The 57,671-nt window shown below is 63.3% G+C and carries 47 protein-coding genes (2 of these 47 cut by a window edge); 23 read left to right on the forward strand and 24 right to left on the reverse strand.

What is annotated here, in order from left to right; all coding sequences use genetic code 11:
- Both CFR78_RS05470 and CFR78_RS05475 read left to right on the forward strand, forming a co-directional pair.
- A protein-coding gene (locus CFR78_RS05470; protein ID WP_240471479.1) for an autoinducer binding domain-containing protein crosses the window boundary here: on the forward strand, nt 1–240 show its 3' end. 477 nt of this gene lie to the left of the window's left edge; 240 of the gene's 717 nt are visible here — the last part of the coding sequence; the start codon falls outside the window, past its left edge; it ends in the stop codon at nt 238–240.
- Between the two features lie 159 nt (nt 241–399).
- Nucleotides 400–2,295 carry an ABC transporter ATP-binding protein gene (locus CFR78_RS05475; protein ID WP_051672162.1) on the forward strand — a complete coding sequence of 632 codons (1,896 nt, stop codon included), beginning with the start codon at nt 400–402 and terminating at the stop codon, nt 2,293–2,295.
- Between the two features lie 11 nt (nt 2,296–2,306).
- On the opposite strand, the gene CFR78_RS05480 is transcribed toward CFR78_RS05475, so the two are convergent.
- Nucleotides 2,307–3,080 carry an SDR family oxidoreductase gene (locus CFR78_RS05480; protein ID WP_034932678.1) on the reverse strand — a complete coding sequence of 258 codons (774 nt, stop codon included), beginning with the start codon at nt 3,078–3,080 and terminating at the stop codon, nt 2,307–2,309.
- Nucleotides 3,081–3,225: 145 nt separating this feature from the next.
- Here CFR78_RS05480 and CFR78_RS05485 point away from each other — a divergent pair, with 145 nt between their 5' ends.
- Nucleotides 3,226–4,125: a LysR family transcriptional regulator gene (locus CFR78_RS05485; RefSeq protein WP_034932680.1), complete on the forward strand. Its 900-nt coding sequence runs from the start codon at nt 3,226–3,228 to the stop codon at nt 4,123–4,125.
- 2 nt (nt 4,126–4,127) lie between these two features.
- Here the strand turns inward: CFR78_RS05485 and CFR78_RS05490 are convergent, their stop codons facing one another.
- On the reverse strand, nt 4,128–5,717 hold the full coding sequence (locus tag CFR78_RS05490; RefSeq protein ID WP_034932682.1) for a cation:proton antiporter: 1,590 nt from the start codon (nt 5,715–5,717) through the stop codon (nt 4,128–4,130).
- A 372-nt stretch (nt 5,718–6,089) separates the two neighbouring features.
- Between CFR78_RS05490 and CFR78_RS16000 the strand changes: the two genes are divergently transcribed.
- The 5 genes from CFR78_RS16000 (at nt 6,090) to CFR78_RS16225 (ending at nt 16,273) form a co-directional block, all read left to right on the forward strand.
- A complete protein-coding gene (locus CFR78_RS16000; RefSeq protein WP_007398080.1) occupies nt 6,090–6,302 on the forward strand; it encodes a hypothetical protein in 213 nt (70 codons plus the stop codon).
- 54 nt (nt 6,303–6,356) lie between these two features.
- Nucleotides 6,357–14,837 (forward strand): GH36-type glycosyl hydrolase domain-containing protein, encoded by an 8,481-nt coding sequence (locus CFR78_RS05495; protein WP_408884602.1) that lies wholly within the window; start codon nt 6,357–6,359, stop codon nt 14,835–14,837.
- A gap of 237 nt (nt 14,838–15,074) precedes the next feature.
- Nucleotides 15,075–15,350, forward strand: a complete 276-nt coding sequence (locus CFR78_RS05500) for a hypothetical protein (protein WP_007398078.1) — start codon at nt 15,075–15,077, stop codon at nt 15,348–15,350.
- 162 nt (nt 15,351–15,512) lie between these two features.
- A complete protein-coding gene (locus CFR78_RS05505; protein WP_034930591.1) occupies nt 15,513–15,857 on the forward strand; it encodes a hypothetical protein in 345 nt (114 codons plus the stop codon).
- 257 nt (nt 15,858–16,114) lie between these two features.
- The gene (locus CFR78_RS16225) at nt 16,115–16,273 is read left to right on the forward strand and encodes a hypothetical protein (protein WP_166498136.1); all 159 of its coding nucleotides are present in this window, start codon (nt 16,115–16,117) and stop codon (nt 16,271–16,273) included.
- A gap of 145 nt (nt 16,274–16,418) precedes the next feature.
- Here CFR78_RS16225 and CFR78_RS05510 read toward each other — a convergent pair whose 3' ends face one another.
- Nucleotides 16,419–16,628, reverse strand: a complete 210-nt coding sequence (locus CFR78_RS05510; protein WP_034930592.1) for a hypothetical protein — start codon at nt 16,626–16,628, stop codon at nt 16,419–16,421.
- A 709-nt stretch (nt 16,629–17,337) separates the two neighbouring features.
- On the opposite strand from CFR78_RS05510, the gene CFR78_RS05515 reads away from it, so the two are divergent.
- Both CFR78_RS05515 and CFR78_RS05520 read left to right on the forward strand, forming a co-directional pair.
- Nucleotides 17,338–17,862, forward strand: coding sequence for a thioredoxin domain-containing protein (locus CFR78_RS05515; RefSeq protein WP_034930593.1), 525 nt, complete (start codon nt 17,338–17,340; stop codon nt 17,860–17,862).
- Nucleotides 17,863–17,903: 41 nt separating this feature from the next.
- Nucleotides 17,904–18,626, forward strand: coding sequence for an RBBP9/YdeN family alpha/beta hydrolase (locus tag CFR78_RS05520; protein ID WP_181417492.1), 723 nt, complete (start codon nt 17,904–17,906; stop codon nt 18,624–18,626).
- Nucleotides 18,627–18,814: 188 nt separating this feature from the next.
- Here CFR78_RS05520 and CFR78_RS05525 read toward each other — a convergent pair whose 3' ends face one another.
- From CFR78_RS05525 to CFR78_RS05560, 8 genes are all read right to left on the reverse strand, one after another.
- Nucleotides 18,815–20,200 carry an LLM class flavin-dependent oxidoreductase gene (locus tag CFR78_RS05525; protein WP_034930598.1) on the reverse strand — a complete coding sequence of 462 codons (1,386 nt, stop codon included), beginning with the start codon at nt 20,198–20,200 and terminating at the stop codon, nt 18,815–18,817.
- A 29-nt stretch (nt 20,201–20,229) separates the two neighbouring features.
- The gene (locus tag CFR78_RS05530; protein WP_034930601.1) at nt 20,230–22,395 is read right to left on the reverse strand and encodes a TonB-dependent receptor family protein; all 2,166 of its coding nucleotides are present in this window, start codon (nt 22,393–22,395) and stop codon (nt 20,230–20,232) included.
- Between the two features lie 217 nt (nt 22,396–22,612).
- Nucleotides 22,613–23,152, reverse strand: a complete 540-nt coding sequence (locus CFR78_RS05535; RefSeq protein WP_034930604.1) for a flavin reductase — start codon at nt 23,150–23,152, stop codon at nt 22,613–22,615.
- 6 nt (nt 23,153–23,158) lie between these two features.
- On the reverse strand, nt 23,159–24,652 hold the full coding sequence (locus tag CFR78_RS05540) for an MFS transporter (protein WP_034930605.1): 1,494 nt from the start codon (nt 24,650–24,652) through the stop codon (nt 23,159–23,161).
- The gene (locus CFR78_RS05545; protein WP_034930618.1) at nt 24,649–26,088 is read right to left on the reverse strand and encodes an FAD/NAD(P)-binding protein; all 1,440 of its coding nucleotides are present in this window, start codon (nt 26,086–26,088) and stop codon (nt 24,649–24,651) included. Before CFR78_RS05545 ends, CFR78_RS05540 begins: the two co-directional genes overlap by 4 nt.
- Before the next feature lie 14 nt (nt 26,089–26,102).
- The gene (ssuD, locus tag CFR78_RS05550) at nt 26,103–27,266 is read right to left on the reverse strand and encodes an FMNH2-dependent alkanesulfonate monooxygenase (protein ID WP_007398069.1); all 1,164 of its coding nucleotides are present in this window, start codon (nt 27,264–27,266) and stop codon (nt 26,103–26,105) included.
- 2 nt (nt 27,267–27,268) lie between these two features.
- Nucleotides 27,269–28,699, reverse strand: a complete 1,431-nt coding sequence (locus tag CFR78_RS05555) for an LLM class flavin-dependent oxidoreductase (protein ID WP_007398068.1) — start codon at nt 28,697–28,699, stop codon at nt 27,269–27,271.
- The gene (locus CFR78_RS05560) at nt 28,696–29,973 is read right to left on the reverse strand and encodes an acyl-CoA dehydrogenase family protein (protein ID WP_034930607.1); all 1,278 of its coding nucleotides are present in this window, start codon (nt 29,971–29,973) and stop codon (nt 28,696–28,698) included. Before CFR78_RS05560 ends, CFR78_RS05555 begins: the two co-directional genes overlap by 4 nt.
- A gap of 801 nt (nt 29,974–30,774) precedes the next feature.
- Here CFR78_RS05560 and CFR78_RS05565 point away from each other — a divergent pair.
- The 3 genes from CFR78_RS05565 to CFR78_RS05575 are packed head-to-tail and all read left to right on the forward strand — an operon-like array spanning nt 30,775 to nt 32,797.
- Nucleotides 30,775–31,059 (forward strand): hypothetical protein, encoded by a 285-nt coding sequence (locus tag CFR78_RS05565; protein ID WP_051672060.1) that lies wholly within the window; start codon nt 30,775–30,777, stop codon nt 31,057–31,059.
- Nucleotides 31,059–32,543 (forward strand): PepSY-associated TM helix domain-containing protein, encoded by a 1,485-nt coding sequence (locus tag CFR78_RS05570; RefSeq protein ID WP_007398062.1) that lies wholly within the window; start codon nt 31,059–31,061, stop codon nt 32,541–32,543. The genes CFR78_RS05565 and CFR78_RS05570 overlap by 1 nt, the downstream gene beginning before the upstream one ends.
- Entirely contained in the window at nt 32,540–32,797 is a 258-nt protein-coding gene (locus CFR78_RS05575; RefSeq protein WP_110581013.1) for a hypothetical protein, read from the forward strand. The genes CFR78_RS05570 and CFR78_RS05575 overlap by 4 nt, the downstream gene beginning before the upstream one ends.
- 36 nt (nt 32,798–32,833) lie before the next feature.
- Here the strand turns inward: CFR78_RS05575 and CFR78_RS05580 are convergent, their stop codons facing one another.
- The 4 genes from CFR78_RS05580 to CFR78_RS05595 form a co-directional block, all read right to left on the reverse strand.
- Nucleotides 32,834–33,217: a hypothetical protein gene (locus tag CFR78_RS05580; protein ID WP_051672061.1), complete on the reverse strand. Its 384-nt coding sequence runs from the start codon at nt 33,215–33,217 to the stop codon at nt 32,834–32,836.
- Between the two features lie 167 nt (nt 33,218–33,384).
- Entirely contained in the window at nt 33,385–34,392 is a 1,008-nt protein-coding gene (locus CFR78_RS05585) for an FAD binding domain-containing protein (RefSeq protein WP_110581014.1), read from the reverse strand.
- The gene (locus CFR78_RS05590) at nt 34,389–34,886 is read right to left on the reverse strand and encodes a (2Fe-2S)-binding protein (protein ID WP_110581015.1); all 498 of its coding nucleotides are present in this window, start codon (nt 34,884–34,886) and stop codon (nt 34,389–34,391) included. The genes CFR78_RS05585 and CFR78_RS05590 overlap by 4 nt, the downstream gene beginning before the upstream one ends.
- Before the next feature lie 184 nt (nt 34,887–35,070).
- Nucleotides 35,071–36,423, reverse strand: coding sequence for an LTA synthase family protein (locus CFR78_RS05595; protein ID WP_240471477.1), 1,353 nt, complete (start codon nt 36,421–36,423; stop codon nt 35,071–35,073).
- Between the two features lie 336 nt (nt 36,424–36,759).
- Here CFR78_RS05595 and tmpT point away from each other — a divergent pair, with 336 nt between their 5' ends.
- Nucleotides 36,760–37,401, forward strand: coding sequence for a thiopurine S-methyltransferase (tmpT, locus tag CFR78_RS05600; protein ID WP_034932579.1), 642 nt, complete (start codon nt 36,760–36,762; stop codon nt 37,399–37,401).
- 21 nt (nt 37,402–37,422) lie between these two features.
- On the opposite strand, the gene CFR78_RS05605 is transcribed toward tmpT, so the two are convergent.
- Complete coding sequence (locus CFR78_RS05605; RefSeq protein ID WP_110581016.1) at nt 37,423–38,223, reverse strand: alpha/beta fold hydrolase; 801 nt, start codon at nt 38,221–38,223, stop codon at nt 37,423–37,425.
- A gap of 89 nt (nt 38,224–38,312) precedes the next feature.
- Complete coding sequence (locus tag CFR78_RS05610; RefSeq protein ID WP_034932587.1) at nt 38,313–39,677, reverse strand: amino acid permease; 1,365 nt, start codon at nt 39,675–39,677, stop codon at nt 38,313–38,315.
- 422 nt (nt 39,678–40,099) lie between these two features.
- Between CFR78_RS05610 and purU the strand changes: the two genes are divergently transcribed.
- Together purU and CFR78_RS05620 are read left to right on the forward strand one after the other, a co-directional pair.
- Nucleotides 40,100–40,978 carry a formyltetrahydrofolate deformylase gene (gene purU, locus CFR78_RS05615; RefSeq protein ID WP_007398050.1) on the forward strand — a complete coding sequence of 293 codons (879 nt, stop codon included), beginning with the start codon at nt 40,100–40,102 and terminating at the stop codon, nt 40,976–40,978.
- A 119-nt stretch (nt 40,979–41,097) separates the two neighbouring features.
- Nucleotides 41,098–41,688, forward strand: coding sequence for a hypothetical protein (locus tag CFR78_RS05620; protein WP_034932581.1), 591 nt, complete (start codon nt 41,098–41,100; stop codon nt 41,686–41,688).
- Nucleotides 41,689–41,821: 133 nt separating this feature from the next.
- On the opposite strand, the gene CFR78_RS05625 is transcribed toward CFR78_RS05620, so the two are convergent.
- Complete coding sequence (locus tag CFR78_RS05625; protein WP_034932582.1) at nt 41,822–42,718, reverse strand: fructose bisphosphate aldolase; 897 nt, start codon at nt 42,716–42,718, stop codon at nt 41,822–41,824.
- Between the two features lie 477 nt (nt 42,719–43,195).
- Nucleotides 43,196–45,658: a TonB-dependent receptor plug domain-containing protein gene (locus tag CFR78_RS05630; RefSeq protein ID WP_172459710.1), complete on the reverse strand. Its 2,463-nt coding sequence runs from the start codon at nt 45,656–45,658 to the stop codon at nt 43,196–43,198.
- A gap of 350 nt (nt 45,659–46,008) precedes the next feature.
- Between CFR78_RS05630 and CFR78_RS05635 the strand changes: the two genes are divergently transcribed.
- Nucleotides 46,009–46,947, forward strand: coding sequence for a LysR substrate-binding domain-containing protein (locus tag CFR78_RS05635; protein ID WP_034932589.1), 939 nt, complete (start codon nt 46,009–46,011; stop codon nt 46,945–46,947).
- A 4-nt stretch (nt 46,948–46,951) separates the two neighbouring features.
- On the opposite strand, the gene CFR78_RS05640 is transcribed toward CFR78_RS05635, so the two are convergent.
- On the reverse strand, nt 46,952–48,439 hold the full coding sequence (locus CFR78_RS05640) for an aspartate ammonia-lyase (protein ID WP_258365958.1): 1,488 nt from the start codon (nt 48,437–48,439) through the stop codon (nt 46,952–46,954).
- Nucleotides 48,440–48,676: 237 nt separating this feature from the next.
- Here CFR78_RS05640 and CFR78_RS05645 point away from each other — a divergent pair, with 237 nt between their 5' ends.
- Nucleotides 48,677–49,879, forward strand: coding sequence for a pyridoxal phosphate-dependent aminotransferase (locus tag CFR78_RS05645; protein ID WP_110581017.1), 1,203 nt, complete (start codon nt 48,677–48,679; stop codon nt 49,877–49,879).
- Nucleotides 49,880–50,127: 248 nt separating this feature from the next.
- On the opposite strand, the gene CFR78_RS05650 is transcribed toward CFR78_RS05645, so the two are convergent.
- The 4 genes from CFR78_RS05650 to CFR78_RS05665 are packed head-to-tail and all read right to left on the reverse strand — an operon-like array spanning nt 50,128 to nt 53,163.
- Nucleotides 50,128–50,595, reverse strand: coding sequence for a hypothetical protein (locus CFR78_RS05650; protein WP_110581018.1), 468 nt, complete (start codon nt 50,593–50,595; stop codon nt 50,128–50,130).
- Nucleotides 50,592–51,959, reverse strand: coding sequence for an acetyl-CoA carboxylase biotin carboxylase subunit (accC, locus tag CFR78_RS05655; protein WP_110581019.1), 1,368 nt, complete (start codon nt 51,957–51,959; stop codon nt 50,592–50,594). The genes CFR78_RS05650 and accC overlap by 4 nt, the downstream gene beginning before the upstream one ends.
- Nucleotides 51,956–52,402 (reverse strand): acetyl-CoA carboxylase biotin carboxyl carrier protein, encoded by a 447-nt coding sequence (locus CFR78_RS05660; RefSeq protein WP_110581020.1) that lies wholly within the window; start codon nt 52,400–52,402, stop codon nt 51,956–51,958. The genes accC and CFR78_RS05660 overlap by 4 nt, the downstream gene beginning before the upstream one ends.
- Nucleotides 52,403–52,407: 5 nt before the next feature.
- On the reverse strand, nt 52,408–53,163 hold the full coding sequence (locus CFR78_RS05665; RefSeq protein ID WP_110581021.1) for an SDR family oxidoreductase: 756 nt from the start codon (nt 53,161–53,163) through the stop codon (nt 52,408–52,410).
- A 405-nt stretch (nt 53,164–53,568) separates the two neighbouring features.
- Between CFR78_RS05665 and pxpB the strand changes: the two genes are divergently transcribed.
- From pxpB to CFR78_RS05690, 5 genes are all read left to right on the forward strand, one after another.
- Nucleotides 53,569–54,201: a 5-oxoprolinase subunit PxpB gene (pxpB, locus tag CFR78_RS05670; protein ID WP_110581034.1), complete on the forward strand. Its 633-nt coding sequence runs from the start codon at nt 53,569–53,571 to the stop codon at nt 54,199–54,201.
- Complete coding sequence (locus tag CFR78_RS05675; protein WP_110581022.1) at nt 54,198–55,208, forward strand: 5-oxoprolinase subunit C family protein; 1,011 nt, start codon at nt 54,198–54,200, stop codon at nt 55,206–55,208. The genes pxpB and CFR78_RS05675 overlap by 4 nt, the downstream gene beginning before the upstream one ends.
- A complete protein-coding gene (locus CFR78_RS05680) occupies nt 55,205–55,972 on the forward strand; it encodes a LamB/YcsF family protein (RefSeq protein ID WP_110581023.1) in 768 nt (255 codons plus the stop codon). Before CFR78_RS05675 ends, CFR78_RS05680 begins: the two co-directional genes overlap by 4 nt.
- A gap of 160 nt (nt 55,973–56,132) precedes the next feature.
- Nucleotides 56,133–57,059: a DMT family transporter gene (locus tag CFR78_RS05685; RefSeq protein WP_110581024.1), complete on the forward strand. Its 927-nt coding sequence runs from the start codon at nt 56,133–56,135 to the stop codon at nt 57,057–57,059.
- A 73-nt stretch (nt 57,060–57,132) separates the two neighbouring features.
- Nucleotides 57,133–57,671, forward strand: partial view of an MFS transporter gene (locus CFR78_RS05690; RefSeq protein WP_007398030.1) — the 5' portion only. Its footprint extends 715 nt past the window's final position; only the first 539 of its 1,254 coding nucleotides appear in the window; the start codon lies at nt 57,133–57,135; the stop codon falls past the right edge of the window.

A 57,671-nucleotide genomic window follows, 5' to 3' on the forward strand; every position in this document is an offset into this window, starting at 1 on the left:
CGCTACCACCAGCTTGGCCGGAAGCATGCGGGCATCACGGGGACAGGGCTGACCCGCCGGGAACGCGAATGCCTGACATGGGTGGCGCAGGGAAAGGACACGGCGGATATCGGGCATATCCTTGCCCTGAGTGACAACACCATCAAATTCCATCTCAAGAACGCATTGCGCAAGCTGGGCTGCCACAACCGCGTGCAGGCGGCGGTAAAGGCGACCTGCCTGGGGCTGATCCACCCCTGACACCGGGCATGGCCCGCATCCCGGACCACACGGGCAAACCCGTACCACCGGCCGCAGGTTGATATAACCGGCGGCAGGGGGAATGATGCACGGCCCCCGCCCCGCAGCCCGGTGCCACCCGACGTGCCGTTTCCGGCCATGGCAGGCGCGCATGCAGCCATGGCAGAACAGAGTGGAGAATTCGTGACACAGGCCACCCCCTCCCCCGTGCGGCCACCATGGCGGGCACGTCTTGCGAACCGCTTCGGGGTGTATGCCAATGTGCCGCGCATGTTCCGCCAGATATGGCGGTGCAGCCCGGCCCTGACCCTGGGCGGCATCACCCTGCGGCTGGTGCAGGCGGTCCAGCCCTCGCTGGCATTGTATGTGGGCAAGCTGATTGTTGATGAGGTCATCCATCTGGGCAGCCAGTCCACGCCGCCCGCCTCACTGCTGGCATGGAGCCTGCATGGCCCGGCCTCCCGGCTGGAAGGCTGGATTGCGCTTGAGTTCATGCTCATCATCCTGTCCGACCTGACGGCACGCGCCACCACACTGGTCGATGGGCTGCTGAACGAGCGTTACATAAACGATGTCAGCCTCTCGCTTATGGGTCATGCCGCGACACTGGACCTGCAACAGTTTGAATCCAGCGAACTGCAGGACCTGCTGGAACGCGCGCGCCGCCAGGCCTCGGGCCGCAACAACCTGCTGGTGCAACTGTTCAATATTGCCGAGATCGGCCTGACCGCCGTGACCCTGGCCGCAGGCGTCATGGCGTTTGCCCCGTGGATGGTGCTGCTGCTGGTGCTGGCGCTTCTGCCCGCCACCGCGGGCGAAGCCCATTTCAATGCCGAAGGCTACCGCCTGCTGCGCGCCCGCACGGCCGAACGGCGTGAAATGGACTATCTGCGCCACATCGGCTCCACCGCCGAACATGCCAAGGAACTCAGGCTGTTCGGGCTGGGGAGCTTCCTGGTCGGGCGGTTCCGCGCCGCCGCCGCCACGGTCATGGCGCAGAACCGCAGGCTGGCGCTGCGCCGCTTTGTCTGGAGCGGGGTGTTCGGGGCCATTGGCTCGGTCGCCTATTACGCGGTGTATATCGTGATTGTGTGGGATACGGTGCGGGGACGGTTTTCGGTCGGGGACCTGACGTTCCTGTCCGGCTCGTTCCTGCGGCTGCATACCATCCTGTCCAGGCTGCTCATGGCCATTACCCAGACCGCCAGCCAGGCGCAGTATCTGGATGATTTCTTTGCGTTCCTTGACCTGCGTCCGGCCATTGCCCCGGCCGCCACAACCATCCCCTTTCCCTCCCCCATCCGTCAGGGCATCCGATTTGAGAAAGTGGGCTTCCGCTATCCCGGCACCGGGCGCTGGGCGCTGCGCAACCTTGACCTGACCATCGGGGCGGGTGAGACCGTAGCACTTGTAGGGGAGAACGGGGCGGGCAAGACAACCATCGTCAAGCTGCTGACCCGGCTTTATGAACCCGATGAGGGGCGGATCACGGTCGATGGCATATCCCTGAGCGATATGGACCCCGCGGACCTGCACGCCCATATCGGCGTGATTTTTCAGGATTTTGTCCGCTACAGCCTGACGGCGGCGGAAAACATTGCCGTGGGCCGGATCGAAGCCCTGTCCGACACCGCGCGGATCAGGGCGGCCGCCCGTGAAGGACTGGCCGATGGCGTGGTGGGCCGCCTGCCCCTGGGCTATGACCAGCCGCTGGGCAAGCAGCTTGCACGCGGGCGGGAACTGTCGGGGGGTGAGTGGCAGAAGATCGCCATATCGCGTGCCTACATGCGCGATGCCGACCTGCTGATCCTTGATGAACCGACATCCGCGCTGGATGCGCGGGCGGAAGCCGATGTGTTCGAACGCCTGCGCGCCCTGCGCCATGGCAGGGCGGCACTGGTCATCTCGCACCGTTTCTCCACCGTGCGGACTGCCGACCGGATCGTGGTGCTGGAACACGGCCGGGTGCTGGAAACCGGCAGCCACGCGCAGCTTGTGGCCAATGGCGGGCGCTATGCGGAACTGTTCGCGCTGCAGGCGGCGGGCTACCGCTAGCGCCAGACCGCCTATTTTGTGGTATAGCCGCCATTGACCAGAATGGTCTGGCCCGTCATCCACCACCCTTCCGACACGATGAAACGGACATAAGGCGCAATATCGGCGATATCGGTCAGCCCCGTCGTGCTGAAGGGGGAAAGGGCGGCGGCCGATTTGTGATAGGCCACGGCGCATGGGTCTTCCTGCCCGTAGAAGAAGGGCGTATCCATCGGGCCGGGGCCAATGGCGTTGACCGAAATGCCACGCGCGCCATATTCCTTCGACGCGGCACGGGTAAAGTGCTCCACCGCCGCCTTTGACCCGGCATAGGTGGAATAGAACGGTGTATAGGCCCCCAGCAGCGAGGTCACGATCGTAACCAGCTTGCCGTTGTCATTCAGGTGCCTGCCTGCTTCCTTGATGAAGAAATACGCGACACGGGTATTGATGGCGAACATGGCGTCATATTCGGCCTCGGTCGTCTCCATGATCGGTTTCTTGAGCACCTTACCCACCGTATTGATCGCAATGTCGGGCCGGCCGATCCGGGCCACCACATCGGCAAACAGCCGCGCCATCGCGCCATCAGCCGTAAGGTTGGCCTGAACGGCCATCGCGTTGACGCCGGCCGCCTTCAGGTCGGCCAGTGTCTTTTCGGCCTCTGGCGCCGTTGCGTCGCTATTATAGTGGATGGCGATGGCCTTCGCCCCCTGCGCCGCCAGATCACGCGCGATCAGTCCGCCCAGGTTCTTTGCCCCGCCTGCGATCAGAACCGTCTTGCCCTTTATGCCATGGTCCGCCATGGGCTGCCTCCATCCCTTGTGTGCAAGCGCATACAACGCTTTTCATGGGGCAAGGTTATCAGGCAGGATATGGATATAAAGCAGCCAGTCCTGACAACACCTGTCAGAAATAACGAACAGACCCATAGTGCCGTACGGAGTGACCGTGGACCGTATCGACCTGTTCCGCATCTTTGCCCGCGTGGTGGAAAGCGCAAGCTTTACCCGTGCGGCGGATACGCTCAAGATGCCACGCTCCTCCGTTTCCGCCGCCATACAGGAACTGGAGAACCGGCTGGGCACGCGCCTGCTGGCACGCACCACCCGCTCCGTCGCGCCCACGCCCGATGGCACGGCCTTCTACGGGCACTGCCTGCGCCTGATTGCCGACATGGAAGAAGCCGAGGGACTGTTCCGCCCGGATGCCGCAGGCCCGCGCGGCCTGCTGCGCGTGAACATGCCCGGCCGGATCGGCCGCCTGCTGGTTGCCCCCGCCCTGCCCGCCTTCCTGCGGCGCTACCCTGAAATCGATATTGAACTGGGGGTCACCGACCGTGTGGTCAACCTGGTGGAGGATGGCATTGACTGCGTGCTGCGTGTCGGCCCGCTGGGGGATTCCGGCCTGATCGCGCGCCAGATGGGTGAACTGGCGCTGGTCAATGTGGCAAGTCCCGCCTATCTCGCCCGCCGGGGCACGCCGCACCACCCCGCCGACCTGGACGGGCACGAGGCCGTGCGCTACGCCGCCCCCACCACCGGCCGGGTAGAGGACTGGGAATGGATGGAAGACGGCACGCTGCATACCCGCGCCCTGCCCGGCCGGGTAAGCGTGAACAGTGCTGAAACGCTGGTGGCCTGCTGTCTGGCCGGCCTTGGACTGATACAGGTGCCCGCCTATGACGTGCGCCACCACATCGCGGCGGGCGAACTGGTGGATGTCATGCCCCGCTGGCGACCCGAACCGATGCCCATGGCGCTGCTCTACCCGCACCGCAAGCACCTGTCGCGCCGCCTGCAGGTCTTTGCCGACTGGCTGGAGCAGGTGATGCGGGCGGCCGTGGCTTAGGGTCAGATCAGGCCGCCTTCGGCTGTCATCTGCTGCAGGTCCAGTTCGTGCTCGAGCTGGTGCAGCACGGCATCATGAATTTCACCACCACGATGCAGGCGCAGCAGTTCGGCCCGGCCGGCCTGTATGGTGGCCAGCAGGGCGTGGTAATGCGCATCCCGCCTGCCCTGCAGCGCCTGCTGTTCATGACTGAAACGTTCGGCCAGTTCCGCGCGGTAGGCATACTGTTCAAGCAGGCGGCCATGCACAAGCTGCCCCTGCGCATCATAGGCCTGCTGGCGCATTGCCTGTTCCTGCGCATGCGCGATCAGCGCGCGTGCCTGCGATACGGACAGGTGGTGATGCTGCCCGCGTCCCTGCCCGCCATCCCCCCCCACCATGTGAATGACCCAGCCAATGGTGGTGCCCTGCCCCAGTACGGTGACCAGAATGACAACAAAGGTCACGATCTGCATGACATCGCGCTCCGGCATGGTGGCGGGCAGCGCCAGCACGATGGCAAGGCTGACCACGCCACGCATCCCGCACCATCCCATTATGGTGACAAAGGTCAGGAATTCCCGCCAGTCCGGCCGCTCCCGGGGCGGCAGCCAGGCCACGCGCAGCCCCTCGGTCAGGATCATCCACACAAAGCGCGAGACCAGAACGGCGGCCACAATGCCCGCCACGGGACGGACCACATCCTGCGCCACCCAGGCCGTGCCCATATGGCGCAGCACGATCGCATGCAGCGACAGGCCGATCAGGACGAAGACAAGGGATTCCAGCACGAATACCAGCACCTCCCACACCGCCGCCCAGCGCAGGCGCTCATCGGCACTGAAAACGTCATGCTGCCGCCACCCCAGCACCAGCCCCGCCACCACCGTGGTGATTACCCCCGATGCCCCCACCATCTCGCCACCAATATAGGCAACCCATGGCAGCAGCAGCGTCATGGTAATGCTGAGTATGCGGTCCTGCACGCGCCCCAGCAGCCTGATCCACAGCCAGCCCAGCCCGCCCCCCACCACCAGCCCGCCCAGCGCCAGCAGCACGAATGTCATGCCCGCATGGACCGGACTGAACGCCCCGGTCAGTACCGCAAGCCCGGCAAAGCGGTAGATCACAAGGCTTGCCGCGTCATCGAGCAGGCTTTCCCCCTCCAGCAGGGTGGTGATCCGCTCGGGCAGGTGAACATGCTTGAGCACGGCCTTGGCCGCCACGGCGTCGGGCGGGGCCACGATCGCCCCCAGCACAAGGCACCCCGCCCATGGCAGGGCGGGAATGAACCAGTGCGCGACAGCACCGACGGCAAAGGTGGTGAAGGCAACCCCCCCCACCGCAAGCTGCAATATCCCCCCCAGATGCGCACGAAACGCATGCCATACGGAAAAATAGGCCCCCGCCAGCAGAAGTGGCGGCAGGAACACGATCAGCACCAGATCAGGGTCGATGCCAATCACGGGCACGCCGGGCACAAGGGCAATCCCGATGCCCCCCAGCACAAGGGCGGCGGCCGGGGGCAGGCGGAGCCTGCGCGCGGCCAGTTCCAGCCCCACGATCAGGACAATCAGCAGCAGGATGAACTCAAAGCGCCCTACATTGGACATGCGGACCCGACCCGTCACACGGCCCGGCATGCGCGCCCGGCCTGTCGGAACCAACGCATCACGGGCGGGTACGGTGGCACAAAGGCGGGCGGGCCTTCCCCTGTCATCGGAAAGGCGGCCCGCGGGCTGCCGCCCGCAGCTATGCTGCACCACCCCGGCATTATCCATGCCACAATATTGCCATACGGAAGTATTTGGCGAATATTTATAACTGACACATAAAATACATGCGGATGCCAGTGCAACGGGTCCGATGCACCCGCGTTCATGCTGGACTGGCGGCAATACGTTCCCATGCGTGGGACTGTCATGCCCCCTGCCCGAAATATCATCCACACCGTTCCCACATTTCCCCGACAAGGAGAACAGAGGATGGGTGCACCCACAAAACCGGCCATGACCGGACAGCACACGCCACACCACGCCCGGCCCGTTCCCGCCACGGACACGCAGGCACCCGGCGCGGTGGCCACCCCACCGGCCATGGCACGCGCCCCGCAACCGGCGGACAGGGCGGGGTCCGGCCTGCTGGGCAGGCTCCTGCCCGCGTCACCACCGCCACGAACAAGCCTGTTCCGCAAATAGGAACCACACCGGAAAACGCGCCCGGCCCCTGCGCGCATGCCACTGGAGCCTGAAATGGACGGGACGACCGCACCCCCTTCGCAGCCCGGCCGTGCCTTCACGTCCTCATGGCCATCGTGGCTGGCACGGCTGGCCGGCCGTGCCCACCGCATGCCGTGGGAAAACGACGCCACCCCCCTGCGCTGCGAGATATTCGGCCCCGAACGGCTTGAAGCCCATGCCAGAAGCCTGGCGGCCGCCCAGACCATCAGCCCCCGGCCCGGTGGATATGGCCACCCCCTGTCGCGGCGCCTGACGGAAAACGGGGCCTTCCTGCGCGCGGCCGACATACGGATAGCCGACGCCATACAGGCCGGAAAGCAGCTGACCCCCGCCGCCCAGTGGCTGGCGGACAATTACGCGCTGGTGGACATGCAGATCCGCGAGACCGGCCTTGACCTGCCGCCGGGCTATTACGCGCGCCTGCCCAAACTGGCGACAGGCCCCTTTGCCGGGCTACCCAGGGTGTTCGGGGTGGCATGGGCGCTGGTGGCGCATACCGACAGCAGCTTCCAGCCCGATACGCTATGCAGCTTCCTGCTGGCCTATCAAAGCGTTACCCCGCTGACCATCGGGGAATTATGGGCGGTCCCCATCACGCTGCGCATCGTGCTGATCGAGAACCTGCGCCGCGTGGTGGCCGCCATAATGGACAACAACACCAGCAGGCGTGAGGCCGATACACTGGCCGACCGGCTGGATGCCTACCGCAGGGGCACGCCGGCCGCCCTGTCGGGCTTTCTGGCCATGATTGACCCCCGCATCCTGACCTGTGCGTTCACCGCGCAGCTTGCCCACCGCTCCCGCGGGCTGGACCCGGAAAAGGACCCCGCCCTTGTCTGGCTGGAACAGCGCCTGGCCGACCGGGGCACAACGGTGGAAGACGCGGTGCGCGACGACCTGCATGAACAGGGTGCCTTCAACGCCACCATCCGCAACATCATCACCAGCCTGCGGCTGATCGCGGGCCTTGACTGGACGGAAGCCTTTGACCGCGTGTGCCTGGTCAACCGGCTTTTCGCCCCCTATGACAGTTTTACCCAGGCCGATTTCGCCAGCCGCGACCTGTATCGCAAGGCCGTGGAGGAACTGGCGCGGGGCAGCGCGCTGGACGAGATGGACATCGCCGCCCGTGCGGTGGACATGGCGCGGGCGGCACAGGCCGGGGAAGCAGCGGACCCGCGCCGGGCCGATCCCGGTTATTACCTGCTCATGGCGGGACGGCCCGCGCTGGAAGCCGCCATCCACTTCCGCCCCACCCTGCGCCACAGTCTGGTCCGGCGCTTCTGCCGGCAGGGGATCATGGCCTACAGCATGGTCGTGACGGGGCTGACGCTGGCGTTCATGGCCATTCCGCTCTGGCTTGCCCATTACGGCGGCACCGGGGCGGCATGGCTGCTACCGGCGGTGGCGTTCATCCCGGTATCGGAAGCAGCCGTTGCCTGCGTGAACCGTCTGGCGCTGGAAATGCTCCATGCCACAAGCCTGCCGGGGCTGGAGTTCCGCTCCGGCATTCCGTCCCATCTGCGGAGCATGGTGGTGATACCCGCCCTGCTGGTTACAAAAGAAACGGTGGCCGAACTGCTGGCTCGCATTGAGGTCCATTACCTGGCCACACGCGACATATCCGTCTGTTTCGCGCTTCTGACCGACTGGACCGACCATGACAGCCCCCACGCCCCCGCACAGGCCATGCGCTTCCATCTGCTCCACCGCAGGCGGGTATGGAGCCAGAGCGAAGGGGTATGGATGGGCTGGGAACGCAAACGCGGTAAGCTGCACGAACTCAACCGCCTGCTGCGCGGCGCGACCGACACGACTTTCATCCCCCCTGCCCACGGACTGCCAGCGGACGTGAAATACGTCATCACGCTTGATGCCGACACGCGCCTGCCACTGGAAACGGTCCGGCGCCTGATCGGCAAGATCGCCCATCCGCTGAACGCCGCGCGTTTCGATCCGGCATCGGGACGGGTGTGCGAAGGCTACGCCATCCTCCAGCCCCGGGTCACGCCCTCGCTGCCGGTGGGGCACGAAAGCACGCTGTTCCAGCGCATATTCGCCTCCGCCAGCGGCATAGACGCCTATTCCGCCGCCGTGTCCGACCTGTATCAGGACATGTTTGGCGAAGGGTCGTACGCAGGCAAGGGCATATACGACATCGACGCCTTCGAGGCCGCGCTGGCAGGTCGCGTGCCGGAGGCCACACTGCTCAGCCATGACCTGTTCGAAGGGATATTTGCCCGTGCGGGACTGGTAAGCGATGTGGAGGTGGTGGAAGAATTCCCGACCGACTATCTGGTGGCGGCCCAGCGGCTGCACCGCTGGACGCGCGGGGACTGGCAGCTCCTGCCCTGGATCACCGCCGGGCCGTCGCATCGGCATGCGCATGGATGGATTTCGGGCATTGCCCGGTGGAAGATGCTCGACAACCTGCGGCGCACGCTGTGCACCCCGCTCGTGCTGCTTGCCCTTGTGTCCAGCTGGTTCCTGCCGTTCCATGCCGCCCTTGTCTGGACGGGGTTCATACTGGCGGCCGTTGCCCTGCCCGCCTTCCTGCCCGTGCTGCCCGCACTGGTGCCCCGGCAGGAATGGATCACGCTGCGCAGTTACCTGAGCGTCCTGGGCCACGCCAGCGCCGAGGCGGCGGTGATGACCTTCCTCAACATCACCTTCCTCGCCCATCTGTCCTTTCTCATGACGGATGCGATCCTGCGCACGCTGGGGCGTGTGTACATGACCCGCCGCCACATGCTGCAATGGGTGCCCGCGGCCCAGATTGCGGGGCTGCTGCGTTCGGGGCTTGCCGGGTATTACGGACGCATGGCCCCCGCCACCATGCTGGCCGGGCTGATCGTGCCGGCCGTTGCCCTGTGGGCGGCGTGGAGCCTGTTCCTGGCCGTGCCGTTCGCCGCGCTGTGGTGCCTTTCCCCCGCCATTGCCATGTGGGCCAGCCGCACGCCGGTCATTGCCGCGCGCACGCGCCCCTCGCGCACCGACATCCGCACCCTGCGCATGACGGCGCGGCGCACATGGCGCTTTTTCGAGACCTTCACCACGCCGGACGACAACATGCTGCCGCCTGACAATTTTCAGGAAGACCCGACGCCGGTACTGGCGCGGCGCACGTCGCCCACCAATATCGGCCTGTACCTGCTGTGCACCGCCAGCGCGCGCGATTTTGGCTGGAGCGGCCTGGCCGATACCATCGCCCGCCTGGAAGCCACGTTTGCCACGCTGGAGCGCATGCCGCGCTACCGGGGCCACTTTTACAACTGGTACGCCACCGCCGACCTCCAGCCGCTGGACCCGGCCTATATTTCCAGCGTGGACAGCGGCAACCTGGCCGGTCACCTCGTGGCGCTGGCCAGCACCTGCCAGCGCTGGCAGGAAAACGGACCGGAAACCGACCCGTGGCGCGAAGGTACGGCTGATGCGCTGAACATCGCCATTGCCGACCTGACCTTCCGCGATGGCACGCGACTGAGCCACGGCCCGGCGGAACGCCAGTTGCTGCGGCGCCTGGCCGCATTCAAGAACAGCGTCCTGTCCGCCCCGGCGCGCTCGGCCACGGGCCTTGCGGCACTGCTGGACCACGGGCGCGCCCTGGTCCAGCAGGCGGCCCGCCTGCCCCCCGTGGCGGATGCCGCCACCGGCACGGACCGCATGTTCTGGATCTCCGCCCCGCTGCGCACGCTGGAAAGCCACCAGCGCGACATGGACACGGACCTGCACGCAACGCTTGGCGCGCGACTGGGCGTGATCGCGCACAAGGCGCGGCGCATGGCGGAGGAAATGGATTTCCGGTTCCTGTGCAATCCCGCGCGCAAGCTGCTTTCCATCGGCTATCTTGTGGCGGAGGACGCACAGGATGCCAACTGCTACGACCTGCTGGCATCCGAAGCGCGGCTGGCGGTCTTCCTTGCCATAGCCAAGGGGGACATGCCCGCCCATGACTGGTTCCGGCTGGGGCGGCCGATCACGCCGGTGGGCAATGGCGCGGCACTGGTCTCGTGGTCGGGGTCGATGTTCGAATATCTCATGCCCTCGCTGGTCATGCGCGCGCCCATGGGCAGCCTGCTGGCACAGACCAACATCCTGATCGTGCAACGCCAGATCGCCTACGGGCAGGCACGCGGCATTCCGTGGGGCATATCGGAATCCGCCTATAACGTGCGGGACCTGGAATATACCTACCAGTATTCCAATTTCGGCATTCCCGGCCTTGGCCTCAAGCGCGGGCTGGGGCTGGATACGGTGGTGGCCCCCTACGCCACCATGCTGGCGGCGATGGTGGACCCGAAAAAGGCGGTCGCCAACCTTTACACGCTGGAGAAAACCGGCGCGCTGGGCCGCTTCGGGCTGTATGAATCCCTTGATTACACACCCGGGCGCGTGCCCGATGGCAGCACGGTTGCCATCATCCGCGCCTATATGGCCCACCATCAGGGCATGTCCATCCTGGCGGTGGCGGATGCGGTGATGAACGGGATCATGCGCACGCGCTTCCATGACGACCCGGTCATCGCCTCGGCCGAACTGCTGCTGCAGGAACGCGCGCCACGCACCGGGGCGGTGGCACGGCCCCTGCCCACCGAGGAGGCGGCCCCGCCCCCCGTACGCGCCATCACCGCGCCATCGGGACGGTACATGGACCATGCCGAGACACTCTCCCCCGTCACGCATCTCCTTTCCAACGGGCGTTACGTCGTGATGCTGACCGCGGCGGGGTCGGGCTACAGCCGCTGGCAGGGTCAGGCCATCACACGCTGGCGCGAGGATGCGACCTGTGACGATTATGGCCAGTACATCTACCTGAAGAACCGCCGGACCGGGCAGGTCTGGACCGCGGGCCTGCAGCCGGGGCGGACGCGGCCCGATGAATATGGCGTGGGCTTTCATGAAGACCGTGCCGAGTTCGCCCGCCGGGACGGTGTCGTGACCACAACGCTGGAAATACGTGTCTCAGCCGAGGATGACGCCGAGATCCGCCAGCTTTCCATATTCAATGGCGGCAGCGAGACACTGGATATCGAGATCACGTCCCATGCCGAACTTGCCCTGTTGCCACAGGCGGCGGATCTTGCGCATCCGGCCTTTACCAAGCTGTTCGTGCAGACGGAATACCTGGCTGGCGCCCGCGCGCTGATCGCCACCCGCCGCAGGCGCACCCCGGACGAGGCGGAAATATGGGTCGCACACCTGATCACGTGCGACACGCCTGTCGAGGTCGAGACCGACCGCGCACGCTTCATAGGCCGCAGGCGCACCGTGCATGACCCTGCCGCACTGGACACGCCAACGCCCCCCGCCGGGCATACCGGCACGGTGCTGGACCCGGTCTTTTCCATCCGCACGCGCACGGCCATCCGTCCTGGCGCCATGGCGCGTGTCACGTTCTGGACGCTGGCCGCATCCAGCCGTGCCGCCCTGATGGACCTGATCGAAACACATCGTGACCTGGCCGCCGTCGAGCGTGTCCGCACGCTGGCCTGGACACAGGCGCAGGTCCAGCTGCGCCATCTGGACATGACGCCCGCCATGGCGGACCTGTTCCAGCAACTGGCCGGGCATGTCATATTTGCTGCCCCGACCCTGCGCGCCGGTTCCGCCACGATAGAAAAGGGCGCGGGTCCCCAGCCACTTTTATGGGAGCAGGGCCTGTCGGGCGACCTGCCGGTCATGGTGCTGCGCATAAGGGAAAACGCCAGCACGGATATCGTACGCATGCTCTTGCTGGCACATGAATACTTCCAGCTCAAGCAGCTGGCGGTGGACCTTGTCATCCTTAATGAACATCCGGCCTCCTACCTGCAGGACCTGCAGGTCTCGCTGGACCAGCTTGTGCATGGCAGGCCGCGCGCGGGCAGTGGCGTGGGATCCGTACGGGTGCTGCGCGCGGACCTGCTTTCCCCTGCCGTGCGCAACCTGATCCTGTCGGTGGCGCGCGTGGTGCTGGACGCGGACCGGGGACTGGCCGAACAGCTGGGCCAGGCGGAACGGACCCTGCCGCGCCCGTTCGGGACAGCCCCACGCCAGCCACGGCCCGAAGCCACGGATTTTGGCATGCCCGCCGTGCCGGCACTGGAATTCTTCAATGGCCATGGCGGCTTTGCCCGACAGGGGCGTGACTATGTAATCGTACTGGGTCCCGGCCAGACCACGCCCGCGCCATGGATCAACGTGATTGCCAATGATACGTTCGGCTTCCAGGTCTCGGCCGAAGGCAGTGGCTATACATGGTCGGGCAACAGCCGCGAGCACCAGATCACCCCCTGGTCCAACGACCCGGTAAGCGACCACGCGGGGGAGACCTTCTATTTCCGCGATGAAAACACCGGCATGCTGTGGTGCCCCACCGCCGCCACGCGCCGCGACCCGCAGGCAACCTACGTGACCCGCCATGGCCGTGGCCATACCCGGCTTGAACGGATTGCCCACGGCATTGCCAGTTCCCTGCTGCAGTATGTGCCCGTGACGGACCCGGTCAAGATCACGCGCATCCAGCTTCACAACCAGTCGGAGCGGCCGCGCACGCTGTCCGTCACCGCTTATGTGGAATGGGTTCTGGGCGCCGCGCGCAGCGTGACGGCCCCCTTCGTCTCCACCACCATGGATGCCGAGACGGGGGCGCTGTTCGCGCGCAACCGCTGGAAGCCCGAATATGCCAGCCGCGTGGCCTTTGCCGATATTGGCGGCTACCTGAGCGCAAGTTCGGGTGACAGGGGCGCGTTCATCGGCCGCAATGGCACGCTGGACAGGCCGCTGGCCTTCAGCCATCCCAACGGCGTGCAGGGCCGCACCGGGGCGGGACTGGACCCGTGTGGCGTGGTGCAGACCGTGGTCACCCTGCCACCGGGCGGACGGGCGGAAATCGTGTTCCTGCTGGGGGAAGGCGTGGATGAGGACCATGCCCGCGCACTGGTCAGCCATTATCGCGGCACCGACCTTGACGATGTGCTTGCCACGGTCGAGGCACACTGGAACCAGGTGACCGGCGGCATCACGGTCAGTACGCCAGACCGTGCGATGGACATCATGCTCAATGGCTGGCTGCTGTACCAGACACTGGCCAGCCGCGTGCAGGCGCGCGCGGGCTTCTATCAGGCCAGCGGGGCCTATGGCTTCCGTGACCAGCTGCAAGATGGCATGGCCCTGGCCGCATCCTGCCCGCAGCGCGTGCGCGCCCACCTGCTGCGCGCGGCGTCACGCCAGTTTGTGGAAGGGGACGTGCAGCACTGGTGGCTGCCCGATACCGGGGCGGGCGTGCGGACCCATATCTCCGATGACTGCGCGTGGCTGGCCCATACGGTGGCGCATTATGTCAGTGCGACCGGCGATGTCGCGGTGCTGGATGAACCGCTTCCCTTCCTTGAGGGACCGGCGCTGCCCATGGACGAGCATGACCGCTTCATGATCCCGGCCCGCTCCGCCCGGACCGGCACCCTGTTCGAACACTGTGCCCGCGCGCTGGAACACGGCATGGCGGTGGGCGCGCACGGGCTGCCGCTTATGGGCACGGGCGACTGGAACGACGGCATGAACCGCGTGGGCGAGAAGGGACAGGGCGAGAGTGTATGGCTGGGCTGGTTCCTGCACGCAACACTTGCCAGCTTCATCCCGCTGGCGCGCGCGCGCGGCGAACATGCACGCGCGCAGGCATGGCAGGACCATGCCCACGCGCTGGCCACGGCGCTGGAAGCCACATGGGATGGTGACTGGTACCTGCGCGCCTATTTTGACGACGGCACGCCACTTGGCGCCCATACCAGCGCGGAATGCCAGATCGATGCCATTTCCCAGTCCTGGGCCGTGCTTTCGGGGGTGGCGCCGCTGGAACGGGCGGAGCATGCCATGCGCTCGGTCATGGCGCGGCTTGTACGCGGGCAGGACGGGCTGGTACTGGTGCTGGCCCCCCCGTTCAACACCATTGGCCCCGATCCGGGCTACATACGGGGCTACCCGCCGGGCATACGTGAAAACGGGGGCCAGTACACCCATGCGGCACTCTGGACGGTCATGGCCATGGCGGCACTGGGTGAAGGGGACCAGGCGCATGACCTGTTCCACATGCTCAACCCGGTCAACCATGCCCTGACCCCCGCCGATGTCGCCCGCTACCGGCTGGAGCCATACGTGGTCGCGGCCGATATCTATTCCACCCCGCCCCATGTGGGCCGGGGCGGATGGTCATGGTACACCGGATCGGCGGGATGGATGCAGCGCGTGGGAACCGAGACCATACTGGGCATCCGCATCATCGGCACGCAGCTTGCGCTCAACCCGTGCATTCCGCGCCAGTGGCCACAATTCTCGGCAACCCTGCGCTGGCGGACGGCGACCTACGGCATTACCGTGCATAATCCGCACCAGCTCTGCCGGGGGACAGGTCACATCACGCTTGACGGCGCGGCCCTGCCCGCGGGCGCGATGATCGACATGGTGGATGATGGCGCGACCCATGCCGTCATAATAACACTGGGTGCCAACGCATAGGGTCCCGCCCTGTATACTGATGCAATACTGCCTGAACGGCCGCGGCATGCATCCTGTGTATTTATTTGGCTCCCGCCGCCGGACAGTACAGAACCATCCCCACCGCGCACCGTTAAGCCCCTGACGGCATGACACGGGGGCCGGGCCGTTTGCCTGCCCCCCCCTGACGCCACGCGCAGGCCACCTGCCGCCCGGCGGCATATGCACCTGTCGTGCCCCCACGCAAAGGATGCAACCATGGCTTATGACATACATTCCCGCACGCCGCCCTGTGGTGTCGTGCTGTCTCCCCCGCAGCAGGGCACGCCACCGCATACGGCCCCACCGGGACATGGCGGCCCCCGCGCGGGTGAGGACGAGCCGGAATCCACCCTTGATAATGATGAAAAGATAGAAAAGACCAGCCATCGGGACACCCGGCGCGACAGCCCCGGCAGCCGCCCCGGGCCGCATGCCGATACACCGGACGCACCCGGCCACCCGACCGGCCCGCAGGGACAGGCACCCTGCTGAGCGGCACGATATGAGGCGTGATGGTATTGACGGCAGTGTTTTCATGCCCCGTTGCGCCCCACGGCAGTATTCACCGGGACAGGACAGTCCGCATGCAACCTTCCCGCGCATGATTTCTTTAATGAGCAGTATATTCTTCCCGACACGAAAAGGCATGAGCAAATGGCCAAGACAATCCGTTCAGCCCTGCTGGCAGCCCTTATCGCCAGCACCCCCGCACTGGCCCTGGCCCAGTCCGACATGCAGACTGGCCCGGCCCCCACTGCTGATTCAGCAGCATCACAGGTGGGCAGGAACCCGCCTTCAGCCACATCGCCCTCAGGCGGGCGCGTCGAACCGTCCGACAGGCTGTGGAACAACCCGCGCACCGTCAGTGAACAGCCGGGCACACAGCCACCCGCCAGCACTTCCTCCGGCGGTATGCACCGTCACGGAGGGGCCGAAGCCGGACGCAGCAGCCGTGGCGGCAACAAGACCCCCTCCCCCGCCGATAGCAGCGAACAGTAAGGCCCGCCGCCACCGCGCGCGTCCCTCCCTCATGCATCAGCCAGATGAGAACGGCCATGTCGATACCGTATGCTCATATGTCCAGCCAGCCCCCCCTGCCCCCGCCCGCGCCACCCGGTCCACGGGGCTGTCCCCCCATGGCGCCGGACAGGTCGCAGCCCATTGATGCGCCCTTCCCCCCGCCGCCCCCGCTACAGCACCACGGCCGCCCCTTCATGGCGCGCAGGACCGGCTCCATCCGGCAAGGAATACTGAAAATGCACAAAGATCCGCCCCCCGAGACGGAAAAGCAGCCCACCCCGGCCCAGAAGCACGAAGATGAAGGCCGCGATGAAGCGCTGGATGAAAGCTTTCCCGCCAGCGATCCGCCCGCGCAGGGGCGCACGACCGAACCGAACAGAAGGCCCGGCAGGTAGCAACGGCCTGTCGCCGCCCGTAAAGCCAATCCCGGCCGGCCTGTCCCACCTGCGGGCCAGGATACCGGTCAGGCAACTGTTCCCGAACCCTCCCCAACAGCCCGGACATCCAGTGTCCGGGCTGTTCTGTTCTTCCATATCCGTCCTATGACGGCGGCTGGCCATGCACCGTATGGTTACGCCTGTACAGGCGGGCAACCTGATGGGTCAGGTCATCGGCGCTGCGCAGCGTGCGGTTATGAAAGGCGCGTACGCTGTCATGTGCCGCGTAGAAACGCCGGGTCACCCGGTCCGCTTCCACGATGACGGTGCCGACAAATGTGCCGTCCACCTCAACGATACGGGATTCAAGCATCGGATTACTGCCCCTGTTCGGCTGCGGTCAGGGCCGCAACCTGTGCCCGGCAGGATGTCCGCCGGCTGTTCTAGTAATTGCCGCCCCACATGCCAGGCATCGGGGCATGGATGTTACATCGACCGATGCGGCACATTCGCATGGCTGGCAGGCACATGGCAGATCCCCCTGATCGGTATGACGCCACGACATGAGGCGCTGGAGCCGGATCATACATGCCGGGCGGGGACGGTCAACATATTATCTTTATGATAAGTGTTATTTTTTATATAACATTTTTTATGTTGTTATGCCCGCAGGATGCCACCCGTCAATTGCCAGTCCGAAAATTATATATTTATATACAATATGTTAATTAAATTTCTGGGCCAGACCGGGCCGCTCTTCACCTGTTTTATCTGAAAGCGCCCATCCTACAGGGGCTTCCCGTCATTCAGGGGCGCAAGGACGCTGGCACCGGTTAAATCCTTTATTTTTTGTTATATATTTTTATAACATTTTCATTCGAATAATTTGAGAATATGCGCTAGATTAATCACGTTACATAACAGGGTAAACCCATGCTGTCCTGTAGAATGACCTCTCCGCTCCCGCATGCATGCGACAGGCATGGCGCGGGCCATGGCTTTTTTATGCAGTGACCGTTTTTCACACCCGGCTACAGGCACCACGAATCCCGTAGCCATCGTGTTTCAGGAGAAATCCCGCAATGGCCCTTTTTCCCGGCTGGCAGGCCCCGGATTTCATGATTGCCACCCCGACAGGCCCCATCAGCTTCCATGCATGGCATCGGGGCAGCTGGCGGATCGTACTGACCCATCCGGGGGATTACACCACCCACAGCCTGCGCCTGGCCCTGCCGCAGATACACGGCAGCGGAACAGGGCTCCACCTGCTGGGCCTGTCCCCCTTCCCGCTGCCGGAACCGGAAACGGGAATTGTGCCCTATCCCGGCATGCCGTCGCTGAGCGGGCCGGGGGCTGCTGTCACCATAATACAGGATGACACGGGCCATGTCAGAACGCTGTGGCGGGGTACTGCCGTGGATGCAGGGCCGGAAGACGCCATGACGGACGCGCATGCGGTCTTTATCGTGGACCCGGTCAATACAATCCGCAGCACGATCATCTATCCCGTTGCCGCCACCGGGCGGGATTTTGATGAAATCCTGCGCGTCCTAAGCGCACTGGATACGGGTCACCCCACGCTGGACCAAGCCCGCCGCGCGGCATGACGCCCGCTCATCTCCACCTGCCCGATAGCGGAAACAGGACAATGCCTTTCCCTTCTGCCCCCATGGCCCCTTACCCGCATGCCGGTGACCTGCCCTGCCATGCGCCCTTCCGCCCGGTGGCGGTACCACCCGACTGCGCGCGGGCGGTCAGGCGGCTGGTGCATGCGCTGGCGGGGTTTGACGTGCTGATCGTGCCGGGGCTGGATGGCTCCCTGCCCCACCACTGGCAGTCACGCTGGACCCATATCCTGCGCCAGAACGGGATTGGCGTACACCGCGTAAGGCAACGGGACTGGGCGCGGCCAACCTACCGGATGTGGACGCAGACCCTGCGGCGCACGCTTGGACAGGCCCGCGACCGGCCTGTCATCATAGTGGCGCACAGCCTTGGTGCGGCACTGAGTGTTCGCATGGCTGCGGCGCGGGAACTGGAAAATGTGGCCGGGGCCTTTCTGGTCGCCCTGGCGGATGTCGCCCCCTATAGGGGAGCGGACAGGCACCGCGTGGCCGAATTCGCAGCGCTGCCCACAGGCAGGCTGCCCATTCCCGCCATGATGGTGGCAGGTCATGATGATGCATGGCTGTCCCTGCCACGGGCACGCAGCCTGAGCCATGCATGGGGCGCCACACTGCGCGACGCGGGCAGGGTCGGGCATATCGGCAACCAGTCCGCCATCGGGCCGTGGCCGGACGGGATGGACATGCTGGCCGATTTTGCAACCAGCCTGCCTGCGGACCATGAAGACAGTCTGGAGACGGTCTGAAAAAACAGATCACTGCTGAAAAAAGGTTTCCTGCCTGTCGCCTTTCCTGAACAGGGGCGACATGTCCGGAAGTTTTAAAAAAACTTCCCCTGCAATATTTACCCTCTACCGGATGAATACCTGAAGATGGTTTCATGGAACGCGGCCTGTTCCCCGCTGCCCCGTTGCGGCGGGGAACAGGCCGCCATTCATGCCGGCAGGGGAGCACCCGCAGGCTGCACGCGCAGCCCGTCGGCCACATGCGTGCCATCCAGCAGATCGCCCCCACCGAACAGTTTATGGCGCAGGGTGCCGGAACGGTAGGCGGTCTTGTACCGCCCGCGTCTCTGCAGTTCGGGAATGATGAGGTTCACGATATCCTCAAATGTTTCCGGCGCCACGGCATAGGCAAGGTTGAAGCCGTCCACGCCGGTTTCCGCCATCCAGGCTTCCATCTGGTCCGCAATTTCGGTCGGGCTGCCGACAATCGTCACACCCATGCCGCCAATCGCGGCATGACGGGCCAGTTCCCCCACGCTCCAGACCCTGTCCGGGTTCTGGATGGTCAGGGATTCGATGGCGGAATTGATGGCATCATTTCTGACATGCCGCACCGGCTCATCGGGCGAATATTGTGAAAAATCGATCCCGGTCCAGCCTGACAGCAGGGTCAGGGCCCCCTCAAGGCTTATATACCGCCGGTAGTCTTCGTATTTGGCCCAGGCTTCCGCCCGCGTGGGGGCGGTTATGATGGTCAGCAGCGAAAAGACAAGCGGCGCATGCGGCGCACGGCCCTGCGCGCGGGCCTGCGCACGGATACCGGCAACCGTCTTTGCCACGCTGGCGCGTGAGGGACCGGCAATGAATACGCATTCGGCATGCCGGGCCGCGAATTTCTGGCCTCGTGGTGATGCCCCGGCCTGAAACAGCACCGGCGTACGCTGGGGCGATGGCTCGGACAGGTGAATGGCATCAAGCGTGAAATACTGCCCTTCGTGCCGGATGGGGTGCACCCGTGACGGATCGGTAAAGACGCCGCTGCCGCGGTCACGCCGCACGGCATCACGTTCCCAGCTTCCCTCCCACAGCGCATAGACGACCTGCATGTATTCATCGGCGATATCGTAACGCGTATCATGGCCGGACTGCCGCGCCCGGCCCGTGCCCTTCGCCGCACTGTTCAGGTAGCCGGTCACGATGTTCCATCCGATGCGCCCCTGCGTCAGATGGTCCAGCGTGGACATGCGCCGGGCAAAGGGGTACGGGTGCTCGTAGGAAAGTGTTGCCGTAAGCCCGAAGCCAAGATGACGCGTAACCGCCGCCATGGCGGATATGAGCATGGCGGGATCATTGACCGGCACCTGTGCCGCATTGCGCAGGGCGGCATCGGGGCTGCCACCGTACACATCATACACCCCCAGCACATCAGCCAGGAAAAGACTGTCGAACAGTCCACGTTCCAGCAGTTGTGCCAGATCCGTCCAGTATTGCAGCGTGTGGTACTGGTCCGAACGGTCACGCGGATGCCGCCACAGGCCGCTGGCCTGATGGGAGACGCAGTTCATGTCAAACGCGTTAAGACGGATTTCTTTCATGTATCCTGTCCTCCTGCTTCCCGTTGCACTCAGTTGAAACCGATGGAAGCGCCAACAAACACGCCAAACCCATCACCCGGCTGCATGACCGAAAGCTGCTTGCCCGCCGCCTGGTAGCCCGGCACCACGATTGACGCATAATGCGTGTTGGCAAGGTTGTTGAAGCTTATGAAGACTTCACGATGCTTGTGCGGCCAGGAATAGCCGATATTGGCGTTATAGAGATGATAGGACGGTGCGAAATACGTCATGTCATACGATGCCCCCACCTTGGACGAGACCTGGGTGCTGAAACCGGCATAGAACCCGTTGCGCATGTCCAGGTGCACTTCTCCCTGATAGAAATGCTCGGGTATGCCCGGCAGGTGGTTGTTGCCAAATACGGAATCATGCCTGTAGCGGAAGTCCTGGTAAGTATAGGCCTGCCGCAGCGACAGTGTATTGCCCGCCCATTTCAGCAGTTCCGTCTCCAGCGAGACTTCAACCCCCTGATGCGTGGTGGGGGAGGCATTGCCGTAAATGGACGTGCCAGCCGCAAGCGATGCAGGGGTTGTAACCGTCAGCAGTTCATTATGAACGGAGGAGTGATAGTAGGTCAGGCTCCATTTATTATGGAAGTAATGGCCCGTCGTACCAATCTCGAACGTGGTGGCGGTCTGGTTGCGCAGGCGGCCTGAAGTCGCGTTCTCACCCGCTGCCGCCTGAAGCGGATAGGACGCAGCACTGTAGTAATTGCCCGCATAGTTGTAATTCCAGTCATTGGGTGGCTGGATGCTGCGGCTGACATTGCCGTAAATCTCGACATGGCTGTCAGGCTTGTAGCGAAACCCGCCACGCGGGATGAAATTGACGGAAGACGTATGCATGTCGCTGCGGTTGGGATAGGTGACATCGGACGTGCGCTTGATGAACGCAAGCGCCCCCGCCGCCGTAAGCCACAGGTTATGCGCCACTTCGGTATTGTTGCGCAGATGGAAATAGTTTTCCGTCCCGCCATACTTCACGTTACGCAGCAGCGTGCCGTCGGGCACCCCGCCAAACACGCTACTGACACGGATGCGGTTGCGCTGCCAGGCATCGATGTCGCTATAGCTCAGGATCCCGACCTGGGTGTCGCTGCCGTGGCCGGCCAGCACATCATGGCGGTCGTAATTGAGCACGCCCGCAATCGTCTTGTACCCCCATATCTGCGATGATGCGGTATTCTGGATATCAATCGGCGCATCCTGATAGTTGCCGCCTATCTCTATCTTGGATTTATCATCAATACGGATGGTGGTCATGGAGCCGTAATACTTGGTGCCCGGCTGGATACGGTGCGCGCCCCATGCATAATAGGGCGACTGCGCCTGCTTGGGATCGGACAGGATCTGGTCGCGTGTCAGGTAGCCGGGATAGCCATTATCCGTCTGCCTGTAGCGAAAGAAGGCACGGGTGGACACGCGATCATTGAAGCGGTAGCCAAAATTCGCGTTCAGCCCGAAGCTGGTGGCCTTGGTATTGTCCTGATAGCCGCCACGGTAGGAATTGGTGGCACTCAGGTAATAGTCAAACTTGCCATACACACCACCGGAACTGAGCTGTTCCTTTACATAGCCAAAGCTGCCTGCCTCGACGCGCGCCTGGTAGCGTTGCGCGTCATATCCGGTCTGGCTGACATAGTTGATCGCGCCGCCAAGCTGCATGCCGCCATAATCGAACGCATTCGCGCCGCGCAGTACCTCGGTATAACGCAGGCCAAGGGGTTCAAACAGTTCATAGGGCGTGCCGGCAGGTGTTGTGACCGGCAGGCCATCAAACATCATGAGCATGCCGGAGCGGAAATAATTGGTGCCGGTGGCAATTCCCGACCCACGCACGGACAGGCGGATCCCGTCACCCCCGCCCGATGACTGGGCAAATACGCCGGGCTGGAAGGACAGGGCATCCGCACTGGTAAAATTACGGCCCTTTAGCACCTTCTGCGCATCAATCACGCTGGTGGCACCCGGAATGGATGCCAGACGCGCCTCCGCCCGTGCCGCGGGCGACAGGCGGCGGCGGGAGACGGAAATGACTTCGGGCCGGGAAGCGGCGGCAACACTGCCAGCGGCCGCCGGGCGGGCCGGGTGCCCATGCTGGGCGGCGGGGGCGCCATGCCGCGCGGTCTGGGCGGACACCGTGTCCGCCGCGAATGCAGCGGGGGCAAGCCCCATAAGGTAGGAACCGACAACAAGCGTTGTGCGGTACGAGAGAAGACGGGGGCGAAAGGCAGACCTGTCAGACAGGCGGTGTCGGGCTATCCGTGCCATTGGGCGTAATTCCATGGGTATATGCATTTTCATGATTATTTATTGTGTATTTCCGGTTCATTTACTGGACTCCTAGCGTGTACACATCGGTTTTTTATCCTTGGGAAAATACTCGACGATCTTATTTCGGAACGGCACGGCCGTACTGCCTGTTGAACCAGACAAGTCCGGGCCGGCCCCCTTCCCCGCCCATGACAATATCCACCACATGGGCAATGACGACCGTATGGGTGCCCACATCGCGGATTTCACGGATGCGGCAGTCAAAACTGGCCAGCGCGTCATCCAGCACGGGGGCCCCGGTCAGACCTGCGTGCCACCGGGCCGCCGCAAAACGCTCGTTCATGGACCGTGAACGGCTGCTGAAGATGTCCGACAGGTCATGCTGGCCGTCATGCAGGACATTGATGGCCAGCACCCCATGCTCGAGAATGTAGGGATGGGCGCCCGTGCCGCGGTTGATGCAGACCAGCACGGTTGGCGGCGTATCCGATACGCTACACACGGCCGAGGCGGTAAAGCCATGCGGGCCATGTGGTCCGTCGGTGGTGACAACCGTAACCGCGCTGGCCAGTGCCGCCATGCCGTTGCGGAACGTCTCGACAGAGACCGCCGTCTCGTCCACCAGCCTGTAACCGGACGGTGCAATCATGTTGTTCATTATTGATCAGTTCCCGATATCAGAGGAAAACAGCAGTTCCGGGTCCGCCGGAACGGTGTCGTGCTGCGTGGCCCGGACGGGCTGCCGCAGGGCGGGGTCCATGTCCGGGTCGTAGCCGAACACGTCCCAGCGCGAGAGGCAGGTGATCACCACCCCTGCCAGCGGCGCCAGCAGTACCAGCCAGAACAGGGCCGGCCCCATCTGCGCGTTCATCCACGGAAAGGACAGCAGCACCAGCGTCCCCCCGATGCCCGACACCAGTCGCGCAACCCCTATGCCCATGCCGCGCAGTTCGGTGGGATAGCTCAGCGTGGGATAGACCATAAGCTGGCACCCCGGCCCGAACCCCTGCGCGAACAGGAAGGCGGCAAACCCGGCCAGTGCCGCGACAACGCCCACCGTGCCATGCGGCACGCCGGTCACGGCCAGCAGCCCCACCCCTGCGACCTGCATGATGTAACCCGCCAGGATGATGGGCCGCGAGCGCACGCTGCGCGCAAGCCTGACCCCCAGCAGCCCGCCCGGAAAGGCCACGGCAAGGTTGAGCAGGATGGAAATCACCACCACCTGCACCGCACTGGCATGCATGATGGAAACCAGCAGGGTGGGCAGGCCGAAGATGATGATGTTGTAGGACATGGCGCTGATCAGCGTCATGCTGCATACCAGCAGCCCGCGCCCCAGCAGCGGCTTTCGTACCAGCCGCCACGGGTCCGCCTGCACCACAACCGGCGCCCGGCCCCGCGCGGGCTGGACAATCGGGTCAACCCCGTAGGAGCGGCGCAGGATATCCGCCGCCCGCGCCAGGTCACCCCGGCGGGCGATCCATACGGGGGATTCACTCATGTAACGCCCGCGCACCAGAATGATGGCCAGCGCCGGAACCGCGCCAAACGCCAGCGAGGCCCGCCACAGCCAGTCCGGATGGGTGGCCGGCAGCACATGCGACAGCACGAACACGATGACAAAGCAGGCGGATGACGCGGCATACCATGTCGGGCACCATGCCGCCGCATGCGCCGCCTTGCTGCCACGTCCCTCCAGCCGCGAGAATTCCGACAGGAAGGCCATGGCCACCGGCAGGTCCATGCCCACGCCAAAACCCATGGCGAAGCGGGCGGCAATCAGGATACCGGCGGTGGGCGCCAGCCCCGCCACCAGGGCCGCGATGACAAAGCACACCATGTCGGCCATGAAGACGGCATAGCGGCCAATACGGTCCGTCAGCCACCCGCCTGCCAGGCTGCCCGCGATGGTCCCGGCATTCAGCGCCGCCGCCACCAGACCCGTCTGGAACGCGGACAGACCGAAATGGGCCTGCACATCCGTAATGCCCCATGACAGGGTGGTCAGGTCATACGCATCCAGAAACACACCCCCCAGCGCAAGCGCCACGACCATGCGCGCATGGCTTCCCGCTGCGGGACCGGCGTTGATAAGGGCGGAAATGTCATCCGCATCGCGCACGACGGGACGCGCGGTGGAAAACTGTGCTGTCATGTCGTTGCCCGTTCCTGATAAGGGTAAGAAACACCGGGGCGCGCAGCCGCAAGCGTGCTGATGATTACGGCCAGTTTCTCGGCGTAATGCGTGACTTCGGGCAGGCCCATCAGTTCGCCAAAACGACCGCGTGCAAGCGGGCCTGCCACAAACAGGCTGCCTTCATGCCGCCCGCCTACGCAGGCACGGCCCAGCGCATCCACATGCAGGCCAAGCCCCGTGGCATCCACTTCCACCAGCCCTGCGGCCGCAAGCCCCCCGATATAGGGCTGCATGTGCATGATCGCGCCATGCGCGGGGCCGGTAGTGGTAATGATGGCATCATAGCAGGCCTCCCACGCGGGCGAACTGCCATGGCGCAGGGTAAGGGCAAACTGCCCGTGCCGCACCCGTGCCGCCACCACGCGGGCGGCCCGAACATCCAGCATGCCCGCGCGTTCACGCGCACGCAGCACTTCATCAGCCTGGGGGGCGATGCGGAAGCGGTGCGTATCCCAGAACGGTCGCAGGTGGCGGATCAGCCGCCTGCGTTCCGGAACCGAAAGGGCTGCCCAGATATCGGGGGCCTGCGTGCGGATGCGGTCAAATACGGCCTGCCATGGCTGGCCTGCGTGCCGGGCCAGTTCGTGGCGTATGCGTTGCAGCAGATGGCGGGCCGTGCGTGCAGGCGGCGAGATGAAATCCCCCACCGGCTTCACCGCCCCTGTCGCATGCCCGTGCGAACGTTGCCCACGCCGTGAAATGGCCGTGACCCGGCCCGTATGCCCGCGCGCGGTCAGGCTGACAATCGCATCGGCCATGCTCAGCCCCGACCCCACAACCAGTACGCTGTCGGTATGGCGGATATCATCCAGCGCACCGGCCTGCCACGGGTTGGTCACGAGTATGGGGTGCTGGCCGGGATGCAGGTCCAGCGCACGCAGCACACCCGGCGGTTGCGGGGCGGGATGGCTGGTGGCAATGACCACGATATCGGCTGGCAGGGAAACACCCGTCGCATCGGTCACGATCCAGCCGCCATCGGGCACCCTGTGCACCCCCGTCACCCTGCGGCGCAGATGCGTCAGCACACCCGCATGCAAAAGCGGGGCCAGCCGGTCGGCCACATACCGGCCAAACACGGCACGGGCGGGGAAAACGTCGCCATCCGGCCGGGTGGCCGCCGGATCATCGGCCAGCGCGCCGGTCCCGCGTATCCAGTTGATGAAGTCATCGGGCTGGCTGGTATCGATGCTCATGCGGGTGGCTGGCACATTCACCCGGTGCTGCGGATCGCCAGCGCCATAGGCCAGCCCCGCCCCAAGGAAGGGACGCGGCTCGAACACCGTCATGCGTTTCGGGCCACCGCCATCACGCGCCAGATGCCATGCCAGCGCCGCACCGCTGAACCCGCCGCCAATAATGGCGATATGGGGGATGTGAGGGGAAGATGACATGGCGCGCCCCACACTCACGCAGCCCGGGTAGGACGGTGGTCACCGGCGATCGTCTCGCCAAACGGCCCCATGTTGTTCAGGTTTGACCGGCCACGCACGGGATGGGCGGTGGGCAGGTTGGGCAGGACCAGTTCACCGAACTGATAGGCTTCCTCCAGATGCGGATAGCCCGAGAAGATGAAGCTATCGATGCCAAGGCGGCGGTATTCATCAATCCGTTCGGCCACCGTATCGGGGTCACCCACCAGCGCCGTGCCTGCGCCACCGCGCACCAGGCCCACGCCCGCCCACAGGTTGGGACTGATTTCCAGCCTGTCGCGCTGGCCACCATGCAGCGCGCTCATGCGCGACTGGCCCACGGAATCCATGCGGGCGAAGACCGTCTGGGCCCTGGCGATGGTGGCGTCATCCAGATGGCTGATCAGGCGGTCGGCCACATGCCAGGCTTCCTCCGCCGTTTCGCGCACGATCACATGCAGGCGGATGCCGAATGATACCTCCCGCCCCTGTGCATGGGCCAGCTTGCGCACATGGCTGATCTTTTCGGCCACCTGCGCGGGCGGCTCGCCCCATGTCAGGTATTTGTCGATTGATTTGGCGGCGACATGCGCCGCTGCTTCCGATGAACCGCCAAAGTAAAGCGGTGGCCCGTTTTCCTGAAAGGACGGGAACAGCAGGCGGCCATCCTTTATGGTGAAGTGCTTCCCTTCAAAACTGACATCCTCGCCACGCAGGAGCGCGCGATAGATATCAAGGAATTCATCGGTGATTTCGTAACGCGTCGCATGGTCGGCAAACAGGCCATCGCCCGCGTTTTCCGCCGGGTCGCCCCCCGTTACGATATTGATCAGCAGCCGCCCGTTTGAAAAACGGTCCAGCGTTGCCGTCATGCGCGCGGCAAGCGTGGGGGACAGCAGGCCCGGCCGCACGGCAATCAGGTAGCGCAGCCGCTCGGTTACGGGGGCCAGGGCGGAGGCCACCACCCAGCTGTCCTCGCAACTGCGGCCGGTCGGGATCAGGACACCGTAATAGCCCAGCGCGTCGGCTGCCCTTGCCACCTGCTGCAGGTAGGGCAGGTCAACCGGGCGCCCGCCCTTCTGCGTGCCCAGGTAGCGGCTGTCGCCATGGGTGGGCAGGAACCACAGCACATTGATCTTGTCGGGAATTGCGTAGGACATGCTCATGACGCCTTGGAAAATGTTTCAGATGGAAAAAGCGGGGACGCCGGGGCGTGCAGGGCGGCGGGATCACGGTAGCGGCTGCCGAAATGCTGTTCGGGCAGGCGCGCGCGGCCTGCGCCAAACAGGCGTTCACGCAGGGTCTCGCCCGGCGTGTAGGCCGTACGGTAGCGCCCGCGCCGCTGGAGTTCGGGGACGACCAGATTGATGAAATCCCGCGCGGTCTCGAATGTGTGGTACTGGCGCAGGTTGATGCCATCTATGCCGTCGATGTCCAGCCAGCGCTCGATTTCATCGGCAATCCGGTCTGGCGTGCCGACAGCGAAGAAGCGCCCCTCGTCAAACGATGCGATCTGGCGCAGCGCGCTGCCCACCGTCTGTTCGGGATGGAAACGTCGGCCCATATTGCCAAATGGCACGCCCTCGCGTTTCAGGATGTCACCGATGCGGGCATCGGCAGGGTAGCGGCGCAGGTCGATTTCCGCCTGGGCATGCACCAGCGCGCCTTCCACGCTGTAATACCGGCGATATGTCTCCAGCTTCTTTTCCGCCAGAGACTGCGTGGTATCGGCAATGATCCCGGCCATGACGATAAAACGGATGTCATCGCCATTACGGCCATGGGCACGGGCGCGTTCGCGCGTGCGGGCAATATTGGCGCGCACCGCCTCGGTCGTCTGGCCGCCGATGAACACGACTTCCGCATGGCGGGCGGCGAATTCCAGCCCGTCGGGTGATCCCGTCGCCTGGAACAGCACCGGCGTGCGCTGCTGGCCAGGCGAGACCAGATGCGGACCCGCCACACGGAAGTGCCGGCCCGCGTGATTGATGGGCCTGACCGCATCGGGATTGGCATAAAGGCCCGCCCGCGCGTCATTCACGACCGCATCGTCATCCCAGCTGCCTTCCCACAGCTTGTACAGCACATCGAGATACTCATCGGCGATGGCGTAGCGCTGCGTGTGGGGGATTTCGTCATCCAGCCCGAAATTGCGCGCGGCACTGCGCAGATAGGATGTGACGATGTTCCACCCCACGCGCCCGCCGGTCAGCAGGTCGAGCGTGGCCATGCGCCGGGCAAAGGCGAAGGGCGGCTCGTAAGTGGTGGAAAAGGTCACGCCGAACCCCAGGTTTTCCGTCACCGCCGCCATGGCGGGCACGACCATCAGCGGGTCAAGATTGGGGATCTGCAGCCCCTCGCGCAGGGCGGCGGCGGTGCCATCGCCAAAACGGTCATAGGTGCCGACGACATCAGCCAGGAAGACCGCGTCGAACAGTCCTTCCTCAGCCAGTTTCGCCACTTCAAGCCAGTAGGACATCTCCCCGAAGCGGTGGCGGTTATTGCCGGGCGCACGCCACATGCCGTGCACGATATGGCTGACGCAGGCCATCTCGAACAGGTTGACATGCAACTGTCTGGCGCGCGCGCTCATGCCACGCGCTCCGGATGCTGCCGCGCAGTGTCGGCCTGCGGGGCGGCATCGGTGGTGCGCGCGCGCCACTGGGCGCCAAAGGCCGTGCCGTTGAGCACAAGGTCACCCAGTTCACGCTGCCGCTGGACCAGCGGGTTGTGCGAGGCCAGCGTGCGCGCATTGCGCCAGTGCCGGTCCAGCCTGCGGGTGGCACTGGTGGCCGACGCGCCACCGACTTCAAACAGCAGGTTTGCCGCTTCCAGCACCTGTGGCGCCACGATCTGCTGGGCCTGATAGGCCTGCACCTGCGCCAGGTCGAAGGCAGGGCCGCTTTCCTGCCCCGCCGCCCATGCCGGGAATACGTTCTCCAGCCCGGCGGCCACCTTTTCCACCAGCGTATCAGCCGAGAAGGACAGTGCTGACAGGCGCCCCACCACACCCTGCACCAGCGGGTCATGGCGCTGGGCCACCTGCCCCGGAATGCCGAAGGTGCGCGTGCGCGGGCGCACGAAGGCTGTGGCATCACCCACGATGGCCCGCCCGATACCGGCAAGCGTGGCCAGATGGAAAAGCTGGTAATAGGTGGTGAAATATTCGTTGGTGGGAAAATCGGCCAGTGGGGTGCGCCCCAGGATGTTCCCATCCGGCACGGCCACGTTTTCAAAAATGGTGGTGCCGCTGCCGGTCAGGCGCTGGCCAAAACCGTCCCAGTCATCGACACGGGTCACGCCGGGGGCCGTGGCGGGCACGGCAAGCTGGATACGGTCCACCCCGTCAGTCGCTACCGCCACGATCCATGAGGCATAGAGTGTGCCGGTTGAATAATACTTGGTGCCATCCAGTCTCCACCCCTCCCGCCCCGGCCCGGGCGTGAGCGTTGTCGCGGTGCCGGTGCTGTCCGTCAGTTCCGCCATGGCGGCCCCGAACAGGGCACCCTGCGCCACCCGTTCCAGCCAGCGCGCGGCCTGCGGGCTGTCGCCTTCATGCAGCCTGCCTTCGACAAAGGCGAAATGGGCGCGGAAGATCTGCGGCAGGTTTGAATCCGCCTCCGCCAGTTCCGCCAGCAGGGCAAAGGTCTCGGTCAGGGTGGCACCCGTGCCGCCATGCCGCACGGGCACACGCAGGGCACCAAACCCCGCATCAAGCAGCCAGCGCACCGCGTCATGGGCCAGGACACGATCCTGCTCGCGCGTGACCGCGCCTTTGGCAATCCGCGCGAAAATGGGGCGCAGCGCCTGTGCCGCCAGCTCAGTCCGGGGGGAAAAACCGCGTGTGGGATGGACCCGATCTGTCATGACAACCTCATCATATGGAGGATATTACTATTTTTAGTGAGTGTTTAACTGATCCAACATTAACAACCGATTCATGTGAGTCAATTATATAATTTACGTTTAATGTGATTAATAAAAAAATAAATGCGATATTATGCTGTAATTTATCGTAAATTATGGTTCTTTCCGGCAGGTCTGAAGTTTAACTTACTGTTTTTAAATTATTTTATTTAAGATTGAATACCGTTTTAAATTGTGTTTTGTTTTTCTCATGACAGCCATCCGCTGCCGCATCCATGACGGAAGTGGCAATCCGTCGCACCCTGCCATCTGATGGTGCGGGCAGGGCCTGCCCCTTTCCCGGTTGCGGTTATATTTTCCGGAACAGGGCTGCGGCGGGCTCCGTGCCGTTCGACCGGTTTTCCGGCGGCATGTTTTACGTTTTTTATTAGTGAATAAACCTGCCAGCACGAGTCCGGTGCCGCGCAGGTCTGAAAGACGGGACATCCGTCGCATGCAGGGCCCGGATGCCCGGCAGGCCATGGAAGCCGTCCGGCGCGCAGGCTGAACGGCCTTTTGGGGGATGCTGACAAGAAGTCACATCCCAAAATGCCTTTATGACGCGCCGATATTTCCAGGCAGGTTTTCAGGCCCACGCGCGGGGCCTGTGCCGGCGGGAAGGCGCGGGCGCGGGGGAAACAGACGCCCGGCCATAAAATGCCTGTCAGGCCCTTCGCAGCGGGACCTGTTCTGTGGCATAGACAAAAAATGCAAATGCGTCGCATTTATATATCAAAGCGTAACAGAATTCCGGCAACGGCCATGGATGCGCGCCGTCGCCCTGCCGTGCCGGCGTGGAACAGGCCGGGCAGTCTCGTACTGGCCTGCCTGCTGTCCTACGGCGTTGCGCATCTGGTGGTCATGGACATTGCCCGGCTGCCCGGCCCAGCCACCGGGGAGGCCACCGCGCTGGGCCAGATCATGGCGCTTGCCCTCCTGCCGGTACTCATTGTGCTGGGCTTTGGTGCCCATGCGCGCCATGTCGGGCTGTTTGTTGTGGGGGGGTGCGGTCTTGCCGCGGCCCTTGTCGGGGCTGTGCTGTCCTGATGCGTGAGACGCTGCGCACCCGCATGGGCTGGCTGCATGCCTGGACCGGTTTTGTGGGGGGGCTGGTCATGGTATGCGTATTCGTGACCGGCAGCCTGTCGGTGTTCGATACGGAAATCACCCGCTGGATGCAGCCCGAAGTGCGGGTGGCGCCCGGCACGCCCCTGACGCCCGCCGCGCTGGATGTGGCGGCCCGGATGATCCATGAAGGGGAAACCCACGGCATACCGGCTTTTCTGGCGCTGCCATCGCCCCGTTCCCCCACGCTGAAAGTCCTGCATTATGACGGGCGTGAATTCACGGGTCCCCAGCTTGACCCGCAAACGGGCGTGATCATACCGGCACGGCAGACGGCGGGGGGAGAGTTTTTCTTCCGCTTTCATTATACCCTGTGCATGCAGGGGCCTGCGGGTATCCTTGCCGTAGACATTCCGGCAATCGGCCTGCTTGTTGCAATCGGCTCGGGCCTTGTCATTCACATCCGGGCACTGCTGCCCGACATCGTGCTGCTGCGCCTGTCGGCCACGCGCCTGCGGGCATGGCTGGATGCGCATCTGCTGACGGGCGTGCTGTTCCTGCCCTTCATGGTCATGATCACCTATACGGGCGTGCTGGTGCATGTGGACAGGCTGCTGCCCGCCATTCCCGTGACCAGCCTGTGGTCGCAGGGCAGGCCGGTATCCCGGTCCACGGCCATCCGTCCGCCGCATGTGGCGCCGTCCCCCGTGTTCCAGCCCCTGCCCCCGCTTGCCCCCCTGCTGGCGGCCGCGCGTGCGCCGCTTGGCGGTCGTGAGGCGGGCTTCATCCTTTTTTCTCCCGATCACCTGAGCATCTTCGCCAGTGACGCATCAGGCCCCTTCCTGACGCGTGACCATGCCGATTTCCACCTGCCTGATGGCGCACTGCTGGCCACGGCCGCCACCAGCGGTTCCATCGCCCGCTCCGTGCAACTGCTGCATGGACTGCATTACGCCCGCTTTGCCGCAACGGGACTGCGCTGGCTGTATCTTGTGTCCGGGCTGTGCGCCACGGCGGTCATTGCCAGCGGGCTGGTCCTGTTTGGCATGAAACGGCGCCGTGACCGGGGGCATACGGTGGCCTTCCGCATCGGGGAAGGACTGACCATGACCACCCTGGTCGGGCTGCCCGCCAGCCTGTGCGCCCTGCTATGGGCCAGCCGCCTGCTGCCCGCAACGCTGCCGGGACGCGACGGAACTGAAATAACGGTATTTTTTACCGTATGGGGCCTGTGCGCCCTGCATGCGCTCACCTGTGCCGTAACCGGGCGTGGCCTGCGGGCGTGGCGCACGCAGCTGGCCATGTCCGCGGTGCTGGCGGGCGGGCTGCTGCCCCTTGACGGACTGACGGCCCCCGCGGCACTACATGCCGCGCCCGCCATCCACGCGGCGGTGGATGGCATGGGGCTGGGTGCCGCAAGCCTTGCCCTTTATGTCCTGTCGCACCTGCGGGACAGGGCGGCATGACCTTTCCTGTCGCCCTTGCCGCCTGTCTTGCCGCCTTTCTGTGCCATGCCCTGCTGCATGGCCGTCGCTACAGGCTGCCCACCCCCCCGCCGGGCCTGCGCCCGGTGGCGTATCTGCTACGGATGGCGGCCCCGCTGGGCGCGCTGGCCGGGGCCGTGGCCAACCATGGCGTGACGGGCGCACTGCTATGGTTCGCGGCCGCATCCCTTGCCGGGCTTGGGGCGGGGCTGCTGCTGGCCACACGACAGTACTGAACGCCCGTCGCGCCCTTCATCCGGCCCGCAGGCCTTTTACCAGCCACCCCAGCCCCATCCCCCGACATACCCCCCATACGGATAGCCATAATAGCCGGGATAACCGTAGACAGGATAATCGTAGGGATAGGGTGGCGGGCCATACCAGCCGGGTCCACGGTCCCAGCCGCCCCCCCAGCCACCACGGCCGCGATCCCAGCCGCCACCGCCACGCGGGCCGCCGCCACGCGGTCCACCAAAACCCGGACCACCATGGCCACCACCCGGCCCACCAAAGCCGGCACCACCCCCATGCCCGCCCCCACCGGGGCCACCGCCACCGGGGCCGTGCTGCGCGTAAGCATCAGCCGGTACCATGACCGGTGCCGCGGCCAGTGCCATGGCAACAAAAGCCACAGTCCATGCTTTCGTGTATTTCATTGTGGTACTCCTTCACCCTTAACCTGCTACACGGACACGACGAAACAGAGGCGGAATGTCACATTACTGTATCAGTATCACATTGATCCTGAAGCGCAGCCATGAAGAACCTGCATGTCATGCTTATGGAAAGATGGCAGGCGCCCCGCCATGGGCATGGCGCATGCTCAGGGCATGCCAGCGCATGGCTGGCATGGCGGACTGCCCGTAACAGCCTGCCACAGGGCACGCTGGATGACCCGGGGGGCCAGGGCCAGCCTGTCGGCATTGCCCTGATCATGCACGGCCCCATGCAGCAGGAGCCGTGCCACATCATGGAACAGGGTGGCCGAGGGGGACCGGCCACGCAGCATGTCCTCCACCGCCGGGACATACCATGGCCGTGTTGCAACGCCCCCCAGCGCGACCCGTCCATGGCGGATGACGCCGCCCTCCATTTCCAGCCCGACCGCCACCGATATGATGGCAAAGGCACAGGTGCGGGATTCACGGATCTTGAGATAGGTATAATGGCTGCCAAACGAGACCGGCGGCAGGTCTATGCCCACCACCAGTTCATTCCTGCGCAGGACGTTCTCGACCCACGGCGTGCGACCGGGCAGGCAGTGGTAATCCCGGATGCGGACCTGCCGCGCGCCACCTGGCCCGAACAGGTTGACCCGGGCATCCAGCGCGGCCAGCGCCACGCACATATCGGATGGAAAGGCCGCCATGCAGTCCGGGCTGGTGCCCAGCAGGGCATGCACGCGGTTGCGTGCCCCGATTGCGGCACAGCCCGCGCCCGGTTCACGCTTGTTGCAGACGGTGCCGATATCATAAAAATAATGGCAGCGCGTACGCTGGTTGATGTTGCCCCCGTTGGTCGCCATGTTGCGGACCTGCGGGCTGCCCCCTGCCAGGATGGCAGCCGCCAGCAACGGATAGCGCGCCCGCACCAGCGGATGGGCCGCCGTGCGGGCATTGGTGGCCAGGGCCCCCAGTCCCCCCCCCCCATCCGGCAGCGGCCTGATGTCCCCCAATGGCAGGGCCTTGATGTTGATGACATATTCCGGCTGCTCGACATCCGCCTTCATCAGGTCGATCAGGTTGGTGCCGCCCGCCAGATAGCGACTGCATGGTGGCGCCTGCACCACCGCGCCCAGCGTGACTGGCCGGCTGTATGCAAACGCCCTCATGCAACACCTTCATGTCTGGAGCGGCTCATGGATACCGGTTCCTCACGCGCCTGGCCGCCGCAAAGGCATGGACTGGCGTGTATGAAAGCCTCGATCTCCGCAGGGCTGGGGGGCTGTCCGTCCGTGGCCTGCGCAAGCAGGCACAGGAGGCGCGCGGGCAGGCATGCGCTGCACACCTGCGGCCCCGCCGCCGTGAGCAGGCGCTGCCGGATATGATGAAGAAGGCCCGATCCAGGGGGAAAAAATGCCTCGGCTGTCACCACTTCAGCATCGGGAACCGAAATGGCCAGAACAAGGCAGCTCTGGACAGGCACACCATCAAGCAGCGCGGTACAGGCACCGCAATGCCCATGATCGCAGCCCTGTGTGACAGATGTCAGGCCAAGGCATTCACGCAGCAGGTCAAGCAGGATGACGGTGGGTGGCACGTCCTTACGGAAAAGCGCGCCATTCACCTTCAGACTACAGGTACAGGCATTGCGCGTGGCGTTCATGCTACCTCGCTTGTGGAAAGGCCGGGTACAACAGGGGCATTTCCTTCAAAGCCCGATGGCCCCGAGGGTTTCCCCCAAAATGCCTCACCTGTTCTTGAAGCCGGGCGGCCATCCGTGCAGGATGGCCCCTTACGGCCTGCCGGCTGGGCGTTTGTTCCTGACCCTGCCGGTGCCCGTTCCTTCTTTATGCGGGTTTTACGGCGTATTCCAAAATCAGGGCATGCAGCCCGGCAGGCGACAGCGAAACGGTTTTCCCGGTGCTGTGATGGCTGTCCTTTCCTGGCCCCAGGGACACGGCGACATAAGGCACGTCACGTTCGGCCACCGGGCTGAAAACCCCCGTGATGGAAGGCCGGTGGTCACCGAAAAAGACCAGCAGGATATTCCTGTCCATGCCCGACAGGGCCTGCATGAGGTCAGCCAGCATGCGGTCACTGTTACCCAGATGGCGCAGATAGTTCGCAAGCCCCAGCGCCGGCTGTGAACTGGCGGCCCATGGCCCGTGGTTTTCCATGGTCACGGCATAGACCAGCACAGGCTCCCGTGCCGCACGGACAAGGGCCCCGATACTGTCGCCCAGCGCCATGTCACTTATATAAGGCATGTCGGTGCTGGCCGTGTGGGCATAGGCTTCGGGTCCGATCATCCGCTCAAACCCGCATGCGGGCATAAGCTGGTTGCGGTTGTAGAAACGTATGTCATGCGGATGCATGAAGACACCATGATACCCCGCCGCCTTCAGGCGGTTGGGCAGGGCATAGGAACTTTCCTGCGCGGCAGTCAGGAACGGGTCAAAGGCGCGAAAGCCCAGTTCGGCTTCCGTGCGGCCATACAGCACACCATATTCGGAACGCATGGTATAGGCGCCAAACCCGCTGACCTGCAGTTCCCCCTGCTGGCATGCCCACTGGCGGGCCCGGGCAAGGCCGGGCATGGCGACAGGCCCGACCGATGCGGGCAGGGGCAGACGGGCGGGGTCGGCAAATGACTCGCACTGTATGACCACCACCGCGTCATACGCCGCCCGCCCCGGCAGGGGCGGGACGGGCGGCGGTGTCCTGCTGGCCTTCCACTGCTTCCAGTACAGGAAGGTAATGCCCGGCAGGCCGAAGCGCTGCAGGTCCTGTGCCAGATCGGCGGCAGGCACCCATTTCGCCGCGGGCAGGCCACGGATGCCCAGCATGGCCATAACCGCCATGAACAGCCCGGCAAGATGGGGCACAGGTTCCGGCACCACGAAGAAAAAGGCGCCAACCACAAGGAACAGCATGAAAACGACAACAAAAATACGCGCATACCACGGTATGGAAAACAGGTAGAATTTGGGATGCTGCAAAAAACTGCGGGCGACGAAAAGATCGCTGAACAGCAGCGGTTCCCCCAGTATGCCATATTTTATATTGGATACGGATACGAATACGACTTCAGACAGGACCGCCACCAGCAGCGAGACCACGATATTGCCGGTCAGCGCCAGCAGCAGGCCAACCGTGAACAGCGCACAGAGCATGTCGATATAGACCCGCCGCAGGGACATGGCCTTTCTGCCATCCCGTGTCCTGATTCCTACGGTCTCGATCAGGGGCGCGACAACGCAGATACAGGCCACAGACAGAAAAAACATCATGTACATCAACAAAAAACCCTGACCGGCATCACATGTGTTCCCCGGCTGCATGAAAGGGACCATGCCGTGCGGGACAGCCACCGTTGAACAAGCCATCCCTCATGCCACAGCGGCGGCAGGGTTTCCACCCGCCGCACATCCGCCATGGCGCACCGGGCGACAGCATGGACAAAGGATGCTACGAAAGGATGGAGCCGCCAGACGCCAGCGCGCGCCACTGGGAACCACAGCCATGAAACCGGACGGATGGACAAGACTTTCTGGCATGCCAAATGGCAGCGCAACGAAATCGGCTTTCACGAGCCACAGCCCAATGCCCTGCTCATCCGCCATTTTCCCGCCCTCCACCTGCCGCGGGGCGCACGGGTCTTCGTGCCGCTATGCGGAAAAAGCCTTGATGTCCACTGGCTGCTGGCACAGGGGTATCAGGTGGTGGGATGTGAACTCAGCCCGCTTGCCGTCAGGCAGCTCTTTGCCGAACTGGGCCTGACACCTCATGTTTCCACCTGCGGCCGCGTGACCCGTTACATGACGGGGGAGCTGTGTGTATTCGCCGGTGATATATTCGACCTGACACCGGATATGATGGGCCGGGTTGACGGGGTATATGACCGTGCGGCCCTGATCGCCCTGCCCCCGGCACTGCGCGATGCCTATGCAGCCCACCTGCCCGCCCTTACCCGTTCTGCCCCGCAACTGCTGGTCTGCCTGGACTATGACCAGTCCTGCCGCGCCGGGCCGCCATTCAGTGTGGATGCCGCTGAAGTCAGGCAGTATTACGCTGCGCTTTTCAACCCTGTCTGTCTTGCCACCGTTCCGGTTCCGGGCGGCCTGAAGGGCATATGCCCGGCACGGGAAGTGGTCTGGCACCTGATCCCTATCCGCTGACACCGTGGCGGCAGGGCGTGCCTAGCGCGTCCCGCCGTGGTCGGCGCTGGCAAAGGCCTGTATCAGGGCAAGGAAGGCTGCCGGGTCCTGTGCATGCACCCAGTGCCCCGCATCCCTGATGACATCCAGCCGGTAATGGGGAAAAAGCTGCCGCATGACCGGATAATTGGCAGGCTGGATATAACGTGAGCGCCCGCCCGCGATGAACAGCGTGGGACCCTCATAATGCACGCCCGGCGCAATGGCAGGCCAGCCGATGATGGCGGGCATGGACGCGGCAATCTGCTGTAGTCCGATGCGCCAGCGCGGATTTTCACCCAGTTCGAGATTCATCAGCATGAGATCACGCACCGGCCTGTCCGCAATGACCTGCCCCAGCCATGCTTCCGCCCCGGCGCGGTCAAGATAGGCTGGCAGCGGCAGGGCTTCCAGATCGTGGGCAAGCTGGCAGGACTGGGCAAATCCGCCCTCCCCTGGCGCGATATCGGCAACGACCAGGCAACGGACATCCCGCGGATGCTCCAGCGCCAGCATCATCGCGGTCTTGCCCCCCATGGAATGGCCGATCACCATGGCGGGAAGGGCGGCATGCGCCACAAGGGTTTCATGCACGTCCATGGCCATGGTCGGGTAATCCATCATGCCATGGGGGCTTTTGCCATGGTTGCGCAGATCCAGCGCAAGGGTGCGGCGGGTCCCGGCCATGCGGCGCTGGAAAAAGCCGAAATTGCGCGCCTGCCCGAACAGGCCATGCAAAAAGACAACGGGGGGCCGGGACAGGTCGCCATTGTCGGGGCCAAGTTCGATCGTGTTGAGCAGCATGGGCGGGAAGGCTCCATTTTTATAATGTTGCGGCCAACCTTAAAGGGACCATGCCCGCCACGCCTTTCATATATCCGTGGGCATGGCCGTCAGCCCCGCCGGAACAGCCACCGCCTTGCACCATAGGCCATAATAAAGAAAAACGATGTGCCCAGGCTGGCAAAGGCAACCGGGCGCTGCGCGTGATCGAGCAGCATGGCGGCAAAAATGACCGCGACCCCGCCCAGCGTCATGAAATTGAGGGCCGGAAAGAACGGAATGCTGAAAAAAAGCCGCTGCTCATCCGGCGGCACGCGCCTGCGGATCACGACATAGGCCGTAACGATAAGCGAATAGACCAGCAGCATCACCCCGCCGCTGCAACTGAGCAGGAAGGCGAACACCGTACCGGGCGCCAGAATGGAGGAAAAGGCCACCAGCGCCCCCGCAACGGAATTGGCCATGATGGCATTGACCGGCGCCTTCTGGTCCGCCCTGCGCCGGAACAGGGCGGGGGCATCCCCATGGCCTGCAAGCTCCGCCATGACGCGGGAGGTGATGTACAGGCTGGAATTCATGCATGAGAGAATGGCCGTCAGCACCACGATCCGCATGGCGGGCGCCGCACCGGGAATGCCCATGACCTGCATCGCCTGCACGAACGGGGACTGCCCGGGCACCACATCCGACCATGGCACGATCATCACGATCAGCGCGACGGAAAGACTGTTGAACGCCACAAGGCGCAGCCCCAGCGTGCGCGTGACACGCCCGACATTCCTGGCCGGCTCGGCTGACTCCCCTGCCGCGACCGTGGCTATTTCCGAGCCGATCATGGCGAACAGGACCGTGGGCACGATGGATACCATCGCAGCCATGCCATGGGGGAACATGCCGCCCGCCCTGGCGGGATTCCACATGACCGGCACGCCGGGCGCGAAGACATGGGCAAGGTACAGCACGCCCGCCGCGATGAAGAACAGGATGCTGGCGACCTTGATCAGCGAAAGCCAGAATTCGCATTCGCCAAATATATGCACCGCCGCCAGATTGACCAGTTCCAGCGCAACGATCAGCGCTGTCGCCAGCAGCCAGACAGGCAGGCCGATCCATTCGTGCAGGATGATCGCACCCGCTATCGCTTCGCTCCCCAATGCGACCAGCCAGAAAAACCAGTACAGCCACCCCGCCGTAAAAGCGGCCGCCGGGCCATGGGCTGCGCGGATATAGGCGATAAAAGAGCCTTTGCCGGGGTTGGCCACAACCATTTCCCCCAGCATGCGCATGATCAGCATGACCAGCAGGCCAACCCCGGCAAAGGCCAGCAGGGCGGCCGGACCCGCCGCCGCGATGACGGCACTGCTGCCCACAAATAGGCCGGCGCCGATGGCGCCGCCAAAGGCGATCATGATGATATGGCGCTGCCTCAGGGTGGACACGGGCCGCGCCGAAGGCAGATTCCTGACTGGTGTCATACCGGGTATCGGTTCCTGAAATGGCAGAAGGGCAACCGGCGCCCCATGCTGGCCCGCCGGGGGCATGCCCGCCCCGTCATGCACCCTCCCCACGGGTCAGGCGGGACCGTGCGCGGGCGGGACATCACGGCCGGATCGGGACGCCCGGCCCCTGGCCGGACGGGCGGACGGTTCACCCCAGCCACACACCGCATCCGGGCGGGAACGCAGCCCCGCCGGTCAGAAATTGTTTCGGTTTCATTCCTGCCATAGGACAGGAAGCCATGCTGCCTGTAAAGGGGGACCATGCATGCGGGTAGGGTCTGCGCGAAAGCGGGGCGCCTGCACGCCCGTACCCGTGCCGCCACCCGTCCCCTCCACAAGCCGGCCCAAAGGTTGTATCAGGAGCGTCCCGCCGCCCGTAACCAAGTGGACCCCATTTTATGAACGCGCCCGCCCCGCCATCCGCCACCTTCATCCTGACCCTCAGCTGTCCCAACCGGCCAGGTATCGTGGCCGCCATAAGCCAGCACCTGTATGAGCGCGGCGCCAACATAACCGAAGCCCAGCAGTTTGATGACACAGGCAGCCGGCAGTTCTTCATGCGGATCGTGTTCGAGCTGGCGCGGAAGGAGGGCCTGCTTCATACCCTGCGGACACAGTTTACCGATATCGCCAGCAGCTTTTCCATGTCATGGACCCTGACCGATACCCGCCACCGTCCCCGGGTGCTGCTGCTGGTTTCACGCTTCGATCACTGCCTGGTCGACCTGCTGTACCGCTGGCGCATCGGGGAACTGCGGATCGAGCCGGTCGGCATCGTTTCCAACCACCCGCGCGAGATATTCGCCGATGTGGATTTTTACGGCATTCCCTTCCACTACCTGCCCGTTACAAAGGACACGAAAGCCGAACAGGAAGAACGGATCTGGTCGCTGTTCACCCACAGTGACGCGGAACTTGCGGTTCTGGCCCGCTACATGCAGGTGCTGTCCAACGCAATGGCGGCCCGGCTGAGCGGACGGTGCATCAACATCCACCATTCCTTCCTGCCCGGTTTCAAGGGCGCGCGCCCCTATCACCAGGCCTTCAGCCGGGGAGTCAAGCTGATCGGGGCTACCGCGCATTACGTGACCAGCGACCTGGATGAAGGCCCGATCATAGAACAGGATGTGGAGCGTATTTCCCATGCGGACTCACCCGATGACCTGATCCGCAAGGGACGCGATATTGAACGGCGCGTACTGGCCCGGGCGGTCCGCTTCCATATCGAACGGCGGGCCATCATGAACGCCAACAAGACCATCGTGTTCACGCCCTGACCCCCGCCGGGGCACCCGGGCCGGACAGGACCGCAACACAGCCATCTGATCCTGCCTACGGGACAGGGTTGCCCTGTTTGGATACAGTCCGTTACATTATGGATCGTAACGGGAAACCCATGAAAAAAATATTTCTGTGCACTGCCGTCCTGGCCATGACCGGCTGTGCCTCCAACCCTTCGGATATCGGCGCGCAATATGTAAGCCCGGAACCCTATCTGCAGCAGAGCTGCGCCCAGCTTGCCCATATTGACCAGGCCGACACGCAGGACCTGGCCTCGGCCGAGAAGCACCAGCGCCGGATGCATCAGTCCGATGAATGGGGCGTGGCCCTGATCGGCGTGCCGGTTGGCAGCATCGGGGGAGACCGGCACAAGGATATCGGCCGGCTGAAAGGCGAACTGGATGCCATACACACGGCCGAACGGGGCAAGAACTGCGTTGGCAGCTACAGCCCGGCCGACTATAACGGCATGCCCTCAGCCTATCCCGCCACGCCTTCCGCCAGCGGCCTGCCCACCGGTGTGGACCCTGCGGATGGCGCTGCCGTGACCACCGGTTCCACCGCCGCCCGACAGGGCGTCGCCACCCCCGGCACGACAGGCAGCGGCGTGCGCGCGCCATCGGATACGGGCTACAGCGCACCGGCCTATTCCATGCCCGCGGCGGGTTATTCCTCGCCTTCGTATTCCGACAACCCGTTCCGCTAAGGGCAGCGGGCCCATGGCTGTCCGGCATCCCGCCCGCGCAGCCACGCGCGCAGGGGCATTTTTGTGAACACCGCCACGCACACCGCTTTCCAAAAAAAGCGCGCCCCTGCTAACTCCGTTTCAGAAAAGTTGTTTATACTTTCTGCGACGACGCCTTGTATATTTCATCAATCGAGGCGGCAAGCGCCTGATTGAACTGCTCATCCGTCATCTGATAGCGCAGTTCCTCCAGCAACGCGCGTGAGAAGCTGGCAATCATGCCATGGTTGGCGGCCAGGCGCCTGCATGCCTCATCGCGTGGGTAGCCGCCCGACAGGGCCACAACACGCTGCACACGCGGATGATTGACCAGATCGAGATAGAGGTCAGGCTTTTCGGGAATGCTGACCTTGAGCATGACCTGATATTCACCCGGCAGCGCTTCCAGCCCACGCCTGAGTTCCGCATGCAGAAGGGCCTCGGCCCCTGCCTTGTCCGGGCTTTTGATCAGCACTTCCGGCTCCAGGATGGGGACAAGGCCGTGCGCGGCAATCTGCTGCGCCAGCGCGAACTGCTGCTGCACGATGGCGGCCACGCCAGCAGGCTCGGGCAGGCGGATGACCGAACGCGCCTTGGTGCCATAAATACCCAGCCTGGCCGCATGTTCCAGCAGCACATCCAGGCCGGGAATGGGCTTCATCATCTGGACGCCGTCGGCTTCGGCCTCCAGTCCCTTGTCCACCTTCAGGAAGGGCACGACGCCACGCTCCTTCCACAGATAGGTCGGGGTCGGCACACCCTCCACCAGTCCGTTCATGGTCTGTTCAAACAGGATGGCGGCAATGATCTTCTTGCCCGTAAAGGCGGGCGACGTGATGACCCTGACCCGCATCTGGTGCATGAGCGCGAACATCTCGGCATCATTGCTATAGGCGGTATCGGGAATTCCATAGTGCCTGAGCGCGCCAGGTGTTGATCCACCGCTCTGGTCCAGCGCCGCGATGAAACCGGCGTGCCTGGACATGTTTTCCTTCATCTGAGCAATCGACATAACCCCGTGTCCTCCCTTTCAGCAATCAATTCCCATGATCAGAACATCTTAAATGTCATATGGTAGACATGCGCCTGTTTTTTAACGTCTCCTTCCCGGAAAATTTCCTCCCGGCACTACCATCGGGAACGGGCATGCAGGTTTCCGGTCCGTTATGCCTATCATGCCGCCCCGTTTCCGCAAAATCATGATACCGGGGCATCAGAACCGAACCGGTACCAATAAAAAACCGGACTGGCGGGCGGTTGTCCCCCTGTCTGTGCCAATAGATGGTCCTGAAAAAAATCATGCAATGACATGGCAGCCGTACCGGAGCAAACAGGGTAACCAAAAAAAATCCCGGCCGCAGGGGCCGGGAGCATGATTTCATAATGTATTCATAACCCTGTCCATTCATCCGTCCCGCACGGCCTGCAGCCGGGATGGGAAAGACATGCTGACAGTCAGGATCTGGCCGGCAGGCCCCCTGCCCGCCCCCTAGAAATCAAGCGATGTCTTGACATAATACATGCCACCACTGAAACCATAGGGGGAATAGGACGGGTATTTTGTCAGTCCCTGCTGTGTATTGGATACGGCGGTCGGCACACGGGTCGGATACTTGTTGCCAATATTATTGGCACCCACGCCAATGGTCCATTTCGGCATCACCTTGTAGTCGACTTCCAGGTTGGTGATGAAGGCGGGGTTCTGTTCAAACGGCACGCCACCGGGGCCGGTCGGGGCGGCCATGTAAATGATGGAACCGTACCGCATTTCCTGCGCAAAGACCGACCACTTGCCATACTGCCAGTTTATGCTGATCTGCTCACGATTCTTGGGGGCCGCGTGCAGCACCATTTCCTTGGTGTATTCATTGACCAGGCTGCTGCGGGAGGAACGGATTTCGTTATCGGAAAAGTTGATGCCCATGGCAAAGCGGAACTTGCCATAATGGCTGGTATGCAGGGTATAATCCGCGCTGAAATCGCCGCCGAATGTCTGTGTATTATACAGATTGGCATAATAGGAAAGCGATGTGGCACTTTCCAGGTTGTAATACTTCAGGGCATCCACCAGGGCCGTATCGCTTGAATCAACGCTGTAGGTCTTTGTGCTGCCCAGACGGTCGTTGATCGCAATATAATACAGATTTCCCGTTACATGGAAATTGTCCACCGGCGTCGCATCAAGCCCGATTGTATAGCTGCGCGAGTATTCACCCTTCATGGTGCCCGCACCAAGGGATTTGGCAATCGCGCTGTTGGCCGGAACCTGGTCAACCGTATAACCGGGATAGGGTGCCGAATAGAAATACGACATTTCCCCCAGCGTCGGCGGCCGGTAACCGCTGTTGATGTTGGCACGGATGGCCCAGCGCTTGTTGAAGTTGTAACGCGTGCCGACCGACCCGGTTTCAACCGTGGCAAGGTTGTTGTAGCTGGCGACACGGCCGCCCAGGGTCCATTCCCACTTGTCGGTTACATAGAAGTCAAGGTTGGCAAAGCCTTCATACACGTCACGGTTCTGGTTCGTCACGGCCAGCGGCACGTTACCGGGATGGTCCGTGGCCCCCAGCCCGCTCCATGACGCGGTTTCGCCCTCGGTCATCTGGAACGTGTCATGACGGTATTCCGCGCCAAACTTCAAATTGATGTCACGGGGCAGGAAGCCGGTCCTGAAGGAGCGTGATCCGCGCAGGCCCGTTGTCAGTTCCGATGAAATGGACGAACCATCATAGAACGACGTCTGGGTGCTGCCGGGGATGGACACATTTTCTGAATCCTTTGTGCCATACTGCTGCGCATCGCGGCCGTAGGTCACATAGGCATCCCATGCGAAGCCGAATTTGCGGGTACGGATCCCGTTATCGGTCTCGAAATCATACTGGTCCATGGTGATGTAGGGCTGGTCGCCATTGGGATACAGGCCGGTATTGATCCATGTATCCGTGCTGGCGGCGCTGCGGTAGGTCTCGGCCACATTGGCACGACGGTGCGAGAAGGTGGACGTGCTGTAGAAACTGAACCCGTTGCCAAACGGCACGGACATGTTTTCGCTCAGTGTTTCCAGTGTGGATTTGGGGATGCCCAGGCCACGCTGCACATTGCGGTTTGCCGTTTCATTACGGGAATCATCGAACAGCGTGCCATAGAAGTCACCGCCGCGCGTGGTTGGTAACTGGTGGGTGACCTGCGCTGCCAGGTCCAGATAGCCGCCCTTGTTGCCAATCGCCATGGCATAACTGGCCGAACCATCCAGCGCCTGACCATCGCCCGCGTAATACCCACTGTTCTTGAAGTTTATGCTGCCGCCATGCGTATCGCGCTTGAGCACGATATTGACCGCCCCCGCTATCGCATCCTGCCCGTACAGCGCGGACGCGCCTTCCGTAATCACCTCGATATGGTCAATCGCGGTAATGGGGATGAGCGAGATATCGGCAGGCTCACTGCCCCAGTTGGTGCCGGAGTTGGAGTTGAAATTGGCGCCGATATGCCGGCGATGCCCGTTGACCAGGATAAGCGTATCGTCAGGTGACTGACCACGCAGCTGCATGGTCTGCACAAAGGAACTGGCACCGCCCCCCGGCAGTGCGGCCGTGGTGATGGCCGGGTTGGCCTGCGCCAGCGCGGACAGCACGTTGCTCTGCCCGGTCTTGAGCAGTTCAGCCCCCGTCACCACCGTGACCTGCGTCGTGCTGTGCCGCGCGGTTGCGGGCGAAAAGACGGAATTGGTCGAATGCCCGCCCACATGAATGACTTCCGGCGTGGCGGAGGCCCGGACCGACGTCGCCACGGCATGCGGGGCCGGTGGCGCCACAGCCTTTTTGGTAGCGGGCCTGTAATGTTTTTCCGGCGTGTAGGACGGTGTCGTCGCAGCCTTGCCAACGGCAGGCGCACATGTACCAAACGCCACCCCAGCCACCAAATATAACTTCCGTTTTGATAGGCCTACCATTGCATCCCCCTGATACCGCCGGACTATGTCGTAACGAATATGTGTGAGGTTATGATACGGATACGTTATGATGTGGCGTCATATAGATTATTAATATCTTGCTTGCCCGCAGGCTTTTTCCATTATCCCGACAACACTACATGACTGGAAATACATTCTATTTTTATTTTCCCGCCACCAGTCATCCATCAGGCGCGGATGCCGCCATGGCCGCGCGGCGGCAGGCGTGACAGGGGGCAGAACGTTAATTTAAAGAAACATTTTCATTACATCATTGTTTTTGTTGACATATTGCAAGGTGAATCCTATCCTTGGCAAAATGCAACCCGCGCATGGGAATGGAGTTCCAGTTGGATATACGACGGCTTCAGGCTTTTGTGAAAATAATCGATCTGGGCAGCATCTCCCGTGCGGCCGATCTGCTGAATATTGCCCAGCCCGCCCTGAGCCAGCAGCTTGCAACGCTGGAAAGCGTGTTCAAGCAGAAACTCGTCATCCGCAGCAAAAGCGGTGTCACCCCTACAACCGCGGGTTCGGAACTCTATCGCCATGCCCAGACGCTGACCAAGCAGTTCGACCGCGCCATGGTGGAAATCAGCCAGGGCGCGGGGCCGCTTGTCGGCAAGGTCTCGGTCGGACTGTCTCCCTACAGCGCGGGGTCCACCCTGTCGGTCGAACTGCTGCGCCGGGTACGCGCACGCCTGCCCAACATTACGCTGCACCTGACCGAAAGCTTTGATGACATCTATAGCGAACTGATCATGACCGGGCGGCTGGACATGGCGGTCATCCATGGTGCGGGGCCGATCAAGGGCGTCATCTTCACGCCGCTGATGAAAGAGGAGTTCTTCCTGCTGGCCCCCCACGGCCTGGAATTCCCCCAAGATGACGCCGGGGCGGTCCAGCTGGTGGATATCAAGGACATTGCCCTTCTGCTGCCACCCAAGCACAACTTCGTCCGCAAAAGCGTTGACATGGCGTTCCTGCGCAAGCAGCTTGAGCCACATATCGTGGCAGAAATTGAAGCGCTCAGTACCCTGCAGGGCGCCATAGAAGAAGGGATCGGCAGCACGATCCTGCCCTGGTCGGTGGCAAGCCGCATCATGGTACCGGGCCGGTCGCGTATCTACCCGCTGCGCAATCCGGTCATACAGGAAGATGTCTCCCTCTGCATTCCTGAAATCATTCCGGAAACCGAGGCATCGGTTGCCGTGCGGGAGCTGCTGATCGAACTGGCCCGCGCCATGGCGACATCCCGCAACTGGCCCGGCACGCAGGCCACCACCTGACCATTCAGCCTGCCTGGCCATGCAGGTTGGGCCGGGTCAGGGCTTCGGGACGCAGCAGTGTCGCCAGTTCTTCACGCGACAGGTAATTCTCCTCCACGATCAGATCCACCACCGTGCGCTGCTCGGCCAGGGCCCGTTTGGCAATGGCGGCGCATCTGTCATATCCCAGCACCGGCACCAGGGCTGTTACGATGCCGATATTGATGTCGGACAGATGCTGGCAACGGGCCGTATCGGCCGTAATGCCCGCGACGCAGCGAGTGGTCAGGATATTGATCGCGGCCCGCAATGTGCTGATGGATGAAAACAGGCAGTAGCCAATCATGGGTTCGAAGGCATTCAGCTGCAACTGCCCGCCATCGGCGCACATGGTAACGGTAAGGTCATGCCCCGCCACCAGATAGGCAACCTGGTTGACTGCTTCGGGTATGACCGGATTGACCTTGCCCGGCATGATGGACGAACCGGCCTGAACGGCGGGCAGCACGATCTCCCCCAGTCCCGCGCGCGGCCCGCTGGACAGCAGGCGCAGGTCACTGGACAGCTTGAGCGCCAGACGCTTCAGCACGCCCGAAAAGAGTACGAAAACCCCGACATCCGATGTCGCCTCGATCAGGTCCGGCGCGCTGGACAGGGGCCGTCCGGTCAGTTCCCGCAACTGTGCCACCGCAGCGCCGGCATATCGGGGGTCGGTATTCAGGCCCGTGCCGATGGCCGTGCCGCCCAGACTGATCTGGCCAAAGGCACGGGCATGGGTTTTCAGGCTGTTGATCTCGGTTCTGATCGCGGTCTGGAACGCCCGGAATTCCTGGCCCAATGTCATGGGCACGGCATCACGCAACTGCGTGCGCCCCACCTTGAGAATGGTGGCAAACGCATCCGCCCTGTCACCCAGAGCCGCCGCAAGCGCCTCCAGCGCAGCCACCAGCGGGTCAACCGCCAGCCACAATCCAAGCCTGAGCGCGGTCGGATAGACATCATTGGTCGACTGCGCCATGTTGACATGGTCGTTGGGGTGAATGAAGGCGTAATCACCCGGTTTCTGGCCCAGCACCTCAAGGGCTACATTGGCAATGACTTCATTGGCGTTCATGTTAGTGGACGTACCTGCCCCACCCTGCATGGTATCCACCACGAAATGCGCCCGGTAGGCAGGATCGGCCAGGATGCGCGCACAGGCGGCATCAATCGCCCGTGCGCGCTGCGCATCCAGATAGCCCAGTTCCAGATTGGCCCGTGCCGCCGCGCGCTTTACCGTAACCAGTGCCTCGACCAGTTCCGCAAAGGCGCCGACAGGGGTGCCACTTATGGGAAAGTTCTCACACGCACGCTGGGTATGCACGCCCCATAACGCGCCCGGCGGCAGCGTGACTTCCCCCAGCAGGTCACGCTCCCTGCGGGCAGGCCCTTCCGCGCCGTGCCGTGATGATTCAGACAGGACATCGGGCCGCCGTACCGTGGAAGCGGACGCGCAGGAGGATATATCGGTCATCTTGACTACCACAGGCTGGAATGATCCCGACAGGAACACGCCCCTACGGGCGGCAGCAGCGCCCTGAAACGGTTCCTTCTGCCGCTGATCGTATCGGTGCCGACCCGCTTTGCCCCCATAGGATTGTTATATGGGGTCAGACAATTTTCGGCGGTATCTAATCCTGTCCGAAACGATTTACGGTATGCGCCGACGCGCGCGCGCTCATTCATGTATTCAAGACCGGAGAGACCGTTAATGCCTGGCTTTGCAGACCGACTGAATGGAATAGGAATCTCGGCCTCCGCCGCCATGACCGACAAGGCTTCCGAACTCAGGGCGGAAGGGCTCAGGATCATCAGCCTGTCCTCCGGTGAACCTGATTTCCCCACGCCCGTCCATGCGGTGGATGCCGCCATAGCCGCCGCCCGCGCGGGGGATACGAAATACCCGCCGCAGGCCGGCAAGCCCGCGCTGAAAAAGGCCATCCAGGCCAAATTCCAGCGTGAGAACCACCTGGATTACGCGCTGGATGAAATCCTGGTGGCCAATGGCGCCAAGCAGATCATCTATGACGCCATGATGGCGACGATCAACCCCGGTGATGAAGTGGTCCTGCCCACCCCGTACTGGATCAGCTATGCCGATATCGCCCGTCTTGGCGGTGCCAGCATCGTGCAGGTTCCGTGTCCCGCCAGCAACAATTTCCGGCTGTCGGCTACCGATCTGGATGCCGCCATTACGCCAGCAACCAAGTGGCTGGTCCTGAACTTCCCCAGCAACCCGACCGGCGCGTGCTGCCCGCGCAAGGACATGGAGGAAATCGCCGCTGTCCTGCTCAAGCACCCGCATGTCTGGATCCTGACGGACGATATCTATGAGCATCTGGTCTATGATGATTTCCAGTTCTGCACACTGGCGGAAGTCGAACCGCGCCTGAAGGACCGCGTGCTGACGGTAAACGGTGTTTCCAAAGCCTATGCCATGACCGGCTGGCGTGTCGGTTTCTGCGGTGGGCCGCGCGACCTGATTGCCGCCATGAACAACATGCAGGGCCAGTCCACCAGCGGCATCAACACTCTGGCGCAGGCAGCGGCCCTGGCCGCGCTGGAAGGCCCTCAGGATTTCCTGAAGGATCGTGCGTCGGAATACCAGGCGCGGCGTGATCTGGTGGTCAGCCTGCTCAATGCCATTCCCGGCGTGCAGTGCCATACCCCGCAGGGCGCCTTCTATGTCTATCCCGATATCAGCGCGTGCATGGGTAAGACCAGTGCCGGGGGCCGCAGGATAGAAAACGATACCGATTTCGTCATGGCGCTGCTGGAGGAACAGCAGGTGGCATCCGTGCAGGGTGCGGCTTACGGTATGAGTCCCTTCTTCCGCATTTCCTACGCGACCGATACCGCCACCCTGCGCGAAGGCTGCCGCCGGATTGCCGAATTCGTGGCCGGCCTGAAGTAAAGTCAGGCCGGAAACTGCCTGAAAAGCCAATCCACGTAGCATCCGACAAGCATAAGGAAGTTTTTGGTGAAGCTTTTTTCAAAAAGCTTCAAAGACCGTCGCCTTTTTGAAAAAAGGCGACACCCAAAACCTTTTATTATTTTTGAATAATTTATAATAAAAAAGGCCGGGCTCACCTGACTGGTGCGCCCGGCCTTTCCTGATTATGCAGGTCAGTGCCAGCGGAAAGACCTGCCCGTGTAACCTGTCTAGTCCTGATGGTCGGGACGGATCTCAAGGATTTTTGCGCCGTAACCCAGCAGCGCACCGGGCTGGGCCATAACATCCACTACTTCGCCACTTACGGGTGCCCGCACGGGCAGTTGCAGGCTTTCCAGGGTCAGGAGTGCGACGACATCATTCCTGCTGACCTGCGCCCCCACGGGCGCGAAGGGCACGTCACGCAGGGGATGGGTCAGGCACAGATGCCCGAAATAGGGCGCCGTGGCGGCAACCGTATCCGTTGCCTCGGCCAACTGTGCCGGAGCCGGTAGCCTGTCCTGCCCCTCCTCAGCCTGTGCGGCCTGCGGCACGCGGATCAGCAGCCTGATACCGGCATCATTCGACAGCTCAAGCGATTCAAGACCCGCATCAGCAAGCCAGCCTGCAATCCGGGCAATCTCGTCCGGATCAGGCAGTGTATCAAACGCCGGGATCAGCTTTGGCGCGTTGTTCATGATTCCGTTCTTTCCGCAAGCCATCGTTCAAGGTAGTGGATGTCCACGCCCCCCTGCTGGAACTGCGGGTCCGCCAGCAGGTCCTGATGCAGGGGAATATTGGTGGACACCCCTTCCACCCGCATTTCCGCCAGCGCCACGCGCAGGCGTGCAATGGCTTCCGCCCGTGTCGCCCCGTGGCTTATGATCTTGCCGATAAGGGAGTCATAATAAGGCTGCACCGTATAGCCGCTTACCACATGCGTATCGACGCGGATTCCCGGCCCGCCGGGCAGGTCCCAGCGCGTGATGGTGCCGGGCGATGGGAAAAAGGTCGCGGCATCTTCCGCATTCAGGCGGCATTCGATGGCATGGCCGTTCTGCCGGATATCCTGCTGGCGGATATGCAGCGCTTCCCCCTGGGCAATACGCAGCTGTTCGGCCACGATATCGATGCCGGTCGTCTCCTCCGTAATGGGGTGTTCGACCTGCACGCGGGTATTCATTTCAATAAAGGCGAAGACCCCGTCTTCATACAGGAATTCGAATGTACCCGCCCCCCGGTAGCCAATACGGCGGCAGGCTTCGGCACAGCGTTCGCCAATCCGGGCAATCGTGTCCGGTTCTATGCCCGGCGCCGGCGCTTCTTCCAGCACTTTCTGGTGGCGGCGCTGGAGCGAGCAGTCCCGCGCACCAAGCCACAGGGCGGTGCCGTGCGTGTCACACAATACCTGAATTTCAACATGCCGCGGCTTCTGCATGAAGCGTTCAAGATACAGGGTCGGATTACCGAAAGCCTGCTGGGCTTCCTTGGCCGTAAGCGTGACCGCCTGGGTCAGTTCATCGGGTGTCTGCACCACCCGCATGCCACGCCCGCCACCACCGCCGGATGCCTTGACAATGACCGGAAACCCGACCTCACGCGCAAGGGCGTGCACTTCTTCCATATCGGCGGGCAGGGGGCCGTCGGAACCGGGCACGCAGGGTACACCGGCATCACGCATGGCGCGCTTGGCGGTAATCTTGTCACCCATCATGCGGATGGATGCGCCCGTGGGGCCGATAAAGGTCAGACCCGCCGCTTCGACCGCATCGGCAAAATCCGCATTTTCCGAAAGGAAGCCATAACCGGGGTGGATTGCCGTGGCACCCGTAAGCTTTGCCGCAAGCAAAAGCCCATCGGGGTCCAGATAGCTGCGCGCGGCCGCTGGCGGGCCAATGCACAGCGCCACGTCGGCTTCGCGCACATGGCGGCTTTCGGCATCCGCTTCCGAATGGACGGCAACGGTCTCAAGGCCCAGCTTGCGGCAGGCCCGCTGGATCCGCAGGGCGATCTCGCCACGATTGGCGATCAGGACCCTTTCAAAACGCACGGGCTTACTCATGCCAGACGGAACAGGGGGGTGCCTGCTTCCACTTCCGCGCCGTCTTCCACCAGGATTGCGGCAATCCGGCCCGCCAGCGTTGCCTTGACCGCGTTGAACACTTTCATTGCCTCCACCAGCCCTACCTGCTGTCCTTCCTTCACCTCGTCCCCCACTGTTACGTAAGGCGGCGTGCCGGGGGAGGAGGAGAGGTGAAAAATACCGTATGAGGGCGATTTTATGACCCGCCCTTCGGCCGGGGTGGCCTGCGCGGGCACGACGGCGGCCGGCAGGGCCGCCCCTTTCCCGCCAACGGATGCGGGCGCGCGGGACACGACCACATGCGGCTGCGGGGCCGCGCCGCGGGTTATGCGTATTTTCCTGCCATCTTCCTCGGCCTCAAGCTCCGCTACCGGAGTGTGGGCCAGCAGGTCTATCAACCGCTTGAGCTGTGGGATATCCACTGGCGTTACACCGCTTCAGCCGTTTTCTTTGCGAAATTGAGACCACCCACGACCTGCATGGTCGGCAGCACTTCCATGAAGCTGACATTCATCCGCTGCGGCGCCAGCACGGCAAAGGCGACCGAATTGGCGATATCCTCGGGCAGCAGCGATTCATATTCGTCAAAGAACCGCTTCCTGGCTTCCGCCATGTCACCGATCAGGCGGCCGAATACTTCGGTTTCCACCCGCGCGGGCGAGACTTCCGTCACCCGGATATGCTTGCCAAACAGGTCACAGCGCAGTTGCTGGGACAGGGAGTGTACCCCTGCCTTGGTTGCATGATAGACCGTGTTGCCACCGGCAAAGGCGTAATGCCCGGCAATCGAGCTGATATTGACGACATGCCCGCGGTCACGCGCGATCATGCCCGGCAGCACAAGGCGGGTCAGCTGCAGGACAGCGCGCAGGTTTACATCCACCAGCGCGTCGATATCCTCCACCGTGGTCCTGGTGATGTTGCCGGTGCGGGACTGACCGGCATTGTTGATCAGGACATCGATTTCCACGCTCTTGACCAGCGCCTCGATCCCCGCCTGGTCGGATACGCTGAGCGCATGCGCAATGCAGCCGGTTTCTTCCGCCAGCTGCGCCAGCCGCTTTGCGTCGCGTGCCACGGCATGCACTTCAATCCCCGCCTCACTCAGGCGACGGACAATTGCGGCACCAATGCCAGATGACGCGCCAGTAACGAGAGCGGTACGATACGGCTGGTTGCTCATTGTAATGGGACCCAATCCTGCAACAGAGAAAAATCCGCCCGGCCACGCAATGCGCGACCGGGCACAGAGTATTGTTTCATGCTACCGGCGCCAAAACCACAGCGCCAAGAGCAGTTCGTTCTTACGCCATAACATAATACGATACCAACGCTACGCCATTGAGCCATAAGATTATCCGATAGCCTCACAGCAAGAATTGCACTGGCCATCATTACCGAAACCCCCCTACCCTTATCTTCAGGCACCGGGCGGCCCGACTCCCGTTTCGTTACGGTTGTGATCCTAAAATGCCCCATCCTGCCCCTTTCCCACGGCATGGCGGCACTGTTCTAGGGACTGTGTATTTTGAACACGGATACGACGCGCGATCTGGAGCGCACCACGGGCCTGGCCCCCGCCATCAGCATGATCGGTACCCGCGCCATGCTGTTTGAAGCCCCCGGCGCGTTCACCATGGCCAGCCAGCGCCGGATATGGGCACTGATGCAGGCGGCACAGGACCGGCCGGACGTGGCCGAACTCATTCCCGGCGTGACCAACCTCATGCTTGTGTTCACCCATCCCCCCCATGACCCCGAACAGGTGGCCGGCTGGCTGCGCCACCAGTGGGCAACCCTGCCCGAACGGCATATCAGGGGCCGCCTTTTTGAAGTCGGCGTACGGTACGGCGGCACGCTGGGGGAAGATCTGGCGGCCGTGGCGGAACATGCGAACCTGTCCCCGCAGGAGGTCATCGCCCTGCACCATGGCAACGACTACACGGTCTGTGCCATTGGCAGCGCGCCGGGGTTTGGCTACCTGCACGGGCTGGACCCGCGCATCGCCACGCCGCGCAAGTCCGTTCCCTCGCTCAACATGCCGGCGGGCACCGTGACAATTGGCGGCATGCAGGCCGGCATTTCCGCACTGACCGGACCCAATGGCTGGAATTCCATAGGGTATGCCGAACTCTCCCTGTTCGACCCGCAGCGCGATCCGCCATCCCTGTTCGCCATCGGGGACCGCATCCGCTTCTATCCGGAAAGCATAGACCTGTGATTATGATCCTTGAAACACCCCCCCTGAACACGGTGCAGGACCTGGGTCGGCCGGGCTATCGCAACCTGGGGGTCGGCTCGTCGGGGGTCATGGACCCGCTGGCGCTTGAGGTCGGCAACATCCTGCTGGGCAATGCGCGCGGGGATGCCTGCATTGAACTGCAGACCTATCCGTTTTCCATACGCTTCGATGCCACGACCAGCTTTGCCATAACCGGGATCGATGCCGAAATCACGCTTGATGGCATGAAAATCCTGCCCTGGTCGGTCGAGACCGCAGGGGCAGGCCAGGTCCTGCGGGTCGGCCCGCCCACATGGGGGGCGCGTGGTTATGTGTGCGTTGCGGGCGGGATTGACGTGCCCGGCGTGCTAGGTTCACGCAGCACGCAGTTGCGCGGTGCGTTTGGTGGGCTGGATGGCCGACCACTGGAAGCGGGTGACACCCTGGCCACGGGTGCCAGCACCCGTCATCTGTCCGGCTATGGCGCCCTGCCCCCCACGGTGGCCGTGGGCGACGAATATGATGAGGGCGAACCCCGCACCGTCAACCTGCGCGCCATTCCCGCAACGGACTATGCGCTTTTCACCCCTGATTCCCAACAGCGGTTCTGGCACACACCCTGGCGCATCACGCCCCAGAGCAACCGCGTGGGCTACCGGCTGGCGGGGGAATCATTGCGCCTGCATCATGCGGTTGAACTGCGCTCCTACGGCATCGTACCCGGCATTGTGCAGGTTCCCCCGGCAGGCGAGCCGATCGTGCAGCTGGCCGATGCCAACACGGCGGGCGGCTACCCCCGCATCGCCACGGTGATCGAGGCCGATCTGTGGCGGCTGGCGCAGGCGCGTATCGGCACGCGCATCCGCTTCCATGAATGCACCCACCAGCAGGGCGTTGCCGCCATGCAGCCGGTTGCGGCCTATCTGGATGACCTGCGGATGATGGTCGCGCATTATCAAAAATCCGCCCGGTGCCGCAGCGGCGCAAAGGCAGGAGAGAAGGCATGAAGATCGATCTCAATTCCGATATGGGCGAAGGTTTCGGCCGCTGGCGGATTGCCGATGATGACGGGCTGATGGACACCATTTCCTCCGCCAACATCGCCTGCGGCTTCCATGCGGGGGACTATGCCATCATGGACCGTACGGTCAGGCTGGCAAAGGAAAAGGGCGTGGGTATTGGCGCCCATCCCGGCCTGCCGGACCTGATCGGCTTTGGCCGCCGGACCATGAGCGTGTCCGACGCGGACATGGAAGCCATGATGACATACCAGATCGGCGCGCTGCAGGGTATTGCTGCCCGGCATGGCCACCGTGTCACGCATGTCAGCTACCACGCGGCCTTTGGCACCATGGCCAACGCGGATGAAGCACTGGCCCTGCGTCTTGTGCGCGCCATTGCAGCGCTAGACCGGGAACTGACCGTGTTCTGCATGCCCGGCCAGCCCACGCAGCGCGCGGCGGAAAAAGCGGGCCTGCGCACCCGGACCCTGTTCCTGGCCGATCGCGCCTACCTGCCCACGGGCGCGCTGGTACCACGCGGGCAGCCGGGTGCGGTCATTCACGACCTGGCGGCGGTACGGGCACGGGTCAGGCAGTTCCTGCATGACGGCTGTGTCACCACGATTGAAGGAAGCACGCTGCCCGTCAGCGCGCGTTCCATCCTTGTGCATAGCGACACGCCCGGCTCACTTGAACTGGCCCGGGCCATCCGCAGCGAGATCGAAGCCAATGGGGGCGTGCTGACGCCTGCAAACCAGATTACGGACTGATCCGTTCCTGTCCTGATCGATGCTTCCGGCATGGCGGGATCGATGCGGGGCTTCACGCAAAGCGTTACCATATCGTAACATAAACCCGGCATCCAGCCGGTATTTCCGGTCCATCATGAACTGCACCTGCCTATATGTCGTGCAACGGGGTTAAGACAGAATGAAGCATGACCTGAAGCGCGGCGCACTCCTGCTGGCATCGGCCACCCTGTTCACGGCAGCCCTGAATGCCCTGCAGAAGCTGACCGGCACGCAGCTCCCGGCGCTTGAGATCATTTTCTTCCGCAACCTGTTTTCACTTCCCTTTGTCCTGCTCATTGCGGCGCGCACGAAGATAATCCTTAAGACCCACCATTTTGGCGGCCACCTGCTGCGCTCGGTAGTGGGGCTTGTCAGCATGATCATGGTGGTGGTGACGGTGACCCGGCTGCCGCTGGCGGAACAGCAGGTACTGTCCTATACCCAGCCGCTTTTCCTGGTCCTGCTGTCCATACCGCTGCTGCATGAAAAGCCGTCCCTCCAGCGCTGGATTGCCGTCTCCATCGGGTTTGCGGGCGTGCTGGTGGTGGCGTCCGGCAAGGGGCTGCTGCACGGCAGTGCGACCACCGTGCCCAGCTGGGCCTATTTCGTGGCCTTGGCGCAGGGCGCCGTGGGTGCGCTGACCACCATGCAGATCCGCCAGCTCTCGGCAACCGAGGCCAGCACCACCATCGCCCTGTGGCAGGCGATCCTGATGACGCTCATGACCGCGCTGCCGCTGCCCTTCATCTGGACCACGCCAGGCATGACGGATGCCCTGTGCCTTGTGGCCGTGGGCGCCTTTGCCGGCATTGCCCAGGTCTTGCAGACCGAAGCCTTTGCTTCAGCACAGGTTTCCGCCATTGGCCCCTTTGCCTATTCCGGCCTGCTATGGGCCGGGCTGATCGGCTGGTTTGGCTTTGGTGAAGTCCCCGGCGTGGCCATGATGTGCGGTGGCCTGCTGATTGTGGGTTCCGGCGTGTGGATGCTGCGCCATGACCGCCCCGCCCGGCAGCAGGAGGCGGTGGCAACAGGCACCATGGATGCCGCAACCGGGACACCACCGTGATGGCAGCCAGTCACCGCAGCGGTACCGCCCTGCCCCCCCCTTCCCGTTCATGACCCATCAGGAGTCAGGTAGCATGATGACAGGTGACGCTGCGACCAGCGCGCGCGAAGCGCGGACCGTCCCTTCCCGTTACGTGTTCTTCGTCCTTGTCTTTCTGATGTATGTCATCAGTTACGGGGATCGCGCGGCACTTTCCATCGCGCTGCCCACGCTGGGAAAGGAATTTACCCTGACCCCGGTGCAGATGGGCTGGGTCTCGTCCAGTTTCCTGTGGTCGTATTTCCTGCTCAACCTGCCCTCCACCATCGTGCTGGACATGGTCGGCGCGCGCGTCATTGGCAGCCTTGCGGTCAGTGTATGGTCCCTGGCCATGCTGCTGGGGGGCATGGTCCATAACATCACCCAGTTCCTCATGACCCGGGTGCTGCTGGGCATAGGGGAGGCCCCGACCTTCGGGGTCGGCGCGACCGTCGTGCGGAACTGGGCGCTACCGCGTGAACGCGGGTCGGTCATGACCGTGTTGCTGACCGGCATGCAACTGGGACTGGCCGGTGGCACGATTGCTGGCGCCTATCTGATCACCCTGTTCGGATGGCGCTTCGAATTCGTGGC

It is taken from the genome of Komagataeibacter rhaeticus (assembly GCF_003207855.1).
GTDB lineage: Bacteria > Pseudomonadota > Alphaproteobacteria > Acetobacterales > Acetobacteraceae > Komagataeibacter > Komagataeibacter rhaeticus.

What these genes read in the sequence shown, in the direction of transcription:
- CFR78_RS05475 (WP_051672162.1), top strand. Translation starts at nt 400, where the DNA reads ATGGCAGAACAGAGTGGAGAATTCGTGACACAGGCCACCCCCTCCCCC.
- CFR78_RS05480 (WP_034932678.1), bottom strand. Translation starts at nt 3,080, where the DNA reads ATGGCGGACCATGGCATAAAGGGCAAGACGGTTCTGATCGCAGGCGGG.
- CFR78_RS05490 (WP_034932682.1), bottom strand. Translation starts at nt 5,717, where the DNA reads ATGTCCAATGTAGGGCGCTTTGAGTTCATCCTGCTGCTGATTGTCCTG.
- CFR78_RS16000 (WP_007398080.1), top strand. Translation starts at nt 6,090, where the DNA reads ATGGGTGCACCCACAAAACCGGCCATGACCGGACAGCACACGCCACAC.
- CFR78_RS05495 (WP_408884602.1), top strand. Translation starts at nt 6,357, where the DNA reads ATGGACGGGACGACCGCACCCCCTTCGCAGCCCGGCCGTGCCTTCACG.
- CFR78_RS05500 (WP_007398078.1), top strand. Translation starts at nt 15,075, where the DNA reads ATGGCTTATGACATACATTCCCGCACGCCGCCCTGTGGTGTCGTGCTG.
- CFR78_RS05505 (WP_034930591.1), top strand. Translation starts at nt 15,513, where the DNA reads ATGGCCAAGACAATCCGTTCAGCCCTGCTGGCAGCCCTTATCGCCAGC.
- CFR78_RS16225 (WP_166498136.1), top strand. Translation starts at nt 16,115, where the DNA reads ATGCACAAAGATCCGCCCCCCGAGACGGAAAAGCAGCCCACCCCGGCC.
- CFR78_RS05510 (WP_034930592.1), bottom strand. Translation starts at nt 16,628, where the DNA reads ATGCTTGAATCCCGTATCGTTGAGGTGGACGGCACATTTGTCGGCACC.
- CFR78_RS05515 (WP_034930593.1), top strand. Translation starts at nt 17,338, where the DNA reads ATGGCCCTTTTTCCCGGCTGGCAGGCCCCGGATTTCATGATTGCCACC.
- CFR78_RS05520 (WP_181417492.1), top strand. Translation starts at nt 17,904, where the DNA reads ATGCCTTTCCCTTCTGCCCCCATGGCCCCTTACCCGCATGCCGGTGAC.
- CFR78_RS05525 (WP_034930598.1), bottom strand. Translation starts at nt 20,200, where the DNA reads ATGAAAGAAATCCGTCTTAACGCGTTTGACATGAACTGCGTCTCCCAT.
- CFR78_RS05530 (WP_034930601.1), bottom strand. Translation starts at nt 22,395, where the DNA reads ATGGGGCTTGCCCCCGCTGCATTCGCGGCGGACACGGTGTCCGCCCAG.
- CFR78_RS05535 (WP_034930604.1), bottom strand. Translation starts at nt 23,152, where the DNA reads ATGAACAACATGATTGCACCGTCCGGTTACAGGCTGGTGGACGAGACG.
- CFR78_RS05540 (WP_034930605.1), bottom strand. Translation starts at nt 24,652, where the DNA reads ATGACAGCACAGTTTTCCACCGCGCGTCCCGTCGTGCGCGATGCGGAT.
- CFR78_RS05545 (WP_034930618.1), bottom strand. Translation starts at nt 26,088, where the DNA reads ATGTCATCTTCCCCTCACATCCCCCATATCGCCATTATTGGCGGCGGG.
- ssuD (WP_007398069.1), bottom strand. Translation starts at nt 27,266, where the DNA reads ATGTCCTACGCAATTCCCGACAAGATCAATGTGCTGTGGTTCCTGCCC.
- CFR78_RS05555 (WP_007398068.1), bottom strand. Translation starts at nt 28,699, where the DNA reads ATGAGCGCGCGCGCCAGACAGTTGCATGTCAACCTGTTCGAGATGGCC.
- CFR78_RS05560 (WP_034930607.1), bottom strand. Translation starts at nt 29,973, where the DNA reads ATGACAGATCGGGTCCATCCCACACGCGGTTTTTCCCCCCGGACTGAG.
- CFR78_RS05565 (WP_051672060.1), top strand. Translation starts at nt 30,775, where the DNA reads ATGGATGCGCGCCGTCGCCCTGCCGTGCCGGCGTGGAACAGGCCGGGC.
- CFR78_RS05570 (WP_007398062.1), top strand. Translation starts at nt 31,059, where the DNA reads ATGCGTGAGACGCTGCGCACCCGCATGGGCTGGCTGCATGCCTGGACC.
- CFR78_RS05575 (WP_110581013.1), top strand. Translation starts at nt 32,540, where the DNA reads ATGACCTTTCCTGTCGCCCTTGCCGCCTGTCTTGCCGCCTTTCTGTGC.
- CFR78_RS05580 (WP_051672061.1), bottom strand. Translation starts at nt 33,217, where the DNA reads ATGAAATACACGAAAGCATGGACTGTGGCTTTTGTTGCCATGGCACTG.
- CFR78_RS05585 (WP_110581014.1), bottom strand. Translation starts at nt 34,392, where the DNA reads ATGAGGGCGTTTGCATACAGCCGGCCAGTCACGCTGGGCGCGGTGGTG.
- CFR78_RS05590 (WP_110581015.1), bottom strand. Translation starts at nt 34,886, where the DNA reads ATGAACGCCACGCGCAATGCCTGTACCTGTAGTCTGAAGGTGAATGGC.
- CFR78_RS05595 (WP_240471477.1), bottom strand. Translation starts at nt 36,423, where the DNA reads ATGTCCCTGCGGCGGGTCTATATCGACATGCTCTGTGCGCTGTTCACG.
- tmpT (WP_034932579.1), top strand. Translation starts at nt 36,760, where the DNA reads ATGGACAAGACTTTCTGGCATGCCAAATGGCAGCGCAACGAAATCGGC.
- CFR78_RS05605 (WP_110581016.1), bottom strand. Translation starts at nt 38,223, where the DNA reads ATGCTGCTCAACACGATCGAACTTGGCCCCGACAATGGCGACCTGTCC.
- CFR78_RS05610 (WP_034932587.1), bottom strand. Translation starts at nt 39,677, where the DNA reads ATGACACCAGTCAGGAATCTGCCTTCGGCGCGGCCCGTGTCCACCCTG.
- purU (WP_007398050.1), top strand. Translation starts at nt 40,100, where the DNA reads ATGAACGCGCCCGCCCCGCCATCCGCCACCTTCATCCTGACCCTCAGC.
- CFR78_RS05620 (WP_034932581.1), top strand. Translation starts at nt 41,098, where the DNA reads ATGAAAAAAATATTTCTGTGCACTGCCGTCCTGGCCATGACCGGCTGT.
- CFR78_RS05625 (WP_034932582.1), bottom strand. Translation starts at nt 42,718, where the DNA reads ATGTCGATTGCTCAGATGAAGGAAAACATGTCCAGGCACGCCGGTTTC.
- CFR78_RS05630 (WP_172459710.1), bottom strand. Translation starts at nt 45,658, where the DNA reads ATGGTAGGCCTATCAAAACGGAAGTTATATTTGGTGGCTGGGGTGGCG.
- CFR78_RS05640 (WP_258365958.1), bottom strand. Translation starts at nt 48,439, where the DNA reads ATGACCGATATATCCTCCTGCGCGTCCGCTTCCACGGTACGGCGGCCC.
- CFR78_RS05645 (WP_110581017.1), top strand. Translation starts at nt 48,677, where the DNA reads ATGCCTGGCTTTGCAGACCGACTGAATGGAATAGGAATCTCGGCCTCC.
- CFR78_RS05650 (WP_110581018.1), bottom strand. Translation starts at nt 50,595, where the DNA reads ATGAACAACGCGCCAAAGCTGATCCCGGCGTTTGATACACTGCCTGAT.
- accC (WP_110581019.1), bottom strand. Translation starts at nt 51,959, where the DNA reads ATGAGTAAGCCCGTGCGTTTTGAAAGGGTCCTGATCGCCAATCGTGGC.
- CFR78_RS05665 (WP_110581021.1), bottom strand. Translation starts at nt 53,163, where the DNA reads ATGAGCAACCAGCCGTATCGTACCGCTCTCGTTACTGGCGCGTCATCT.
- pxpB (WP_110581034.1), top strand. Translation starts at nt 53,569, where the DNA reads ATGATCGGTACCCGCGCCATGCTGTTTGAAGCCCCCGGCGCGTTCACC.
- CFR78_RS05680 (WP_110581023.1), top strand. Translation starts at nt 55,205, where the DNA reads ATGAAGATCGATCTCAATTCCGATATGGGCGAAGGTTTCGGCCGCTGG.
- CFR78_RS05685 (WP_110581024.1), top strand. Translation starts at nt 56,133, where the DNA reads ATGAAGCATGACCTGAAGCGCGGCGCACTCCTGCTGGCATCGGCCACC.